Below are 57,671 nucleotides of genomic sequence, written 5' to 3'. Positions count from 1 at the left end.
GAAAATAGGTAACACTGCTCCCCCGATTCCTCCTAAAGCAGGCTCGGTAATAAGTGTAGGTACAACTATAAAACCATGTGCATAAATTATGTAATCACTTAAATCAAAAGCCCCATCTAGGGAATCTTTCATACTTATGTGTTTATGTTCTTTATCCTGCCCTGTCATCGTTATCGTCATGAAAACTATAAGAAACAGGAATACTTTTCGGAGTTGGTTTGTTTTTTTCATATTAAAATCCAAATCGATAATTTACTGAAGCTAAAATTGAGGAACGTCCACCAAAAAAGCCTGCTTCTGTTCGAAACTGCCAATGGTGATCTAATTGAAACTGTCCACCCACAGACATACTCCAAGGAGAAAGTGCTTTCTTTTTAAGTGAATACGAAATTGAAGCATCTTCTGGATCTAACTTATCTAATTTGTCTCTTATTTTATCGGCTATTTGTTTAATAATAACCTTATCTGCCGCAGGCAAATTTTGGTACCAAGCCTTATCTTCGACATCAAAATCTGCCGAATTTCCGCTGACTCCTAAATCCGAAAGGTTAATAGTTCCTTTGGTCACTCTGTTTACAAAAAGTCCCTGAACTCCAATCCATGGAGCAAAATTTCTATTCGGTTTTCGTCGGGACTGAAAAACATATCCAAATCTTGGCGCTAACATTTGAGAATGAATAGATCCTTCGATTTGATCAAATTTTGTCCATGTATTGTTATAATCTAAGGTTCCGAATACATGTTTGTAAGCACCTCCTAAAGTCATTCCGACTCCAAAAGTCCCTCCTTCAAAATCGACTTTGTTACTAAAATTCATTGGCTCGACAACGTTTACACTTGTACTCGCCCAAGTTTTACCTACAACTGCATAAATGTCTACAAAAGGCAATGCCCAAACATCTATACGTGAGGTTACGGAATTAAGTGTGGCTTTGGTTTCTCCAAATTTCACAAAATCAAGAGGAACTAACGGGCTATTGTTTATCCCTACTTCCAGATCACTGATAACAACCTTTTGACTTCCTGAAAAATAATTTATCATAATCCCGATCGGATATGGCAAATCGACTCCTCTTTTGGTAATACGTTGTCCCCAAGCGGGTAATCTATAAGCCCATGTAGATGTTTTTATACTATCAGCGTAAGCTTGGCGTAAATCTTCTTTTTGGGCAAATACTATATTCTGATTAATGATAATAAATATCAGTACTAATAATCCTTTTAATTTCATACGCAGGTATATTTAATTACTTGTTGAGAGATTTCACACCTTTATCAATTGGAACCCTTATACCAATTTCTTATAATTGGCTATTTATTTCTTCGTACTAAAAACATGAGCCAGCGTTATAAAAAAAGTATTCCCTTTAAATCTGTTAATAGATTCAACTTCTCCAAACCAGCGTAATCCAGCTGAAGTACTTGAGCTAATATGAAAATAATTTACTTCGGCACCTAAAGCCATAACACGATCCTTGTTACCTGAAAAAACGGAGCTCCCGATAGGTATTTCATCGCTTGTTGCTTTAAACTGCATGTAGTAAACTAAACCTGCATTAATTATAGATTTCGGAGCTGGTGCATCTGTAGTGCCTCCCATTACATAATATGTTTTTCCGAATCCTCCTTCAAGGCTAAAAAGATCTCCTGTTTTAATATCGGTATCTTTTTTCTTTCCATTTATTTCATAAGAAGCTAATGCTGATAAATGCAATGTTTTTTTATCATTAAAAAAAAGTGTTGTTCCTGCCGAAAACTCATTTATAAACATTCCTAAACCACTGTTATCACTAGCTCCGTTTTCAAACTTACCCGTAGGCAAATACATGGCGTAGGTAAAAATGAAATCGGCTTTTTTATTATGCCAACCCAATTGTAATGGTATGATATAAGTATCTGAATACGCAAAAGGGCTTTTTGAGCTTACATAATTCCCCTGAATTGCATTGGAGGCAAATGGTAATAATGCTGATGCTCCATAATTTCCTCCTAAAATCTTAAAATCGCTTACCCAACTTACACCCACAGCTGTAAGGAACATATTTAAATTTGGATCTGCGACTGCAACATCGCCATCGTTATTTCGTAAAGAAGTCGTGTTATAAAAATAAACGGGTACAAATACAGAAAGGGTATTTTCGGGTGTTTGGGTACCCGATTGTAATCCCATAGCTCCCAGAAAATGTCCCCCTTTAAGTTGTGCATTACTAAAAAAAGGAATTAATAAAACCAGTGTTGTAACAACTGTTTTTATAGATTGTATGTTTTTATTAAATACTGTTTTCATGATTTTACTTTATAATAATTCATTAAATAATTTTAGAATACTTAATCAATAAAAGAATCCCTCAACACAAGTTTTATCTTGTTCTGGTAATGAAATTATTTTATCGAGAATTCATTTCTTCCTTCAGAAGTTACTCGAATAAATTTGAAATACTCTGATGGAGACTTACCTGTGTGTTTAACAAATGCTCTAAAACAAGTTGTTCTGGATTTAAATCCCGAACCCCATGCCATTCCTTCCAGAGACAAGTGTTTCCAATCGATATCGTTTACTTTATCTTTAAAGTATTCGATTCTTTTAAGATTTACATAATCCTGAAAATGAAGATTATATTCACTATTTATCAGACTTGAAAGATGGTGAACTGGTATTCCTGTTTCTTCGGACAAATCGCGAATGACAAGATTTTTCTTTAAGAAGAGTTTTTTACTAAGAAAGGCTTTTTCAAGTGTTATTAAATAAGTTATTTTCTTTTCGTCTGTAAGCAAGCTTAATATAGGCAAAGCGTCTTTTACTTCTTCTGTCTTTATAGTTTTACTAAAATTATCGTTGCTAAAATTACGCAAAGTAATAAGCGGCTCTCGTAAACCGTACAAAACCTGAGGTTTAAAATACAACCAACTCACTGTAAAAAGAAGGATAAAAGATACCATTGCGTTGTACAGAAAATCAATATTAATTACGGAGCTACTCAAGAATCGATGCACAAAAAGTGTCGAAAAAAGTACTATAATCATAATATTAAAAATCCTCAACCAATTAATAACCTTATCATTATATCGTTTAAGTTTATGTGTGTTTTTTAAATCAAATTTTAAAATCATTATGGTTTGCACAAAAGCATATCCTAACCAAGATAATATTATGATTAACGGAAATGCAGCATTTACTTTAACAGATAAATAGTCTGTTCTTTGTATTATATCCTCATTAAACAAACTTCCTAAATGATTAAGATAACGGTCTGAAAATGAAAATAAAATATAAATGAAACATACTATAAAGGGAGTAAAATGTATCCAATCGTATTTTCTAATCATTTTTCCAGGCAACAAAACATTTCTTATATATAAAAAAGAACATGGTGCTACCAAGAAAATAAAAGAACGGGTGATTATAAAGAAATTTGAAAACCCTTTTAATACACTTGCAGACAAGTAAAAACTATAAATACTTCCTATAGCCAGGCTAAACAAGCAAAGACTCAAAAAGAAATTCTGATTAAGATTTTTTTTGGTAAAAATAATCATCAACGAAACAGCAAAACCTGCTATTGATGCGATAAAGAAAAAGAGAGATAGTAATATATAAATCATGGGGGAAAGATTTAACATTTTTATTCTAGAAATGATTTCATTTATAAAATCAACATTATCAAAGACGTCTTGTAGTTGCCTGCATTATAAAACGATTAAACTTATCTAGTAGGGAGATAAGTTTAATCGAGTTGTAGTATACTCGTTGTAAAACTTATTTTTTTACAACTAAGCCAGGAGGGAATCCAGCTAAAATTTTCTTTACAGAAGAACTAATAAATTCATCTGGATTATCTGGTCTTTTATCTAATTCGGTATTACCGATTCCTTGCCAAATTAGTTTTTGTGTTTTTGTAGATACAATATCAATTACCAAAGACCCATCAACATAATCGTAGGTATCATAAGTTGTAGTACCACTTAGCATACCACCACCAGCACCCCAATATCCATACGGACGATACATACCGCCATATCCATAGAAATTAGAATTTGCTGTAACCTGTTTTTTGTCTTTTAAAATGGTAACCGCATTAACTTTCAGATCAGGATTGTTTGCTGTTTCTTTAAATCCTTTACTAGCCATTTCTGTACGAATTGCATTTGCAATTCTATCTACATTCAACTGGCTTACCTGACCCTCTTGCGCTTTTAAGTCATAAACCGCAAATGTTTTATACTCAGAAAAATTAGCTGAATGGTCGTAATCGTTTGTAACTTTTACGCTTGGTGCACAGCTGTAAATCAAACCCAATAATATAACTGGGATTATGAATAAGGTTCTTCTTCTCGTGTTCATTTTATTAAATTTTAAAGTGATTATTAAAAAATTAGTAAGCTATTTAAACTATTAAATAAATGATCAAATTTTGAATGAGCGGAAATTCCTATTAAGAATATTGTTTTTTTAAGTTAAAACATTCTTAAAATTAAGTGGTATTTTCCCTAAAGGTAAATTATTTTATTAATTACCCCAAACAAATTTGATTAAATATCCTCCATTATAAACTGAATTACATATATTTAGCCTTACAATGGAAGCTTTTACAAATACATTCTGTCAATTATTTACCTTGTACGACAACGTAACTATCCTGACCATCTTTAGAAATTGGCTGATAATACACATTGTTATAAAGCAAGTATTTTTGACCGTCGATTGTTTTTTCTTCTGCTCCTTCTGGAAGATGTGTTACAACTGCTCCAACTGGTGCTGTTACAACTTTATACTTACCTGAAGTTTTACTATAATAAGTTCCTCCATAATAGTAATACTCGGCACCCGAGACAGTTATCGTTACATATCCTTTTGGTAAATCAGATATTGTTGCGCCTATTGGTGCTGGTACAACTTTATACCCACTAGATTCTTTTACATAATACACTCCATCGTCATAATTATAGTTTGTATTCTCTACAGATACAATTATTGCTGCGGTGGTTAATGTTGCCAAAAAGAAACCTACAGGATACCATGTTGGTCCCCAAACATAGGGCACAAACGGATGATACGCATATGGAAATGGTACTGGGTAAGGATGAAATGGTACCGGATACGGTCTTGGATACGGGTGTGGAGGTGGTGGCAACGGCCTTGGCGGTATCGGCCTAATCGGTTCAGGACGTGGCATAGGTCTAATCGGTTCCGGACGAGGCATTGGTCTAGGCATCGGACGCGGCGGTGGGAAATGACCAAAACGTTGCGCTGTAACTGTTTCTGGAATCATTAATAGCATTGCAAACAATACCATAATAAATATCGAAATTCTATTTGATTTATATGATTTCATAGGAATCTATTTATGTGATTACTTAGTTTTTTCTCTAGGAGCAAATTTTGTTTTGGTAGCCTTAGGGGGAGCTTTAAACTCAAACAAAGTGTCTGGCAAGTCGGCGTTTATTACCCAGTCTTTATAAACTGCTTCAAATTGCGGACTCTCTTTTTGATCTGTATAAATTATTACCATCTTGAGAGGTAAAAACAAATCATCATTTGCTATCCAAAACTGAAAACTTTTGGTTTTATCACGCCCTGCAATATGAAAACATTCCTTTCCATCAATAGTTGTTTTTCCCAAAAAGACCAAATCTTCACTAGAAGACTGAATATCGCTAGCAAAAGAAGGATAGAAAAAATCGGCAGCCGAAAACTCAATTCCGTACTTTTTGCTAACATCATCTATTGTTTCAATCACAGAATTTGGCGCAGCGGTCGTAGCATAAGTATTATTATCGTAAGAATAATAATTTAAACTTTGTCCATTATACAACAATGCCCGATTGCCTTTGTCTCCTGTAGAAGTTACTTTCATTTTCTCTGGAAACTTAATGGCAACTTTATCAATAATAGCGTGCTTTACAAGTCCTAAATTATTCGTTAAGATATCATAAGTCGTTACCGCAGTAAAACTACAAGACTTTATATCCTGCATGGTTTCGGTAGTTCGGCTTAAGAGATAAACAGCCGTAGAATCTATACGCTGTGTTTGGGCATTTGTTGAGATAACCATCATCAAGAAGCCTATTAAAAATAAAAACTTTCTATTCATATGTAGATATTAATTGATTTTTATCGGTCATATGTAATTCGCATATCTCCATTGGTGTTTGCGACCAATTTAAGGTCATGCTCATTTCATACGTTTGTTCTTTATTTACTTATTACTTTAACCCGTTGGGTGTAATTACTGCGTCTATTCGCTTCGCTCGGGTCGTAAAAATTTCATTTAACACATAGAAACATAGATTTTATGTGTAAAAAAGAACACAAAAAGAAATACATTTCTTTCACATAGCTTAGCTATGTGCATTTAAAATAAGTGAAACGACTTCTTTGAGAATACAAAGCCTATGTTTCTATGTGTTAAAATTAATTACACCCAACGGGTTACTTTAATATTAAATTAACTTTCCATTGGTATCGGTAATCTTCCGCTTTTAACAGCTTCTAACATTTTCTTATAATCCGCTTCATTTTGATTGGCATAGGAAACCGAAAAATCTGCAATCGCATTGGCAAATTCTTTGTTTTTACCCATATAACCAGATAAAACCGAAGCATCTCCCGAACGTGCATGTGCTCTTGCTAATACCCATCCGCATGCTTTGGCATAATCCATAAGATTTTTGGCTTTCATAACCTCAAGAACAGGTTTAACTTTGGCATCGCGAAGTTGTCGTATGTAAAAAAACTTCCCACTTTCTCCATCCGTCCATCCCAAAAACATATCCGATGCTGACTGCATTAACTTCTGTCCCATTACGATACGTTCACCTTGATGTTTATAAATACTTTTGGTTTTTAAATTAGGTTCTAATACACTTTGCCTAGCTTCTTTAAATTGTAAAAAAATCGGTTCGCCAGTTCCCGACATTAACAGACTTATCCCGCAAAGCGTTCCTACACTTCCTACTCCTACTACTTTTATAGCAATATCATGTACTGAATATCGGTTTAGGAGTATTCGTTTATCTTCAGATAATGATTTTATATACTTTTTATGAACTGCCTCTGCTTGTCTCAGCATATTTTCGCCTTCTTCGCCCGTTAGGTGATAAATAAGTGGTGGTTCATCTTTAATACGAGCCCGTTTTCCTTCTTGATAAGTGAGTTTGGCAAACTCTTTTTCATGAGCAGTATATTCTGCCGCTTTTTTTAGTCTTTTTTTCTGGAACTGCTTTATTTCTTCATCACTTCCTAAGTCTATCAAGTCGGCTAGATCAATATGAGCATACCATATTTGTAGTGCTGATAATTTGCTATATTCAAGCATGTGTTTTTTGTAACTTTCGGCAACAAGTCGAGCTACTTCTTTGCTTATTTTTGGAGAAAAATTCTTCCATCTTGCTGCAATAGTAAAACTGGTTGCAAGTCGTTTTAAATCCCATTCCCATGGTCCGGGAAGTGTTTCATCAAAGTCATTAATATCAAAAACTAACTGACGCTCAGGAGTCGCAAATCCTCCAAAATTCATTAAATGACAATCTCCGCAAAGCTGAAGTTCTATTCCTGTTGTGCGAGACTGTTTTAAATCGGCTGCCATAATTGCTGCTGCACCTCTATAAAAAGAAAATGGAGATTCCATCATCCTACTATATCTAATAGGTAATAGACTTTCGACTCTACCTACACTTGTATTAATTAATATAGCAACAGGATCTTCTCTATCTTTGGCGGGTTTCCACTCGCTATGAATGGAGCGCGGTGTAGTTTTACGAATTGCTTTTCCCTCGGCAAATCGTTCTGCTTTTGATATTCCAGAATCAAATATGTTTTCGTTGGTTTCTTTGGATTCATCAATCATAGCTTCTAATTTTTATTTTCGTTTAAAAGGCAAATCAGTTGTAAGCGTAATCCTAATAGTATGATTCATTCTGCTAAGCCCACTTTCGGTATCGGGCGATTTCCAAAAAATCTGATTCATATATCCTACTTCCAATCGTATTTCTCTCCGCTTGTCAAGACTGTAAGCAGTTCCTAAATACAATCGGTTTTGATCTAAGTAATTCTCATCGCTGCTGGCTGCATTGGTTCTTATATGAACCTCATCATAAACAACAGCTGCCCATCGTTCTTTAAACCATAATTGATATCGTACTTGGTATCGTAACGTATTTTCGAATTTGTAATAATCAAAATGGTCGCTTGTGCTATTTGGATCGTCTTTTCTTCCTAACCATCGTTGCTCCATCCTAAAACGTTGTGACCAGACTTCTTTTCCTTCTTTCTTTACTATACGCCAAATAAATTGCTCGTATATTCTGTAATCTGGATTATTGTATGGTAAGGAGACCTCATCATAGGGCAAATCCCATTGATAGGCAATACCAGCACCTAATCGGTTTCCGTTTTTAAGATAATAATTGGCTCCAGCTCTGTAAAAAGAACCCTGAAGTTCAGACACAAATTGATTTCCTTTTGAATATCCTTCCAACAACAATCCCCATCTTCCATCTTCTTTAAATGGTAAATACATTTCATAACCAACCCATGCCGCAACATTCTGTTCCATTTTTTGAGCATTTGTTTTTACACTACCCAAAAAAGTAAATACGATTATAAAACTTATGGTTTTCAAAATACTGGTTCTCTTCATTTTACAATCCGATTAGTTGTACTTCAACGAATGTTGCACTTCAAATACATTTTAGATTAAAACTCACACTTAAATTATTTGACTTTAAGTACCGCTGGTGGCAACCAAGCATCATTCAACACCCTGTCCTCTGGCCAATAACATCTTACGTATAAAGAGAAATTTTCCTTTGGTGATGGTAACCAATTTCTCAATTTATCTGTAGCTGGTGGTGTGTTTTGTACATAAATTGTCAATGAACCATCTGGATTGTATTTTAAATCCTTATTCTTTGTTCCCAAAGAAAAACGATTGATTGAGTTTGGAGAAAAGAAATGATATTGATTGTACAAGGTTAAAGACCAGAATCCTTTTACTGGTGGCACTTCGCCTTTGGTAAAAGTCACTGTGTATTTTTCATTTCCGTGTAATCGTGTTCCGGCTACATCTTTATCCTGATAAAAATATTTTGTTTCATTAGGTTTATTTACAAAGATATTTGCTTTGGCACATGCTGTTCTGGTAAGATAATCTAGTCCAAACTGTGCACCGTTTCCTTGTGTTGTCCAATTATCTTTTAGAGGATATCCTACATTTGAGAATTGGAATAATGGCGTTATCAGTTTTTGATCAGCTTCTATTGCGGCTTGTTTTAGCAAATTTTTAATTCTTGGGTCTTTTGCAGCTGCATCCAGAACAGATTGTATTTGTCCATAAATTGCCTCCTCACCTGGCAATGCAGGTACTTCTTTCATAATAGCTGGCAATTCATCAAAATACACTTCTGGTCTCACCCATTTCGTCTCTTCGTTACCAGTATGTGGAGCAGAAGGTAATACCGGAATTTTCGTCCAGTCTTTTGTTTTCATTTTTCCATCGTACTGACTTAATGGATACATTACTATTTGTTGAACAATAGGTTGAACTAATTTTTTATCAGTAGGGTCATCCGTTTGAAAAACGCGCGGAACTACAACTCCTAAATCGGTATCACATTTAAATACTTGTGTAATCCCATCTGGAACTTTTCCATTCCATTTTGGACCTGTTAACAAATAGAATCCAGGTTTTGTTCCGTACATTTTTCCTAAAGAAGCATAACTGTCTGTACGCTGATTACAAACCTGATATACCCAGAAACGGTCTCCAAAGTCAGGAACTTGCACAACCAATGCCTCTTTTGTAAAATCGGTTAAACCAAAACCATATACTACATCCTGATTAGGACAAGCTACCTCTCTTTCTCCTGGTTTTATATAATCCGTAAGCATACATAACTGGTTTGGTGGGCTTAAGGGAACAATCCCTCCTCCATAAACAGGTTGAGGAAGTTTCTCAAAAGTTACTTTCCTGTTATGAATATTCATCATTGGCCAACCCCATAAATAAGCAATTGCCCCAATATGTTTTACATATTCATCTGTAAGGATTGTGTTTTTTACGGGGCCTGACAGAATCCCTTCATGAACTCCAGAAGTATCTTTAGTTGCTAAATTATCTGCTGGGCTTTGCTTAATTGATGTTTCTTGCTTACAGCTTATTAGCATCAAAACTGCAAATAACGGAATGAATATTTTTTTCATTATGAATGATTTAAACTTGTTAATTGTTTATCTTTTTTCCACTATAGGTGCAGGAAACCATTTTCCGTCCTGAGTTATTTTCTTAGGAACATAGGTGCGGAAATTAATTGAAAACCCTTTTCCGGCTGGTGTTGGCAACCAGTTACTTTCTATTGCTCCTTTTGGCAATGAAGAAGCCAACCAAATACTTAAGGAACCGTCAGGATTTTTCTTTAAACCCGAAACATTATTCAGGTTATAGCGTTTTAATTTATTATCAACTACTCTGTAATCAGGTACACTATATACTGTTGTCGACCAAAATCCGTCAACTGCTGTGTCTGGTAAACTATCTTTTGGGAATCTAATTTCGTATACTTTATCTCCACTTAAGGGTTGTTTATTGCTATCTATTAATCCGATAAAATAAACAGCTTCTTCTTTACGGTTTGCCCATAAACCTCCATAATTAATAATATCGCGAGCCAGAATATCATTGCCAAAATTACCTGCAACATACGATACTGACCATCCTCCTTTTTGAGTTCCGAAACCTTTTGCTCCTGCTAAAAATCCTGGAATCGCTTTTGTTTTTATTATTTCATCAACACGTGCTTTCGCCTTATCATCAGTTTTACGATATTGCTCAATCGAAATTGCTTTATCCTGATATTCTTTCGCTTTGGGCATTACATCTGGATATGAAGCAATAACTTCTTCGACTTTGTCAAATATTTCGCCACCTATTGGTTTTTTTGGAGTAAAATCCGGTATTGTAAGCGGTGGAGCGATTTTAATTCCTTCGGGTACAGTAAGCGTAAATTGTTCTTGTAATTTTTTAGCAATTACTGGCGTTCCTTTCAACTCTACTCGAGCTAGCATTTTAGTTTTATTCGATGGTAATTCAATTTTTACCGCATCGGCAGGAATGGTAGGGTTTGTTCCTTTTAAAACTAGAGCAAATTTCCCATAAGGAGTTTTAGGATAATTGCGATTGTTTATATTTACAATTACTTCTCCCCAACCATTTAGTAATTCAGCAGTATAATAACGCCCCTCAATTTTAGGAACATTCAGGATAACTGCATGATCTGCATCTACAGCAATCCAAGCTTCAAGATAGGCAACATCAAGATTTGGATTTACAAATTGAGCCGTTCCCAGCGGATTGTATTTAATTTTATTGTATCCTACTTTCTCGACATTAATATCATGGTTTTCCTGTTGAATCACCAAATATCTTCCGTACAAATAGGTATATGCATCTACAATATCCTGATCTGTAGGGACAGTGCTAGTTTCGATAGTCGCTGTTGTAGCATCTGAAGTTGATGCCTCTTTTTTACAACTAATAAACAGAAAACCTATAACTAATATAAAAAGTCCTTTTTTCATGTGAGTGTTTTTTTTTAAAATTAAAAATGATTTTATGATCCTGGAAATACAAAAGCCAATACTGCTCTTAATCCCCAATCTGGTTTAGATTCTGACGGGCCATCTATTGGAATTAATGGCATTAAAGCAAATTGAACGACTTGACTTCCTAATTTTGTTACCGCTCCTATCGAAGGGTTGAAAGATATCATTGTTGTTTTTCCTTCCCAGTTTTGGGTTACTTCTACATTTGCGCCTAAACTGGCACCACTTTTAAAACTATGAGAAAGGAAAGCCTGTATGTAGAATTCATTAAAATCGGCACGGTCTTCATTTCCTGCTACCGACCATATTTGGTTGGCAAGAAAACCTACAGAAAGTCCTTTTCCCTGATGCATAACTAAGGCACTAGGTCCAATCCCGAATTTCTCCGTTCCTAAAAGCTTATCTGTTGCGGTTGGTACCAAAAATGCTGGTCCAAATCCTAAAATAAGTCCCTTTGTTTTGGGTGCAAAAAAAGCGGTTACAGTTGCATCACTCAACCCAAATTGATGGGTATTTTCTCCCGTAATATCTCTTTGATCTACAACTGGAAGTACGTAACGGGTAATTAAGTTTAGATTATCACTCAATTTAAAAGGAATTACCGGTTGCACATTAATCGTATATTTAGATCCATTATAGGGCCCTATACCATAATTCAGATTATTTTGCAATGGAACACTTATAAGACTCGCAACTGGATTTGCCAATTTATCAGCAAGTTCTTGTGCACTTGTACCTGGTTTTTCTTCTTGTGCAATTGCTGCACAGTGAATCAAAGAAATCACAGCAACAATTAGCACATTTTTAAATCTAGAATGGGATATACCGTTTTTCATCGTTTTATTTTTTATTTGAATCATCTTATATTTATTAAATACCTTTTTAAAGAAATCTAGCTATTACTTAAAAAATCAAAGGAGGTTTTACTGGTCTCACTTTCTCTGGCAAAAATTTACCATCGTTCACCCCTACTTCCTTTTCCATCAATTCATTCATAAGAACATTCATTTTTAAAATCAAATCTTTATTCTTTTCTGGCAATAAGGCAAGATTTTGCATTTCGTTTGGATCCAGTTTTAAATCAAAAAGCTGCACATCATTATATTTGAAAATTTGTTCCAAAGTCTTTGGTCTGTTGAAATTATCTGGAGCATAATAACGGGCAAACTTGTAACGTCCATCAAAAACGAATGTTAGAAAACCACGTTTTCCCAGATTAATCTGAGAGAGTGAAGGCTTACTTTTTCCATCAAGAAAACTAGTTACACTTGTAGTACAGTAATCGGCATCTACGGTTTGTAATCCTACATAATTGAAAAGAACTCCCTTGCGTATCGTCTGCACATTAGCTTTCTCCGGGTTAAGTAATAAAGATGAGAAATCATGACCTGGAAGTTTTTTAATACTATCAGGTTTCAAAGAGCTTGTTAAACCTGTTAATCCAAACAAAGTTGGCAACAAATCCAGATGACTTGTAAGTGCTTCGCAAGTCACTCCAGATTTACCATTAGGATGAGCAATAATCAAAGGCACATGGGCATTGCCTTCATAACACATTGGTCCTTTGCCGCGCAAACCTCCGTGTGCACCTGCCATTTCTCCATGATCGGCACTCATTATAACCACAGTATTTTTCCATAAATCCAACGCATCCAACGCATCAATGACAAGCTGAAAACTATGGTCGTTATCTTGTAAACAATTTAGATAATAGTTGTTAAAATCTTTCCACATCTCCTTATTATCCACAGGAATCGAGCCTAAGGCTCCAGTCCAACCCTTATTATATTCCTGCAATGCTGCTGGCATATCTTTCCCTATTAGAGATTCCTCAAGACTTGGTGACAAATTAAATTCCCATTGCTTCTCATAAATAGAATTTGCTGGAGGTGTCATACGCTTAGAAGAACTGATTTTTTTTGCCTCTCCATACATAATATCATGTGGATTAAGAAAGCTAAGAGTCAAAAAGAATGGTTTTACTTGTGGAGATTCCCTCTGTTTACGAAGCCAAGTCACTCCTTCAGTTGCTATTGCATAGTCATTTGTATATCCGTCATACGGACCACTACCCACATCACCATTGGCACCAAAAGCATCAAATCCATACGGTTGTAATGCATTACTATAATTTACGGTATTTACAGTGTTAAGAAGTTTTGCATCCATCTCAAACTTTCCGTAATAAGCCGTTTGATAACCAAGTGATTTAAGCATCGAACCCATATTGGGTATATTTAAAGGAAGACTTGGAACATTGCCGCTCTGCATCTGATCAAACAAGCCGTTAACCTGTGGCGGCTGACCTGAAAGAAAAGCAGCTCGTGAAGCTGTACACATTGCTGAAGCTATATAATGATTCTTAAATGTTACACCATGACTAGCAAGCGCTTGTCGAGCCCGGAGTTTATAATCATTATTTGCGGCCAAGTGATAGGTTTCTTGATCGCAAATAATGAAAATAATGTTATAAGGTGGTTTTATTAAATCTTCTTTTTGTTGTCCAAAAACAGGAACCTGACCCAAAAAGATTAGACTTAGGGCGAGCAATATCTTATTAATCATGTGTTTTAGCCTCATCTTTATAATTTCTACTGTTCTGTTCATTACGTTTATTTCAAATCATCCATCCAAAAAAATTAAAGGATACAGCTTTTAAACAAACAAAAAAGCTGTATCGCTTTAAAACCTAACCAAAACCAATAAAATTATTTATCTGCAAAAACTTTCTTCCAGTCTTCTTTCATGTTTACCACATGCCAGTTGTTTTTTGCAGCAGCATTCAATGATGCATTATCTTTTTCCTGATAACTAAATTCTCTTATCGAATCATTGTGATTTACTAATAATTGAAAAGATGGGTATTTGTTACCTTGGGTATATTTCAGCATTGCGATATCTCCAGCACCACCTTCGTTACCACAAGCAAATACAGGTCGTTGCCCGATATGCAATTGGATTCCAACTGGCTTACCTTCTTTATCGTTTAATAAATCAAGAGCTGGTTCACGGGTAATATTACCAGTTGCAGCATCAAATTTGTATTTGAAAGAAGTGCCAACAACTTGTTCTTTAGGGATTCCATAAAAATCTGCCGAGATGGCACGAACCAATTCTATAGTTCCACCAGTAACAATAAATGTTTTAAAACCATTAGCACGTAAGTAGTTTAGCAACTCCAATTGTGGTTGATAGCGAATTTGCTTTAACGGAACATTTTTCCCTGGATAAGTTGCTCCAGCAAAAAACTCCTTAACTGAACTCTCAAATTGGTCTTCGGTCATACCCGTATGAGTTGCAGCAACTAGTTCTATAAGTGCTTTATCTCCTCCTTTGGCGAAAAAATCTTTGTCTTTTTCAACAACAGCTTTAAAAGGTTGCACTTTAGCCAATTCTGGTTTTGCCTCTACCATTTTTTTAACACGGTAAAAAGCAAATAATTCCTGAACATATGGTTTTTCAGCCCAAAGCGTTCCATCATTATCAAAAGTTGCAATTCTGCTTTCAACAGGAATAAAGTCGGGACTTCCTTCCTTAGTTACTTTCTCAACATAGGCTATGATGTCTTTTTTTAGTTTTCCATCATTCCAACTTGGTAACGGATCACCACTTGTTGCAACTGCTTCTGTTTTATCCGAAGTTCCAACTACAGTTGCATCTTCTGTTTTGTTCTTACACGAAACTAGTAGGAATAAGTATAGGGGTAATACATATATTTTTTTATACATAATCTGGGGTATTACGTTTATATAAAGATTGGGCCGTTATTGACCCAATCTTTCTTTATACTATTTTTTCTTAGAAGATTGAGTATCTTTTTGTATCGATTTTTTCAATTTGATATCCTGTAATACTTCTTCCATAATAGTTGCCGCAGAGAAACTTGGTGGTATAGAACGAGGAGGGAATTGCTCAAAAGTTTCAGCAAATGTTACTACTTCTGCAATATTTCCATATGCCAATTGTACATGATTCAAAATCCAATCCCAATAGGTGTTAGAAGTGAAATCAGCTCTTTCATATGGATCTTGATATAAATTGAATATTTTTTGTAATCTCAATTTCGTAAAAGGTTCTGCCCACACCCCCATTGTTCCTATCATACGTTGCTCAGCATAAACAAACTTATAATCACCCTGACGCATTCCTACCAATAATCCATCATCATCAGAGTAAAAGAATTTGTCTCTGGCACTTTTAGGTGTAGTTCCTCTCAAATAAGCCGACTGATCAAATCCATCTAAATGCACTTTATAGTTTTTACCATTGGCACTATATCCAGTTAAAGCTTTTTTTGTTAAATCTGGCTCACCTGCAATTGAAGCAAATGTTGGCATCCAGTCATTATGAGATACAATTTCATTACTTACAGTCCCTGGCTTGATAACGCCTGGCCAACGTATCATACATGGAACTCTAAAAGCTCCTTCCCAGTTGGTGTTTTTCTCAGAACGAAATGGTGTCATTGCTGCATCTGGCCATGAATTCATGTGAGGTCCATTATCTGTAGAGTACATCACAATTGTATTATCGGCAATTCCTAAATCATCCAACGCTTTTAAAAGTTCTCCAACAGTCATGTCATGTTCAATCATACCGTCATTATACTCACTATCTCCATGTGTATATTTACCTCTATGTTCTGCTCTAACGTGTGTACGTAAATGCATACGTGTACCATTCCACCAAACAAAAAATGGTTTTCCTGCTGCATTTTGTCTTTTTATAAAATCAATGGCTGCAGCAGATGTTTCGTCATCTACAGTTTCCATTCTTTTTTTAGTAAGTGGTCCTGTATCTTGAATTCTTTGCTTACCTATTTTTCCAAAACGTGGATCAACGGTAGCATCATCGGAATTTGTAGCTGTACATTTTAAAACACCTCTAGGTCCAAATTTTGCTAAATATGCTGGATCTTTAGGATAATCCGGCAATTCTGGTTCTTCTTCAGCATTTAAGTGATACAGATTTCCAAAAAATTCGTCAAAACCATTTACTGTTGGTAGGTTTTCATTACGATCCCCAACGTGATTTTTACCAAATTGCCCTGTAGCATATCCTAAATTTTTCATGATTCCTCCAATAGATGGATCTAGTTGACTCATACCCATTGGTGCTCCTGGATAACCTACTTTGGTTAATCCGGTACGAATACCATGTTGTCCTGTTAAGAATGCTGCACGACCGGCAGTACAACTTTGTTCTCCATAATATTGAAGAAAAAGTTCTCCTTCTTTTGCAATACGATCAATATTAGGAGTTCTATATCCCATTAATCCGTTACTATATGCACTTATGTTACTAATACCAATATCGTCTCCCCAAATAACCAGGATATTCGGTTTTTTACTGTTTTGGGCTTCCAGCTGGGGTACTGCAAGACATCCTGCCGCAAAAACTAATATTGCGCCTTTTAATCCACACTTGTTAAATAATTGTTTCATAATAATAAAATTTGTTAATAATCCTTGTTGCTTTATAAATACTAAAAATGTGAACCTAAGCACCTATTTAACAAGTCACTTAAGGGATAAATATGTTCAACATTTATTTTACTTCTTTAATATCATCGCTTTGTAACCTTTGTAAAAATTGATTACATAAAAGCGCATATAAATAAACTTGTCTATGCTTAAATAAGACCTACTACTATTTTGATTATTAATTCTTTATTTTAATTTCTCATTCCTCGCATTTAAGCTTTTGTAAAATCCTGTTTGCTATTACATCTATCGTTAGATATCTAAATAATAAAACCAAAAACATACATTACTAGTTTGCAATTCATTGAAAAATCTGAAACAAGAATTTTCTTAAAATTATCATAAGGCAATCAAAATTAAATATTAAAAAAGAGCAACATGTGTAAGATGAGCTATCCTTCGTTTCATTTTATAAAATGGAACGTCAAAAAAATTGCTTTTTTCGTTTCATTTTTAAATATGAAACCTTAATAAAAGCCAATTAATCGCTATGTAAACTATAATCCTTATTTTATATGTGCGATTTATCCCAGATTAGTAGTTTTCTCTTTTTTCAGGTAAATGGAAAGAAATGATTAAAATTTGTCTCTAAAAAAGTCATAGATGTAGTATTTGATGTAGTATTTTGTTTAAAAAGTTTTCTGAAATGATAAACAGAATTTAGAGCTAAAAAAAGTCCCATGAAAATCCTTTCATGGGACTTTAAAGTAATTAATGTCTAAATTAACCCGTTGTGTGTAATTACTGCGTCTATTCGCTTCGCTCGGGTCGTAAAAATTTCATTTAACACATAGAAACATAGATTTTATGTGTAAAAAAGAACACAAAAAGAAATACATCTCTTTCACATAGCTTAGCTATGTGCATTTAAAATAAGTGAAGCGACTTCTTTGAGAATACAAAGCCTATCTATCTATGTGTTAAAATTAATTACACCCAACGGGTTAAAGTAATAAATGGGTAATCTATTTGTTTCCTAATAAAAGTAGTTCGGTTATAACGACTTCGGTTATAAAACGTTTCTCTCCATTTTTATCATCGTAGCTTCTGTGGGTTAATTTTCCTTCAATAGCAATTTCTTTTCCCTTAACAACATATTTCTCGATAATCTCGGCAGTCTTACCCCAGGCAATAAGACGATGCCATTCGGTTTGCTCTACTTTTTCCCCATTGCTATTAGTGTATCTTTCATTTGTAGCAATTACTAAATTGGCTAACTTTTTACCTCCTTCAAGGTTTTTAATTTCTGGATCGTTTCCTACGTTTCCTACTAACTGTACTTTGTTTCTTAATGTACTCATGGCGTGTATGTTTTAAATATTTTATATTGATATGTCTCTCAAATCAACAAGGCAAAGTTGCGACAAGTAGGTATCGTTAATCGGTTGGTAACTATTTACTTTCGGTTGTAACTACTTGTAAGCGTTTGTAAATGGGAATAATTCATTATATTTGAGGAAAATCTCACATTATGCAGGCCAAAATCAATAAAGTAGAATTACGAAATTTAGAATTTGAGGACTACAAACAGTTGAAAAACTCTATGGTAGAATCCTATCCTGCCATGGCCGACTCTTACTGGAGGGTAGAGCATATTGAGAAATTACTCGAAATTTTCCCTGAAGGTCAATTGGTGATTCTTGTTGATGGAAAAGTGGTAGGGTCAGCATTATCGCTGATTGTCGATGAAAAATTAGTCGATAAAAAACATAATTATCTCCAGGTAGTAGGAAACTATACATTTTCGACCCATAATAAAAACGGAGAAATCTTATACGGGATTGATGTCTTTATTCATCCTAATTATCGTGGTTTACGTTTAGGAAGACGTTTATATGATGCAAGGAAAGAATTATGCGAGCAACTTAACTTAAAAGCAATTGTTTTTGCTGGTCGAATCCCGAATTACGCGCAACACGCCAAGAAATTAAGCCCAAAAAATTATATTGATAAAGTAAAACATAAAGAACTACATGATCCTGTACTTTCATTTCAGTTAAGTAATGATTTCCACGTTATCCGAATCATGAAGAATTATCTGGAAGGAGACGAAGCTTCGATGGAATTTGCTGTGCTTCTGGAATGGAATAATGTTTATTATGATGAAAGTCCGAAGTTAATTAATCTCGACAAAAGCATTATCCGACTTGGACTGATTCAATGGCAAATGCGCCAACTTAATAATATTGAAGCTCTTTTTGAACAATCGGAATTTTTTATAGATGTAGTTTCGGGTTATGGAAGTGATTTTGCTTTGTTCCCTGAACTCTTTATTGCGCCTCTTATGGCGGATTATAATCATTTATCTGAGGCCGAAGCAATACGCGAATTAGCCAGACATTCGGACCCGATTCGTAAGCGTTTTCAGGAATTTGCCATTTCTTATAATATTAATATTATTACTGGTAGTATGCCGTATATGGAAAACGGTAATTTATATAATGTTGGTTTTTTGTGTAAACGTGACGGAACATCCGAAATGTATAGCAAAATACACATAACGCCCAACGAAGTACAGCATTGGGGAATGAAAGGTGGTTCGGAGATTAAAACCTTTGATACTGATTGTGGTAAAATAGGAATCCTGATTTGTTATGATGTTGAGTTTCCTGAGGTTTCAAGAATTATGTCTGACGAGGGTATGAATATTTTGTTTGTTCCATTCTTGACCGATACTCAAAATGCGTATGTTAGGGTAAAACATTGTGCACAAGCCAGAGCGATTGAAAACGAATGTTATGTTGCTATTGCGGGTTGTGTTGGTAATTTGCCTAAGGTGAACAATATGGATATACAATATGCGCAAGCGGCTGTTTTTACGCCTTCGGATTTTGCGTTTCCTAGTAACGGAATTAAAGCTGAGGCAACTCCTAATACGGAAATGACATTGATTGTAGATGTGGATCTGGATTTGTTAAAAGATATTCATGAGCATGGTAGCGTACGAATTTTAAAAGACCGCCGACATGATTTATATGAAATTAAGAAATTAAATCCATAAGAATATCAGGATTGGTAAGAAAAACAATTATCCCCATTAGCCCTGATAGAGCCGATATCCTCGTAACGTAGTGGAGAGATAAAGGCGAAAGCAGGAACGATGTTAACAAATAAAAGCTATTGACTCGCTCATAATAACAAAGTAATTGAGCTGTTTAATATAAAAAAGTGAATCCATGAAAACATGCTTGGAATGCTCTGAAAAAATTGTAGGTCGAGAGGATAAAAAATTCTGCTCAGACAGTTGTCGGAATGCCTATAATAATAAAATAAACAAGGATAGTACTAATTTTATGCGTAACGTAAATAATAAATTACGCAAAAACTATCGCATATTATTGGAGTTAAATCCCGACGGAAAATCAAAAGCTACAAGAGATAAAATGCTTAGTAAGGGTTTTGATTTTGATTTTTTTACCAATATTATGGACACTAAAACCGGAAATACCTACTATTTTTTATATGACCAAGGATACCGTTCTTTGGAAAACGATTATTTTTTGCTTGTTAAGAAAGAACTCTAGCCCCCCAAAATACCACATGAAAAAAACCATTCCCTCCATCTTATCTATTCTAGGCATACTTGCCGTACTAGCTTTTGTTTATGTCACTCTTAAACCACAATGGGTTTCTAAGGGTGAAGAAGCTCTTGCCGAATTTTCGACCGATAGAGCTTTGGCTCACGTTAAAGAAATTGCTCAGGAACCACATTATGTTGGTTCGGCAAATCATGAAGTAGTAGCACAATATATCGAATCTGAACTTAAAGAACTAGGTCTTGAAACTTCTGTTCAGGAAGGTTTTACAATGAGTGACTGGGGAAATCTGGTAAAATCTAAAAATATTATGGCCCGCATAAAAGGGTCTAACAATAGCAAAGCGTTGTTATTACTATCTCATTATGATAGTGCTCCGCATTCTTTCTCGCATGGTGCAAGCGACGATGCATCGGGTGTTGCAACGATTCTAGAAGGTGTTCGCGCCTTTTTGTACAGTAAAGAAAAACATAAAAATGATATTATTATCCTTTTTACCGATGCCGAAGAATTAGGTTTAAATGGTGCTGCTCTTTTTGTAACACAACATAAATGGGCTAAAGATGTAGGTTTGGTTATAAACTTTGAAGCTCGTGGTACGTCTGGACCAAGTTATATGCTAATGGAAACTAACAGCGGAAATGCTGAAATGGTTAAAGAATTTGCCGAAGCAAAAACTACTTATCCTGTATCGAACTCGCTTATGTACAGCATTTATAAGATGTTACCTAATGATACTGATTTAACTGTTTTTAGAGAACAAGGCAATATTCAAGGTTTTAATTTTGCTTTTATAGATGACCATTTTAATTATCATACGCAACAAGATGATCTTGCTCATTTAAACAAAACTAGCCTAACACACCAAGGTAGTTACTTAATGCCTTTACTAAAATACTTCTCTAACAGCGATTTAAATCATGCTCCAACTACTGAGGATTTTGTTTATTTCACCATTCCGTTTACGTTTATAAATTATCCTTTTTCATGGGTTTTACCTATGACTCTTATTGCATTAGGGCTTTTTGTATTCTTGATTTTTATAGGAAAAGCAAAAAGGATTATCACATTTAGTGACATGTTTAGAGGTTTTATCCCTTTACTTGGAGCAATAATTGTTGCCGGACTTGTTACTTTCTTGGGCTGGAAGTTAATATTACAAATTTATCCGCAGTATAACGACTTGCTAAACGGTTTTACGTATAACGGTCATGCTTACATTTCTGCCTTTGTCTTATTGACAATCGCTATTTGTTTTTCATTTTACAATAGTTTCTCTGATACAAAAGTTACAATTAGTCATTATGTAGCTCCTTTATTTTTATGGATTGTTATTAATGGTTTATTAGCAAATAGTTTAAAAGGTGCAGGATTTTTAATCATTCCTGTTTACTTTGGGTTAATCTTATTTGCAGCTTATATAATTACTCAAAGAGTAAATTTATTCGTTAGTCTATTATTCAGCATTCCTGCTTTATTGATTATTGCGCCTTTTATCCAAATGTTTCCAATAGGTTTAGGATTAAAAGTGCTTTTTGGAAGTGCAATTCTTACTGCACTAACTTTCGGGTTATTACTTCCTATTTTTGGTACATTTATAAGAAAAGGAATTTGGGCATTGTTCTTTCTTATCGCTTCAATTGGCTGTTTTGCATGGGGCGGCTATACTTCTGGATATGAAAATGGCAAGGCAAAATCGAATAGTTTGTTGTATGTATATAATGCAGATACAGACAAGTCTAAATGGACAACTTATGATGTTAATCTAGACGAATGGACTCAAAAATATTTAGGGCAAGACCCAAAAGATGCTATTGCCTTAAACAACCTTCCGCTATTTAGCAAATACAGCTCTGGGTTTACTTATAGTGCAGATGCTCCAAAAATAGCATTGGCAAAACCTACAATCGCTTTTCTACAAGATAGCGTGAGAGGAAATACAAGATTCTTAAAAATTAAAATCACTCCTAACAGAAACGTAAATCGTTATGATATTTTTGGAGATCCAAAAATGGCTTTCAATAATTTTAAAGCAAACGGTACAGCACCTCTTGGACAAAAAGGAAGCCAACTGGAACGAAAAGGCGCTAAAGTTTTAAGTTATTATGTGGTGAACAATGAACCGCTTGTAATGCAATTTAGCATTGATGCAAAAACTGTTTTCGATATGACTTTAATAGAGAGTTCGTTTGATTTATTGACTAATCCATTACTTAAGGTCGAGAAAAGAGCTTCCTGGATGATGCCAACCCCTTTTGTATTAAACGATGCTGTTGTAATTAAAGAAAAAATAAAACCTTCGAAAGTAGTTTTAGACACTCCCGAAACAACAACTGTTGCTCAAGACAGTTTAAAAGTTGTAAAAGATAGTTTAAGACCAACTGCAATCACACCGCAATAATACAAGGTTTACACAAAAAACAAATCCCAAATTATCAAACTGATAGTTTGGGATTTTTGTTTACTACAAGTAAACATTCTTCATTTATTGTTATTGGTTTTTCTTTCTTTTTATAATTGATAATAAAAACTCCCAAAATAATCAATACCGTAGCAATGATAAAATCAACCGTAATTACTTCGTCTAGTAACAACCAACCCAAGAAAACTGCGATTATAGTATTGATATAAGACAAAATAGAAATTTGAACCGCCGTTACTCGCTTTATCGCATAATGGTAAGAGAAGAATGCGAGAACGGAACCAAAAACAGACAAATATAAAGCCGCAGAAAAGCTTCTTAAACTCCACGAACTTATATCTGGATTAGGAGAAAAGATAAAAGCCAAAACAAGCTGAACCAAAGTCGCAATTGCAAATTGGTAGAATAAATTGAGTGCAATTGTATTCGATTTATGCGCTTGGGCTTTGGTATAAACCGTTCCCGATGCCCAACCAAAAATTGCCATGCTTATAAATATAAGTCCGTGTTGGTAATTAGAATCTAAAAAAGCCCCAAGTCCGTCTTTAAATATAAAAACGACTCCCGAAAATCCTATTATAACACCTACAAAACCTTTTAAACTCGCTTTTTGTAATCCAACGAAAACACTACCAACAAAAATAAGTATGGGAGATAGTGCGCTCATTATCGATGCGAGTCCGCTTGGTAAAGTTTGTTCGGCAATTGTTGTAAACCCATTTGCAATAACAATCATTAATAAAGATGGAATTAACTGATGTCTGAAATTTGTCCAGCCAATCCATTTCAGTTCTTTTTTAAATAGTAAAATAACCATTACTATTAATCCTGCCAATCCTTGTCGGATGGAGGTTACAAACCAAGGCGGAATCGTTTCGACCGCAACCCGAATTCCTAAAAAGGTTGTTCCCCATACAATACCTACTGTCGCTAAACAGAGGAATAATTTATAATCTGGACTTTTTTCCATTATGATTAAATGTGTTTTTTAATGAATGTATTTTTTGTATGCTTTTTTTTCGATTCTAAAAGTCTTGAATTGCCTCCTGATTTAGCTCAATATCATTATGTTAAACCCCTTTGAGCTAATTATGGTAATTGTTTTCTCGACAAAGATTGTCTAGAAGGGAACGCGGATGACACTGATTCGCTAAAGCGAAAACACTGATAAACACGGATTTTATCTCTTCTAGATGCTCAATGTCATTAAGTTAATAAATTTTAGATTAAAAATTAACGATTGTCATTTTTTGGTTTTGCGCTGTTTCTCACATCTGAAATCAAAAATCGTTAGTCAAAAATCTTAAATCTTTTTATTTTTTTCTTTAACCTTAATGGCATTGAGCTAAAGCTGGAGATTTAAAAATTTACAATAAATGTGGCTTTAGCCAAATAACAAAACAAAGGATTAGACTTAACAAGCACATTCAATTTTCAATCCTGTTTGCTTTCCATTTGTGCCTTCGGTAGCATAACCGTCAAATTTCCACCATTCGATTCCTCCCATTAATTCTTTTACTTTAAAACCCAATCGAGTCATAGTAAGAGCGCCTTTTGTCGATGCGTTGCAACCAATCCCATCGCAGTAGGTTACATATAAAATATCTTTATCCAGATGTTTCGTGTTTTCAATGGTCATTTCGCGATGCGGAATATTAATTGCTCCTGGTATATGCTCGGCTTCAAATCCAAAAGCTTTTCGGGCATCTAGTGCAACTACTTTTTCCCCATCGTTTAAAGCATCGAATAAATCTGATGGATCCATTTCAAATGCTAGTTTGTTTTCATAATGTTTAATTTGATCTTCCATTGTAGTATTGTTTTTAGTTATTTAACAATCCAAAATTAGAGCAACCATAACTGTAATAAAAACGAAAAGAATTCATCTATTGCATTACTTTTTTTCATGCAAATGCAAGTATAAATTTTTGTTCCTTTGTCTAAACAACGCTCAAAAATGGAAATAAGACATTTACGATTGATAAAAGCAATTGTCGAAGAAGGAAGTATTACCAAGGCTATTGACAAACTACATCTCACTCAATCGGCATTAAGCCACCAACTGAAGGAGGCAGAATATCAATTGGGTACTAAAATATTCCTGAGAGCTAATAAAAAACTGGTTTTAACTAAAGCTGGTGAAAAACTATATGGGATTTCTAATGAGATTCTGGACAAAATATCAGAAACTGAGCAAGAAATCAAACAAATGGTTTTTGGCGAGTATGGAGAAATCCGTATTAGTACCGAATGTTTTTCCAGCTATCATTGGTTGCCTTCCGTTTTAAAGCAATTTCACTTTGTATATCCAAATATTGAACTCAAAATTGTAACCGAAGCCACGCAACAACCCGTTCAGAAATTACTTGATAATATAATAGACATTGGTATTGTAAGTGACATTATAAAAGATGACAGAATAAAATACCTCGAACTTTTTCAGGATGAAATGGTAATGGTTGTATCTGAAAATCATTCCTGGGCAAATAAAAAATATGTTGTAGCCGAAGATTTTATCAATGAACATTTAATCATTCATTCGCTACCGATAGAAAGTGTTACAATTCATCAAATGCTTTTGGTTCCTGCCAAAGTAACTCCCCGAAAAATAACTCCGTTGCCTCTTACCGAAGCTTCTATCGAAATGATTAAAGCTGATATGGGCGTCATGTCGATGGCAAAATGGGCATTTTTGCCTTATTTAAAAAACAGCCCGTTAAAAGCGGTAAAAATTGGCAAAAATGGCTTAAAAAGAAAACATTTCATTGCTATTAGGGAAAGTAAAGAATATCCAGACTATTTTAATCATTTTATAGAATTTTTACAAACCGAAATTCACCATCAATGGAATTTATAATACGAGATTGCAACACAAACGACTTAACAAAACTAGTCGATTTGTGCCAGAAACATGCCGAATACGAGAAAGCAGCTTTTATCCCTGAAGGGAAAGAAGACAAACTAAAACTCGCTTTGTTTGCTGACAATCCAAAATTATATTGCTTAATTGTCGAATTGAATGCAGCGATTATTGGCTATGCAACGTACACTTTCGATTATTCTACATGGGATGCCGCCGATTTTATGTACATGGATTGTTTGTTTCTTGAGGATTCCGCCCGCGGATTTGGAATAGGTGAAGCAATTATAGAAAAGCTCAAGCAAATTGCAATTGACAAAAACTGCATCAACATACAATGGCAAACGCCGACATTCAACACCAGAGCAATAAAATTTTATAACCGCATTGGAGCAAACGGAAAAGATAAAGTTCGTTTTTCTTTAATTTTGTAACATATAGCTAGAATCCGAAAAAAGTTAACCATATAAGTGATGAAAGTAAATATAAGCATGACTAATCAATGCAAAACTTAAATGAACTTACATTACTTAAATGGTTGAAAAATCTCATTGAATTATAAAAGAAGTTTTAATAACTGTAAACTTAGCGACTTGGCGACTTGGCGAGAAAGTTCAAAAACAGCTTTAAAAAGAAAACCTGTTTTAAAAAATCACACACTGATTACAAGAAAACAAAATGACAAAAATTAGTATTTTAGGTTGTGGATGGTTGGGATTACCTTTGGCGAAAGCCATGATTACAAAAGGTTTTCTGGTAAACGGATCTACAACCTCAACTGAAAAAATATCGATATTAAAAGAATCCGGAATTAATCCGTTTTTAATAAATATCAATCATAACGAAGAGAATCCGCCTTTCGGCAAAAGTACATCAGGACAAGTTGAAGCTTTTTTAAATGAAAGCACCATTCTTATTATCGATATTCCGCCCAAGTTACGTGGCGAAAACGCAGAAAGCTTTGTAGATAAAATCACTTTCCTGATTCCGTTTATCGAAAAATCAACCATCGAGAAAGTACTTTTTATAAGTTCGACATCAGTTTATGGTGAAGCTAATTTATTAGTAACCGAAGAAACAAAACCTGATGCCGATACCGAAAGTGGTAAACAACTAATACTTGCCGAAACTCTTTTGCATAGCAATACCAATTTTAAAACTACTGTTCTCCGTTTTGGAGGTTTAATCGGCGAAGACCGAAACCCTATTAAATTTCTTGCTGGTAAAGAGAATGTCGAGAATCCCGATGCGCCTATCAACTTTATTCATCAGGACGATTGTATTGGTATTATCTTAAAAATTATAGCATCCGACTCATGGAATGAAACTTTTAATGGCGTTGCTCCATTTCATCCTTCTCGTGAGGAATATTACACCCAAAAAGCGATTGAAAAGGAATTAACTCCTCCTAAGTTTAATCATGAAAAAGAAAGCTTTAAAAAGGTTATTTCGAGTGCTAAAATAGAAACGGTACTCGGGTATAGTTTTTTGAAGAAAAGGTTTTGAGCCGCTGAGGGACAAAGGAGCAAAGGTTCTGAGGGACAAAGGTTCAAAGGTTTTCTGTAGAGACGCACCGCAGTGCGTCTACGTAATATAGGTTTTCCATAATGTGAACGTATGTGAGGCGGAGCCCTGCAAGTAACTAATACATCTTATTCCTTAGATTGTGGAGCAACTAACGGAGATCCCTCAATTCTTCGGAATGACAAGATTGTCTACATAACCATAGCCCAAGGTTTCAACCATGGGCTACCGATTACGAGATAATGCATTCCAAATAATACATTGCGCTCCAACGGTTTCAACCGTTGGCAATGTTTGTAATGTGTTATCAATTACTCACAAAACAACCTCAAACTTGTCTTTCTGACGAAGGAAGAATCTCTACGAGTAACTCGACAAAGATTATGTAGCAACTAACGGAGATTCCTCGTTCCTGGGAAAGACAAGTTTGTGGTAACTTTATGCACAAACCAAAACCTTTGAACCTTTGCCTCTCAGAACCTCAGAACCTTATAAAAAAAGAGGGCTGCTTTAATAAAGCAGCCCCTTTTTTTTATAAACTTGATATTACCAGATTTTAACTCTTTTCTCTGGTTCTATGTACATTTTATCTCCTTTTTTAATAGAGAATGCTTCATAGAAAGAATCCATATTCTGGATAGGCACATACGCACGGTACATTCCTGGAGAGTGCGGATCTACTTTTACTTGATTTTTTAAAGCTTCATCACGACTTTTAGTTCTCCAAACCGTAGCCCAAGAAATAAAGAAACGTTGCTCTGGAGTTAATCCGTCGATTAAACCTGGATTACCATTTGCTTTTAAGTACAATTGTAAACCATCGTAAGCAGCGTTTACTCCACCTAAATCTCCAATGTTTTCACCCAAGGTAAATTTACCATCTACGTGAACTCCCGGAAGTGGCTCTAATGCACTATATTGATCTGCAAGAGCTGTTCCTAATTTTGTAAATTCTTTCAAATCATTTTCTGTCCACCAGTCAACAAGGTTTCCTTCTGCATTATAACGAGCACCAGCATCATCAAAACCATGAGAAATTTCATGACCGATTACAGCACCGATTCCACCATAATTTACAGCTTCGTCTGCTTCGTAGTTATAAAATGGAGGTTGTAAAATAGCTGCAGGGAATACAATTTCGTTATACGATGGGTTGTAATATGCATTTACAGTTTGTGGAGACATTCCCCATTCTGTTTTATCAACAGGTTTAGGTAAATCAGAAAGTCCTTTATTGAAACTCCATTTAGAATAGTTTTTCATGTCTTCAAAATAGCTTCCGCCTTCAGCAAGACTTTTAACTTCTAAAGCTGAGTAGTCTATCCATTTATCAGGATATCCAATTTTTATAGTAATCTTGTTTAATTTCTCAATCGCCTTAACTTTAGTTTCAGCAGACATCCAAGTTAAATTGTTTATTCTGTTTTGGTAAGCTAAAATTACATTCTGAATCATTTTCTCTGCTTTTGCTTTAGCTTCAGCTGGAAATAATTTCTCTACATATAATTTACCTAAAGCTTCACCAATAGTTTGGTTTACAACCTGAAGTGCTCTTTCTTCACGTGGACGTTGTTTAATCGCTCCAGTTAAAGTTTTTCCGTAGAAATCAAAGTTTGCACTTTCAATATCAGTAGATAATTGTGATGATGATGCACTTAATAAAGACCATTTCATGTATTCTTTCCAAGCTGCTATATTGTTTTCTTTGAAAATAGTTTCCATAGCTTTCATATATCTTGGTTGCAGAACAATAACAGTATCCACTTTAGCCATTCCAATTCCTGTAAGGTAATTTTTCCAGTTAATAGCTGGTGTCATTTTTTGCAAATCAGCAATCGAAGTTGGATTGTACTGTAATCTGCTATCTCTGCGTTCTACTCTATCTAATCTTGGTTTAGACATTTCGATTTCTAATGCTAATATTTTCTCAGCATTTTGCTTTGCAGCTGCAGGAGTTTCTCCTATAAATTGCAACATTCTAGCTACGTGAAGTACATATTTTTCACGTTTTTCTTTAGAATCTTTTTCTTCAGATGTGTAATAATCTTTATCCGGTAAACCTAATCTACCTAAACCAAGACTTACAGAATTTTTAGTACTGTTTTTTTCATCAGCTCCTACGTAAACTCCAAAAAATCCAATTCCGCCAATAGGTTCAGTTTCAATTAAAAACTTCTCTAAATCCGCAACATTTTTTATTGCATCGATTTTTTTAAGATATGGTTTTAAAGGCGTGATTCCTTGTTTGTTTCTTCCAACTGTATCCAGGATTGCGTTAAAAAGATTTATTGCTTTTCCTTGATCCGTATTCGATTTGTATTTTGGATCTTTTGATGCTTCTTTTAAAATAGCTAACGAATTTGCATCTGTTTTCTTCAGCAATTCATTAAAACTTCCCCATGTAGTTCTGTCTTTAGGAATTTCAGTTTTGTCTAACCAGGTTCCATTTACATAACGGAAGAAATCTTCGCTCGGCTTAACTTTTTTATCCATTAAGGATACATCAATTCCAGATGCCGAAGGCGCCTGACTTTGAGCCTGACACATTGCAAAACCTAACACTGCCGGTATTGCAAATAGCAAATTCTTACTATTGTTCTTTTTCATTTTTAAATAAGGTTTTATAGTTACTCACAAACTTATTGTTATTATTTTGAATAAAATGTTAATTTTTGTTAGATTTAAGTTTGTAATCGATTGGTCTGTCTTTTTAAATTTTGTTACATATTTAGATTAAAAAATGTAAGCAAAAAAGCAATTTTATGATATTAATTCAAAATTATTTCTGAATATTTACATCATAAAACGATCAGTACGTGAGAGCTAAAATTCAGCAGGCATTTTCTAACAAAGTAGAATCTATTGGTTTACCAATACTTGCTTTATGCTGGGTTAGTTTTTTTTGGGGAACAACATGGCTGGCATCCAAAGAAGGCGTAAAACATATGCCTGCGTTGCAACTCGCAACTATCCGACAGTTTATGGGCGGAATTTTATATGTTGGTTATTTTATACTCAAGAAAGAACCTTGGCCAAAAGGAAAACAATGGCAAACTATCCTGGTTTTAAGTATCTTAAATTTTGTTTGCAGTAATGGTTTAAGCACTTGGGGCGTAAAATATATTAGCAGTGGTTTGGGTGCCATTATTGGTGCCATTTTCCCAATATGGATTGTTGTTATTTGTTTTTTTAAAGGGGAACGCATTGCCCGACTTGCCGTTGCGGGAATCTTAATTTGTTTTGTAGGTGTTTGTATCATTTTTATAGATCACCTTTCTGATTTCTTAAACCCTCAATTTCAATTCGGAATCTTCTTATCCGTTGCCTCAACCATAACTTGGGCTTTCGGGATTTTACATACCATGAAAAAAGCAGCTAGTTTTAATCCTTATTTTAGTTTAGGATTGCAAATGCTTATTTCGAGCTGTATTCTTTTTGGTATAACCGAAACAACTGGAACTAATATTCCTCTAAATCAAATCCCTGCTTCCTCTTGGTGGTCTATTGGGTATCTGGTGATTATCGGGTCGGTTTTAACCTTTATTGCTTTTATCTATACATTGCAGCATTTACCAAAAGAAGTTAGTAGTATTTATGCCTACATTAATCCTATTGTTGCCATTTTATTAGGTTTCATCCTTTTTGACGAAACGCTTACTCTTGCCATTGTCATAGGAGTTTTGGTTACTTTAATTGGTTTGTATTTAGTAAACTCTTCTATTAGGAAGATAAAAAAGTAGACTTCTTAGACTTCTTAGATTTTTAGACTGACTTAGACTCCTTAGATTGTTGGACTGGTTAGATTTGTTAGACTATCTTAGATTCTTAGACTGACTTAGACTTCTTAGATTTTACCTTTAGTATCACAAAGCTTTTTCCTAATTTTCATATTTAAGAAAAATAGATTTTAAGCACAAAATACTTAATACTTAATACTTAATACTTAATACTTAATACTTAATACTTAAATAAAAAACGGCTGCCTTATTAAAGACAGCCGTTTTTTATTTTTATTTTACCAAATCTTAACTCGTTTTGATGGTTCTATATACATACCATCTCCTTGTTTTATAGAGAATGCATTATAAAAAGCATCTACATTTTGTAACGGCACATAAGCTCGGTACATCCCCGGAGCGTGTGGATCTGTTTTAACCTGACTTTTTATTGCTTCATCACGACTCTTAGTTCTCCAAACTGTTGCCCAAGATATAAAGAAACGTTGTTCTGGTGTAAAACCATCTATTAATCCAGGGTTTCCATTGGCTTTTAGATACAATTGTAATCCATCATAAGCAGCATTAATACCACCTAAATCGCCTATGTTTTCACCCAAGGTAAACTTTCCGTCTACGTGAATTCCAGGTAAAGGCTCTAATGCACTATATTGGTTTGCCAATGCAGTTCCTAAAGCTGTAAATTGTTTTAAATCATCTGCTGTCCACCAGTCAACTAGATTACCGTTTGCATTATAACGCGCACCCGAATCATCAAAACCATGAGAAATTTCATGACCAATTACTGCACCGATTCCGCCATAATTCACAGCTTCATCTGCTTGATAATTGTAAAAAGGAGGTTGTAAGATAGCTGCCGGAAATACAATTTCGTTATACGATGGGTTGTAATACGCATTTACCGTTTGTGGAGACATTCCCCATACCGTTTTATCAACTGGCTTTTTGTATTTAGCAATATCTTGATTATAATTCCATTTAGCCAGATTGATGCTGTTATCAAAATAACTTCCTCCCTCGGATACATCTTTAATAACCAACTCGCTGTAATCTTTCCATTTATCAGGATAACCAATTTTTATGGCAATTTTATTCAGTTTTTCAATTGCTTTAGTTTTAGTTTCTGCTGACATCCATGGCAAATCAGTAATACGGTTTTGGTACGCCAAAACTACATTCTGAATCATTTTTTCGGCTTTTACTTTAGCTTCAGCTGGAAACATTTTTTCAACATATAGTTTACCTAAAGATTCTCCAACCACTTGGTTTATTACCTGAAGTGCTCTTTCTTCTGCTGGACGTTGCTTTATAGCTCCTGTTAATGTTTTTCCGTAAAAATCAAAACTAGCATCTTCTATTTGAGTAGTTAACTGTGAAGATGTTTTATTTAAAATACTCCATTTTAAATATTCTTTCCAAGCACCTACTTTATTTTCGGTAAAAATGGTTTGTAATGCTTTCATGTAACGAGGTTGCGTTACAATAATCGTATCTACTTTTGCCATTCCTATACCTGTTAGGTATTTATCCCACTGTATTGCAGGAGTCATCTTTTTAAGATCTGCAACAGCCGTAGGATTATATTGCAATCTTCCGTCTCTACGTTCCACACGGTCTAATCTTGGTGCAGACATAGCTATTTCTAAAGCTAAGACTTGAGTAGCGTTTTCTTTAGCCTTTTGTGGAGTCTCTCCTATTAATTGCAACATTCTTGCAATATGAAGTTCATACTTAGCACGTTTCTCTTTAGAATCCTTATCTTCAGATACATAATAATCTTTATCCGACAGTCCTAATCGACCTACACTTAAACTAATAGCATTTACATTACTGTTCTTTTTATCAGCACTTATATAAAATCCAAAGAAACCAACTCCACCCTGAGATTCCATCTCTGCTAAGAAATTCTGTAAATCGGCTACATTTTTAATAGCATCAATTTTCTTTAAGTAAGGTTGCAGCGGCGTAATTCCTCTCTTATTTCTTCCAACTGTATCTAAGATTGTATTAAAAAGAGCGATTGCTTTTCCTTGATCTGTATTCGATTTATATTTTTGACTTTTTGAAGCTTCTTTCAAAATTGCCAAAGCATCATTGTCTGTTTTCTGACGTAGTTCATTAAAACTTCCCCAAGCATTTCTATCACTAGGTATCTCGGTTTTATCCAGCCAGGTTCCATTTACATATCTAAAGAAATCCTGACTTGGTTTAACATTTTTATCCATTAAAGAAACATCAATGCCTGATGTTTTTGGTGCCCTGCTTTGAGCTTGACACATTGCAAATCCTAACATTGCAGGAATTGCAAACAACAAATGTCTATTAACTTGTTTTTTCATATTTGTTTTTAAGTTTAGTATTCACAAACATATCGTTATTATTTTGAATAAAATGTTAACGATTGTACGATTTTTAGTTTCAAAAACCGGAAATTTTTAGTTGTTTCATAACAAAACAATAAATATTACAATACATTCTTATCTTCTTGGCAGAAATCACATCCTATAATTTGGTTAAAAAAAACAATGTTACCGTATTTAAAAAGAGGTTTTTGTACTTTTGCACCAAATTTTGTTTATGAAATCTTTACTCTACAAGTACAGGAAATTTTTCTTGGTCCTATTCGTATTTTCAGCCGTTACAATTTCGTTGTTTTATTCAGCATTAAAACCGAAGAAAACATTGCCTATTTTTAATCCAGCCGATGTAAATCCAGAACTGGTTGATAGCACCATGCAATACAAAAGCAAGTACCATACAATTGCCGATTTCTCCTTTGTAAATCAAAATGGTGATACGATTACTCAAAAAGATTATGATGGAAAAATATATGTAGCCGATTTCTTTTTCACTACTTGTGGTTCTATCTGCCCTAAAATGACAGCAAATCTTGCCGACGTTCAAAAAGCAGTTTTAGATAATCCTAAAGTAATGTTGCTATCGCATACTGTGTTTCCAGAAACTGATAGTATCCCTGTTCTAAAAGCATATGCTGTAAAAAACGGTGTTGTAGATAGTAAATGGAACCTGGTTACTGGCGACAAAAAAGAAATTTACACCATGGCTCGAAAATCATATTTGGCGGTAAAACTAGGAAGACCTGATCAATTGTACGATATGGTGCATACAGAGAACTTTGTTTTGGTAGATCAAAAAAGACGCGTACGTGGTTTTTATGACGGAACCAAAAAAGAAGATATTCAAAAACTTATAGAAGATATTAACTTTTTGTGTACCGAATAACTTTTCGATTTTAAATTTTCTTTCAAAATCGTTAAATCTCTGAATAAATGGTTTTCATTTAACTTTTAGCAGAGCCAATCCTATATGTGAATTATATCTTAAAACATTGAAACCATAGGGCAAAACGGCTTTAAATAAATATTAAATGACTAATATTGCAATATTAATTCAATCTAAATAAACTTGAAACAATCTATCCACACCCTGAAAAAAGGCGAAAAAGCCATTATCAAAGAATTTGATATTGATTTAGTTCCGTTGAAATTATTAGAAATGGGTTGCTTGCCAGGTAACATGGTCGAATTGCTTCAAATTGCTCCGTTCGGAGATCCTTTATATTTGAATATTAATGGTTCGCATGTGGCTATTCGCATAGAAACAGCACGTGTAATAGAAGTAGAAATAATCAAATAGAATTTGCAATGAACATTCAAAATATAAACGTTGCCTTAATAGGTAATCCAAATACAGGAAAAACTTCAGTTTTTAATCAATTAACAGGTCTTAATCAGCAAGTAGGAAACTATCCGGGAATTACTGTTGAGAAAAAGATGGGATTTTGCAAATTGCCAAATAACATTAAAGCCAACATTCTCGATTTGCCGGGAACGTACAGTTTAAATGCCAGTTCTATTGATGAGAATGTGGTAATTGAACTTTTGTTAAACAAAAACGACAAATTATACCCAGATGTAGCACTTGTTGTTACAGATGTAGAAAATCTTAAAAGAAATTTACTTCTTTATACTCAGATAAAAGACCTTGAAATTCCGACTATATTAGTTATTAATATGGCTGATAGAATGGAATCTAAAGGGATTACTCTAGATATCCCCTATCTTGAAGAACATTTAAAAACAAAAATTGCGTTAATAAGTTCTCGTAAAGGTCACGGAATCGACGAGCTTAAAAACCTGATTGTTAATTATAAAAATATTCCGAACGAACCGTGTTTAAACGCATCGGTTATTGACCCAGAATACTTTAAGAGTTTACAACACGCTTTCCCAAACCAGTTATTATACAAGTTGTGGTTGGTAATTACACAAGATGTGAACTTTTTGAATCTGGATAGAAACGAAATCAGAAGCACATTTACCAAATCGCATTCTGAGTTAAAACGTTTACAGCAAAAAGAAACCATCAAGAGATATCAATTTATAAATGATGTTTTAAAAGAAGGTTTAAAAGTTGACCATACTGTCGCTAAAGATTTCCGTGCAAAACTAGACCGCATATTAACTCACAAAGTTTGGGGTTACGCTATATTTTTTGCCATCTTGTTTATCATCTTTCAATCAATATTCCAATGGTCAACAATACCAATGGACTTTATCGATAGTACCTTTGCATCATTAAGTGCATTGGCGGCTGAAAGATTACCAAGCGGAATCTTAACTGACTTATTATCTCAAGGAATTATTCCTGGAATTGGAGGAATCTTAATATTCATCCCGCAAATCGCCTTCTTATTCCTCTTTATTTCCATACTCGAAGAAAGTGGTTATATGAGCCGTGTGGTTTTCCTTATGGATAAAATCATGCGTAAATTTGGATTATCAGGAAAAAGCGTTGTGCCTTTAATTTCAGGAACTGCTTGTGCAATTCCAGCAATTATGGCTACTCGTAATATCGAAAACTGGAAAGAGCGATTAATCACTATTCTTGTAACACCATTTACAACTTGTTCGGCCAGATTACCTGTTTATGCGATTATCATTTCATTGGTAATACCAGACGAGCGTGTTTTTGGAGTGCTTAATATGCAGGGTTTAACATTGATGTTGTTGTATCTTCTAGGTTTCGGGATGGCAATTTTGTCTTCTTATATCTTAAATAAAATACTAAAAATAAAATCCAAAACGTATTTTGTAGTCGAAATGCCAAACTACAAAATGCCATTATTCAAGAACGTTGCCATTAATGTTGTTGAGAAAACCAAAGCATTCGTTTTTGGTGCAGGAAAGATAATCTTGGCGATATCAGTTATTTTATGGTTTTTAGCCTCATACGGACCAGGAAAGAACTTTAATGATGCTGAAGCTATCGTAACCGAAAGACACAAAGAGAAGCCTCTAAGCGACTTTGAATATGAAGAAGCGGTTGCATCACAAAAAATAGAAAACTCTTATATCGGTTTAATGGGTAAAACCATCGAACCAGTGATATCACCTTTAGGATACGATTGGAAAATTGGTATTGCAATCATAAGCTCATTTGCAGCCCGAGAAGTATTTGTGGGAACGCTTGCAACTATTTATAGTGTGGGTGGTACCGATAATGAAGCTACTATAAAAAGTAAAATGCAGGAAGAAATCAACCCTCAAACGGGTGAGAAAATCTTTAATTTTGCTTCAGGAATCTCATTATTACTCTTTTATGCCTTTGCATTGCAGTGTGCAAGTACACTTGCAATTACCAAAAAAGAAACAAACTCTTGGAAATGGCCAATGGTTCAGCTTGTATTAATGACAGGCTTCGCATACATTACTGCATTAATAGCTTTTCAATTACTAAAATAATGTATCATGATACAGGAAATAATAGCATTCGGAATTTTATTCATTTCTATAGCATTTTTAATTCGTAAGTTTTTCTGGAAACCTAAGAAGAAAAAGGGTGACTGCGGAGAAAATGACTGTGGATGTCACTAGAGCCAAGGTGCTGAGGCACTAAGGTTCTAAGGCACTAAGAGGCAAAGGTTCAAAGGTTTTTGAAAATAGGCACTGAGGTGCTAAGAGACAAAGGTTCAAAGGTTGCTCGGTTTATGAATAAACGGGACAATCTTTGAACCTTTTGAATTTTAAAGCCTAAAATAATTACTTCTTTTTTACACTTTTCACTGGTACTTTAGCGAAATGATTACTTGAAATTTTAATTGCATTTCTGGCGTAATACTCAGCAAATTCATCAATCATTGCAACTACTTCCGTTTCTTTACCATCGAGAGGAATTATTGTAGCCCAATCAATACTAATTACTCTATTAGACAAAACATAGGCAAATCTATAATAATAGTTAATTTCTTTATCAGAAAAGTGTCTTACAAAAAACGCTCTACGGCCATCTATCATCTCACAAGAACACTTATCATTCGAACCTGTACATTGAGATTCTATATATGCCTCACAAAACTCCTCTGAAGAATTTATTTTGAAAGAATCAGTTAGAACTTGAACCATTACACCATTCGGAAATGCGGTTGGGATACCCGAAACTAATTTAAACTTCCATTTCTTTGAACCAGTTATTGTTATCAAATCATTCTTCAGTCGAATCTTAGTAACCAAAGTAGAATCTGAATCTTTAACTTTTAACTCATCGCTGACAGATACTTGTGCCATCGAAACCGAAATATATAAAAGGGTAATAAGAGTAAATATTTTTTTCATATAAACAATCTTTATTAGGTTGAACCCAAATGTATTAAAATATCTCTTTAAAATAATTCATTCAGCATTAATATGCAAACATATCCCAATATGCTACATATTAATTTTCACAAACTAATTCCAACTAGAACTAAGATGTTTTTGGAGCAAGATAATAACAGTCAAGGGTTTAGCTTATACACAACGCAACCGCAAAATTATCTCCCTAACAAAAGAAAGGTCTCCGCAAGTAACTCAACAAAGATTGTGTAGTTACTTGCGGAGACCCCTCGTTCCTCGGCGTGACAAGATTGAGTATATGCTCAATCATTTTTGTATTTTTTTATGTGCAAACCAAGCCTTTCAATCTTTATTTATTCACACAATTTTTGTCCCCCTGAGCAGATTGCGCCTTTTTTATACGCAAACCAAGCCTTTGAACCTTTGTCACTCAGAACCTTAGTACCTTTCTCCAAAAACCTTTACCTCTTAGCACCTCAGTACCTTCCTAAAGAACCTTTGCCACTCTGCTCCTTTGAACCTCTCCTAAACCAACTTCACGAAAAGATTCGAAGCAATTTTATTAGAAATCGTCAATTCCTTATCGTTTACTTTGATTTTCAATGATTGATCGAAGCTTTCTTTTGATACACATTCGATTTTAGACCCCAAAGCAATTTCTTGTTTGTCTAAATACTGCAAGAATTCCGATGAAGTATCTTTTACGCCTACGCAAATACCAACCTGTTTCTCTACAAGTTCTGAAAGTAATTGCTTTTCGACTTTGATGATTCGACCGTGCGCATCTGGAATTGGATCTCCGTGTGGATCTTCGGTTGGATTACCCAGAAAATCATCCAATTTATTAATTAGTTGTTCCGATTTAATATGTTCTAATTGTTCGGCTATATCATGCACTTCATCCCAAGAGAAATCAAGTTTATCTACCAGAAACACTTCCCACAAACGGTGTTTGCGAACAATCATCTTTGCCGCTAGTTTCCCGTTATCAGTTAATGAAACGCCTTGGTATTTTTTATAATTTATTAAATCCTTTTCGGATAGTTTTTTAAGCATATCTGTTACCGATGAGGCTTTTGTTTCCATCATTTCGGCAATAGCATTCGTACTAACCTCAGCTTCAGAAGAAGTGGTTAGATGATAAATAGCTTTAAGATAGTTTTCTTCTGAGAAGGTCATTTTTTTTGAGGTTCTAAGGTTCTAAGAATCTGAGGCTCTAAGTTTTTTTTTAAGAATCTAATGGAAACCTTAGAATCTTAGCAACTCAGAACCTTAGTTACTTTTTTTTTAACAATAAACAAAGGTATCGAAATTTTGTGACGCAATTTGTCGACTGTCGTACCAAAAATCAAATCTTTAAACCCGGTATGTCCATGAGTTCCCATTACCAGAATATCAAAACTTCCTTTGTTTACAATGATTGGGATGATATTGTTTGGTTTACCAAATCCAAGTTCGGTATGAATCTTAAATCCTTTTGCCATGAGCATCTCTTTATATTCTAGCAACAGTTTTTCATCGATTGTAGTTTCATGATCATCTACATTCTGACCGTACATATGTGCGCCAACAGTTTCGACCACGTGAATTAAAGTATAATTTGCATCTATTCCTCCCAACTCAAAAGCACTATTAATTGCAGCTTCATCGGCATTCGAGAAATCTACCGTAATCGCAATATTCTTTTTGCTATACGTTTCTTTTACAGAAAAATGTAAACTAAGATTATGAGGCGAATGATTCTGAATATTAGATTTTGCTTTCGCCACAAAAGGTTTCACAACAATGTAAAGTAACAGGACCAGAAAAGCTATTGCCAGAGGAACAACGGTAAGCCAAAGCACAATAGGATTATCCGAAGCTGCTAACCAACCGCTTATTTCATCAAAAACCAATTTCCCATTTAACGAAACAATGATTGAGGCAATTATCCATGCCGTAACCTGAGTTAGTCGGCTAATATGAAATCCCTTCATCTTGGTTTTATCACTCACAAAATGGATTAACGGAATAATAGCAAACCCCAATTGCAAACTCAGAATTACCTGACTTAGAATCAATAATTTGCCCGTGACGCTCTCGCCATAAATCAAGATTACGATTACAGCCGGAACAATCGCAATTAAACGTGTTATAATACGTCGTACCCAAGGCTGAATACGAAGATTCAAATACCCTTCCATAACAATCTGTCCTGCTAGAGTTCCTGTTATTGTAGAACTTTGCCCTGCTGCAATTAAAGCAACTGCAAAGAGTATTGGCGCCCACTTGGTTCCTAAAAGTGGCTCTAAAAACTTATGTGCATCCTGAATCTCGGCAACCTCAAACATTCCGTTACGATGAAAAGTTGCTGCGGCTAAAATCAAAATAGCTGCATTTACAAAAAACGCGAGATTAAGCGCAATTGTCGAATCGATAAGATTATATTTTAATGCTTGTTTGATTCCTGCTGGGCTTCGGTCAAACTTTCTGGTTTGCACCAATGACGAATGCAGGTATAAATTGTGTGGCATTACAGTAGCTCCAATAATTCCTATTGCGATATATAAAGCAGCAGAATTCGGTAAAGAAGGGATTAATCCATAAAGGACTTTATCTAGTTCAGGCTCAGCAAAAATCATTTCGAAAACAAAAGAAAACCCAATTATTGCAACAAGTACAATGATAAAAGCTTCCATTTTTCGGATTCCTTTGTTAATAAGAAATAGCAACAGGAAAGTATCAAGAACAGTTATTAAAACTCCTTCGATAAGCGGAATGTCAAATAATAAATTAATACCAATTGCCATTCCTAAAACCTCAGCAAGATCGCAGGCTGCAATAGCTACTTCGGCAAGAATATATAATATATAATTGATGAATTTAGAATAAGTTTCTCGCGAAGCTTGTGCCAAATCGCGTTGGGTTACGATTCCTAATCGGGCACTAAGACTTTGCAACAACAAAGCCATTAAATTACTCATTAACAAAACCCAAAGTAAGGCATACCCAAACTGACTTCCTCCTGCAATATCAGTCGCCCAGTTTCCTGGGTCCATATAACCCACACTCACCAAATAAGCCGGGCCAAAAAATGCTAATATTTTTCTAAAAACAGATTTTTTATTTTGCGTATGAACCGATTGGTTAACTTCTTCAAGAGATTTAGTCATTTCATAAAAATTATTAAAGCAAATATATACAAAAATAGCATTGCTCAAATATTTTTTTTAGCCTTGTCTAAATGTTAAATAGTTTTATAAACAATTCGGACACAATCCCGAAAGAGTAAAGTTTACATCGTTGACCTTGTAATTACGAGGGATTATATAGCTTGGCTGCACGTTTTCCATACAAGTAACCTTTAAGCATTTTTCACAACTAAAATGTACGTGATTATGAATATGCACATGGTTTGCATGATGACATTTGGCATACTTAATAGTACCATCAAGATTCACGATTTTATGAATAACATCTTCATTCACCAATCGGTCTAAAATTCTATAAATAGTAACTCGATCACATAAATCCTGAGTAAGTTTATGAATCTCTGAATGGGACAAAGCCGAATCTGAATTAGTAATTAATTCTAAAATGGCTCCCTTAGCCGCGGTATTACGGGTAACTTTCATATGTAAAATATTAACGCAACATAGTTGCATTTGAAATAATTTTCTATATTTGCAACATTATTGCATTAAGCAAATATACAAGATAATGAAAACAAAAACAACCTTTAATTGGGACTTATTAGGAATTTCGAGCGCATCTATTTGCCTGATACATTGCTTAATTTTCCCTATCATTACAATCCTTCCTTTAGGACTTAGTCACAATCCATTAATCGATTTATTATTTGTTTCAATAGGATTCTTTGCTGTTGTAAAAATAATAAAGAAATCCAATCTTTTGGTAAGTAGTATCCTTATTCTGTCTTTAACCCTCATTTTTATAAGTATTCTCATAGAAATAGTACTAGATGTACATTCCTATTTAATCTTTATTGGAGGAATCGGAATGATAATCGGTCATTTTTTAAATTACAGAAGCCATAAAAAAACAGAACAATGAAAAAACTACCTGTAACTGTATTAAGCGGATTTCTTGGAGCCGGAAAAACAACTTTGCTCAATCACATTCTTCACAACAAAGAAGGTTTAAAAGTCGCTGTGATTGTTAATGATATGAGCGAAGTAAATATTGATGCGCAACTTGTAAAAAACGAACACACATTATCGCGCACCGAAGAAAAACTGGTCGAAATGAGCAACGGATGTATTTGTTGCACCTTACGAGAAGATTTAATGATTGAAGTAGAAAAGCTTGCCAGAGAAAATCGCTTTGATTATTTACTTATTGAAAGTACCGGAATTAGCGAACCCATTCCTGTTGCACAAACGTTCTCTTTTGTAAATGAAGATGAAAATATCGATTTATCACGGTTTAGTTATGTCGATACAATGGTTACGGTTATAGATAGTTTAAACTTCTTCAAGGATTTTAGTTCTGATGAAACATTACAAGAACGAAATGCATCTGATATAGAAAACGATAACCGAACAATTGTAAATCTTTTGGTAGATCAGGTAGAATTTGCCAATGTTATTATCCTGAACAAAACAGATTTAATACCTCCTGAATCACTACAAACACTTAAAGCTTATATTCAGAAACTAAATCCCGTTGCCAAAATAATTACTTCGGTTTTAGGCAAAGTAAATCCGGCTGAGATTATAAATACAGGATTATTCAATTTTGAAGAAGCCGAGAACTCAGCAGGATGGATTAGAGAGTTAGAAGGAATTCATACACCCGAAACCGAAGAATACGGAATAAGTTCGTTTGTATTTCGTGACCCAAAGCCGTTTAACCCACATCGGTTTTGGCATTTTATTAAATCTGATTTCCCTTCAAATATAATTCGCAGTAAGGGATTATTATGGATGGCATCTCGTCCTGAGCAAGCCATAAACTGGAGTCAGGCTGGCGGATCGATGAAAGCTGAGGGCGCTGGCGTTTGGTGGGCAAGTATGCCGCTTGGAGAACGCATGTCTTATAACAATTTTGTAGAATTTCAGGATATAATCGAAGAACGCTGGACTTCCGATTTTGGCGACCGACTTAATGAGATTGTTTTTATTGGTCAAAAAATGAATGAAGAAAAAATCACCAAAGAACTTAAAAAATGCCTTTGCTCCGAAGATGAAATTATTGATTATCAAAAAGGAAGTTTCTCAAAAAAAGACCCATTTCCTATACCTAGAATCTTTTCATAGCCCGGTGGGCACAATTACAGCGTCTATAAGCTCTTCATTCGGGTTGCAAAAAATTATTTAACACATAGGAACATAGATTTTATGTGTAAATAAAAGAAATCAAAAAGAAATATATTTCTTTCACATAGCTAGCTATGTGCAGTTAAAACAAGTGAAACGCCTTTTTGTGTGTGCAAAATCTATGTTCCTATGTGTTAAAATTAGTCGTCCCTAACAGGTTTTTCATAAACAATAAATATAAAACTATGATAGACAATAATAAATATGATGTTATAATAATCGGTGGCAGTTATGCCGGGTTTTCAGCAGCAATGGCTTTAGGTCGCGCGTTACGGAAAGTATTAATAATCGATAGCGGCAAACCCTGCAATCAACAAACTCCATATTCTCACAATTTTATAACCCTCGATGGTAAAAAACCCTCAGATATTAATAGTAAGGCAAAAAAACAAGTTTTAAAATACCCAACAGTAACTTTCGTAGAAACTAAAGCAACTGCAGTTATAAAAAGCAAAAACGCTTTTGAGATAGAAACCGAAAAAGGAGAAACATATACTGCCCGAAAATTACTTTTTACAACAGGGTTAAGAGATTTATTTCCAGAGATAAATGGATTTGCAAAATGCTGGGGAATTTCAATATTACATTGTCCATATTGCCACGGATATGAGGTAAAAAATGAAACAACCGGCATTATTGCAAACGAAGCTATTGGATATGAATTCACAAAGATGATTTCTAACTGGACAAAAAGCTTAACCTTATTCACAAACGGTACATCAGCACTAACCGAAGAACAAACCGAAATTCTTAAAAAGAATAATGTTGCTATAGTCGAAAAACAAATTGATTATTTCGAGCACAATGAAGGTAAATTAATAAATATAGTTTTTAAAAACGGTACAAAAGCAGCAATTAAAGCTCTTTATGCCAAACCTCCATTTGAGCAACATTCCTTTTTACCACAAGAATTAGGTTGCGAAATGACCGAGCAAGGCTTAATAAAAGTAGATGCTTTGCAAAAAACAACAATTCCTGGCATTTATGCCGCAGGCGACAATAGCACATTTGCACGCTCTCTTGCTCTGGCAGTTTCCTCAGGATCTGTTGCTGGCGCAATGATAAACAAAGAAATTATAGAGGAAGATTTTAATTAAACGTTTCATTTTTTGAATTTTTGTTTTTTAGAATCCCGATTGTTTTGGTTTGCGATCGGGATAGTAAGCGGTTCATCTTTAACAATGAACCGCTTTTTTAATATGAAATTATACTTTTTATACATTAGAATTTTGTTTGTCGAATATAATTTTTAGATTTGTCTAAAATATAATTTACATAAAATGAAATATTTATTTACAATACTACTGTTTTCAATGCTTCAGGTTTCATTTTCACAAAATACTACTTCAATTTCAGGAAAAGTATCTATTGAAAATCAGCAAAACCCACAAGCTAATGTTCAATTATTAAAAACAAATTATAAAACCCAAACCGATAGTTTAGGTAATTACAAATTAGAGAATATCCCGCAAGGAAATTATAAGATTCAGATTTCATCGCTTGGCTTGCAAACTATAATCAAAAACATATCTGTTAAAGAAAGTCAACCACTTATTTTAGATTTCGAATTATCTAATGATGAAAATGAACTAAACGAAGTAGTAATTTCAGGAACTTTAAAAGCAGTAAAAAGATTAGAGAGTGCCGTACCTGTAGAAGTTTATTCACCAGTATTCTTCAAAAAAAATCCTACCGCCAATATTTATGAAGCATTGCAAAACGTAAACGGAGTTCGACCTCAGCTTAATTGTGGCGTTTGTAACACAGGAGATATTCATATAAATGGTCTGGAAGGTCCATACACAGCGGTAATGATTGATGGAATGCCAATTGTAAGTAGTTTATCGACCGTTTATGGATTATCGGGTATTCCGAATTCATTGGTAGAAAGAATTGAAATTGTAAAAGGTCCCGCATCCTCTTTATACGGAAGTGAAGCCGTAGGTGGATTAATCAATATTATTACCAAAAGCGCAGTCAACGCACCGACTTTCTCCGCCGATGTTTTTACTACAAGTTGGTTAGAAACAAATGTAGATTTGGGAGTAAAATTTGACGTGGGTAAAAAAGCAACCGCATTATTAGGGGTTAACTATTTTAACTATAACCAAAGGATCGATAATGATAATGATGGTTTTACTGATGTTACATTACAAGATCGTATCTCTCTATTCCAAAAATGGACTTTTAAAAGAAAAGAAAACAGACTTTTTACCATTGCCGCACGCGGAATGTATGAAGATCGCTGGGGAGGTGATGTACGCTGGGAGAAAAAATATCGTGGTGGAGACGAAATTTATGGTGAGAGTATTTACACGAAACGAGGTGAACTTATAGGAAGTTACCAATTACCAACAGAAGAAAAACTAGTATTCTCATTTTCTGGTAACGTACATTATCAAGACAGTCGCTACGGAACTACATCGTATATTGCAAATCAAAAAATAGGTTTTGCTCAACTTACCTGGGACAAGAAAATTGGAAGTAACGATTTACTTGCCGGAATTGCTTCTCGCTACACTTATTACGACGACAATACAACTTCAACATCATTGCAAGGTCAGAATAACCCAGAGAAAACATGGTTGCCTGGTATTTTCTTGCAAGACGAAATAACGCTCAACGAAAAAAACAAAATCCTATTAGGGCTTCGATACGATTACAACTCAATTCACGGAAATATCATCACTCCAAGATTTGCTTATAAACTAAAATTCAACGACAATAATATCCTCCGTTTTAACGCCGGAACGGGTTATAGAGTTGTGAATTTATTTACTGAAGATCACGCCGCTTTAACAGGTTCGCGAGAAGTTGTAATTGCAAACAATCTGAATCCCGAAAAATCGGTTAATGCCAATTTAAACTACATCAAAAAAATATACTTTTCGAGCGGAACTTTCGTAGGAATAGAAACTACCGCCTTTTATACCCGATTTAGTAATAAGATCGTTTCAGATTATGTAACTGACCCAAACAAAATCATTTACGACAACATTAATGGGTATGCAGTAAGTCAGGGAATCAGTACAAACATTGACGTGAACTTTACTAACGGATTAAAAATAATAACTGGCGCTACAATTATGGATGTTTCCAATGTAGAAGACGGAACTCGACAAAGACCATATCTAACGGAGAAATTTACTGCAACTTGGAGTATTTCGTATAAAATCGACCCGATAGATTTAGCAATTGATTATACCGGAAATCTTTATAGTCCGATGAAATTACCATTATTAAGCGATACCGACCCAAGAAGTCCGAACTCGCCTTGGTATAGTTTACAAAACATCCAGTTTACGTATACAGGTTGGAGAAATTTTGAATTGTACGCAGGAATTAAAAACCTACTTAACTTTACACCAAAGCGAAACAATCCGTTCTTGATATCGAGAACCAATGATCCATTTGACAAAAACGTAGAATACGCACCAAACGGAACTGTACTTGTAACGCCAAGCAATCCATACGGTTTAACATTTGACACGACTTATGTTTACGGACCAAACCAAGGAATACGAGGTTTCTTTGGGTTACGATATAACTTGAAATAAAGAATAATTTATGCTACAGATTGCACACATTAAAAGAAGTTAGTAGCGAAAAAAGGACGCTGATGACGCGGATTTACAAAAGTAAATACGTTATCCTCAAGCTCAATGTCATTAAGTTAAGTACTTTTATCTAATTATAGTTAATTATTTTCGCGCAAAGACGCAAAATCGCAAAGGTTTTAGGCATAAACTTGGCGGCTTGGCGACTTTGCGTGAGATTTATTCGGTACAGTATTCTAGCTGTTTTTCTTAACTTAATGACAATACCTGAAGCATCGGGACAAATTTCAAAAAACAATAAAAAATCCGTTTTTATCCGCGTTTTCGCCTGAGCGAATCCGTTTTATCCGCGTCCCTTTTAATCTCTGGCAAAAAACAAAACAAATGAAAAAGCTAATTCTATTTATTTTCTTCTTAGCAATTACCTCAACAGGTTTTGCTCAACTACGTTCCTATTCGTTTGAGCAAATAGATAGTTTACAGCAAATCCAGAAACGGAAAGTCATTGTTTTTATCCATACCGATTGGTGCAAATATTGTCAGGCAATGAAAAATTCAACTTTCAAGAACAAAACAATAATAGCGCAACTCAACGCCGAATTCTATTTTGTTGATTTTAATGCTGAAGAAAAAAGAACAATCCGTTTTAATAATCAAATCTTCAACTATAAGCCAAACGGAAATTCAAGCGGAGTTAATGAATTGGCAATTCAATTAGGAACAGTAAAAAATCAAATAACGTACCCTATTATTTGCGTTTTAAATCCCGAAAACGAAATCATTTTTCAAGATACAAGTTATCGCAATGCTAAAGATTTTGAATTGATTTTAGCGAAACTCAAAGATTGAGTATTTACTCTATTTTTAAAATCAAAACAACCTCAATATTGTCTTCCTGACGAAGGAAGGAACTCCGTGAGTAACTAACACAAAGTATTTCCTAAATTGCAGAGCTACTCGTGGAGATTCCTCGTACCTCGGAAAGACAAGTTTGAGAAAAGAACTCCGCGAGTAACTAACATAAATAATTTCTTTGATTAAACCCAACGAACTAAAATTACCTATTTTTGATAAAAAAAGATTTCCCACAACATGAAGCATTACGATTACATTTTTACAGGAACTGGTTTATCAGCAATGATGACGGTTTATAAAATGGTGTTGTCTGGGAAGTTTACCGGAAAATCTATTTTGCTAATTGATGAAGACACTAAGAAAACCAATGATCGAACTTGGTGTTTTTGGGAGAAAGAAGAATCAATTTGGGAAAGTGCTATTTCAAAAAAATGGGATTTGGCATTATTTGCCAGTGAAAACTTTAAACGCGATTTAGAGTTAAAGCCCTATCAATACAATCAAATTCGTAGTTTGGAATTTTACAATTCTGTTTTTAAACTAATTGAAAAACAAGAAAACATCACTTTCCTAAACGACAAAGTAACCGACATTAACGAACTTGAAACTCATGTTTTTGTCGCAACTTCTACAAATACTTTCACCTGTAACCAGCTTTTAAATAGTATTTACAACAAAGCATTGGTCGAAAGTCAACAAAAATATCCCGTTTTACAACAGCATTTTATTGGATGGTTTATCAAAAGTAACGAAGCTGTTTTTAATTCGGAACAAGTTACCTTCATGGATTTTTCGGTTGCTCAAAAAGGAAACACGCGGTTTATGTATGTTTTACCAACATCTACAACCGAAGCTTTGATTGAATATACTTTGTTTTCGCATTCTCTTTTAGAAAAACAAGAATACGAATCAGAGATTAAAAACTATATCCAAAAACTAGGTATTCAAGATTATGAAATAATCGAAAAGGAACAAGGAAGCATCCCGATGACTTGTTATCCTTTCTGGAAAAGAAACACCAATCGAGTACTGAATATCGGTACGGCTGGTGGCTGGACCAAAGCAAGTACAGGGTATACTTTTAAAAAGTCTGATAAAAAGTCAACACAATTAGTATCATTTCTTGAAACTCAAACTGATTTCCGGAAATTTCATAAAAAAAGTAAATTCTGGTTTTATGATTTGCTTTTATTGGATATCCTTGACAGAAACAATGAACTGGGAAGCTCTATTTTTTCGGATATGTTTCAGAAAGGGAATCCTGCATTGATTTTTAAGTTTTTAGACGAAGAAACTAACTTAATCGAAGATGTTAAAGTTATTTTAAAGTGCCCAAAAAAGCCATTTATAAAAGCGTTATTTAGAGTGATTTTTCTTTCAAATAAATACTAACTTTAAATCTTACCTTTTGAAAAACATTATTTTAGGTTGCTGTTTTTTTACTACAATTCTTTCCTTTGGTCAAATGCCCAAAAATAAGGCTCAGGAAGCTATCGTTAAACAATCTCTAGATAGTTGTGCGTACAAATACAATTACACTTTTCAAATGTCGGAGTGGCAAAATTGTATTGATGAAGGCTTAAAAAAAGACAATACAATAGCCTATTTGTGGCAACAAAAAGCAATGCCTTATTTTAAATGTAAAAAATATGAAGTTGGAATGCCATTTCTAGACAAGGCTGTTTTATACGATAAGCAAGAATGGTTACCATATAGAGGTTTTATGAAATGCATTTTCGTGAAAAACTACAAAGAAGCGATCCAGGATTTAGAAGAATCGATTAAACTTTACGGAAACGGATATAGAATGGATCATCCCTATAGTTTTTATATCGGACTTTGCTATTTACAACTAAACGAATATGATAAAGCAGAAAAACTTTTTGACGATTATGTAAATGATATCTATAAAAACAGACAACAACTAGAACATCCCACCGCTTATTTTTACCAAGGAATAGCCAAATATGAACTCAAAAAATGGGATGAAGCAATTGCTATTTTTGATAAGGCTCTGAAGATTTACCCACAGTTTTCGGATGCAAAATATTACAAAGCAATTTGTTTGTTTAAATTAGGCAAGTCAAAAGAAGAAATTACAACCTTGGCGGCTTCAGCAAGAGAAGATGCTGCTAAAGGATTTACGCTTAATGAGGACAATACTATTTACGAAACCTATCCGTATCAGGTAAAGTTTACCAAATAATACTTAACCAACAAAACTCTACTATCTGCAAAGTCTCTCTACTTTGCAGATTTTTTTTATCCCAATACGACTTAAAAATAATTCTAGATTTATCTGTTGATTTGATACTCTGACTACTTTTCTATAGAAATTACAAGAATATCCTTTTATCGAAAAAAGTAGTGGATGCCTTGAGAACTGAGGTTTATTCTACAGCTAAAATATGTCTTATTCTTTTGTTATAAGGTTTTATTGAGGCGGTTAGAAAGACTTGTTCGGATTTAGCTTTGCAAATTCTAAATAATCTTCAATTCATTATTGAAGAAAACTAAGGCTTGACCTCTAGCAATAGTGAACAAACCAAAGTAAAGAGAAAAAAAGGAGTAAGAAAATCTACTATAATAATGTAGATCTAATGTAATCGTTCATTCACGATAATGAATAAATTGGGAAATTATGGGAGTTACTAAACACTTAAATTTTGATATAGAAACTAAAGCAATAGGGAAAATTTGTAAAGCACTGGGACATCCTACGCGAATACAAATTATGACCTTGTTATGGAAAAGAAATAACAGGACTTGTGGTGAAATTGTTGAATTAATTCCGCTGGCACAATCAACTATATCCAAACATTTATTAGAATTAAAAAAAGCTAATCTTGTAATTGTAACAAACGAAGGAAAAAAAACAATTTATTCTATTGAAGTTGAAAACATTCAAATGCTTAAAATGTATTTGACCAGTTATCTTTCGACCATTGAACTTTCTGAACAAAACAAGGCTACCGTTTTAACAACTAAACGTAAACCAAGAGGTAGAAATAGCCATTTCAAACAATACAACTATCAATTTCCTGATAAAATAATAAAACAGGCAATGTAGATATCGCTGATTTCTCCCATTGAAAAGCCACAAAACAGAAGAGAATATAGTATTGTATTTGGTTTAAAAACAAACTTTAAACTATTACAAAAACTTTATTCAGGAATTAAAATTCTTACTTTTAAACTTTGTAACTTTACAATTAAGACTAATGTACATTTAATGTAATCGTACAATAACGATAGTAAATTAATTGGCAAATTTATGGGAGTTACTAAACACTTAAACTTTGATATCGAGACAAAAGTAGTAGGGGAAATTTGCAAAGCACTTGGACATCCTACGCGAATTCAGATTATGACCCTGCTCTGGAAAAAAAACAACAGAACTTGCGGTGAAATCGTCGAATTAATTCCGTTGGCACAATCAACAATATCTAAACATTTATTAGAGTTAAAGAAAGCAAATCTTGTAATGATAAAAAATGAAGGGAAAAGAATAGTTTACTCGGTTGAAATTGACAGCATACAAATGCTTAAAAAATATCTAAGCAGTTATCTTTCAACCTTTGAAGTTCCCGAGAAAAATAAGTCAACCATTTTAACAACTAAACATAAAACAGAAAGTATAAATGCTCGGTTGAAACAATACAATTATCAATTTCCTGATAAAAAATAAAACAGCAACTTTATCTTATCTATCTGTAAACCCACAAAATAAGGGAAATTCCGAATAATGTTATACTATATGATTTGATTTAAAAACAAACACTAAACTATAACAAAACTTTATACCGGAATTAAAGTTCTTGTTTTTAAACTTTGTAACTTTGCAATTCTTAAAGTTAAACTAAAAAATAAAAAATATGTATCCAGAAGAAATGGTAAAACCAATGCAAGCTGAATTAACATCAGCAGGTTTTCAAGATTTACATAGTGCAGCAGAAGTTGATAACGCAATCAAATCAGAAGGAACAACATTAGTAGTTGTAAACTCTGTATGTGGTTGTGCAGCAAGAAACGCACGTCCAGGAGCAAAAATGAGTTTAGATGGTGCTAAAAAACCAGACCACTTAATTACTGTTTTTGCAGGTGTTGATAAAGAAGCTGTAGATGCAGCAAGACAACATATGTTCCCTTTCCCTCCATCATCGCCAAGTATGGCTTTGTTTAAAAACGGAGAATTAGTTCACATGTTAGAGCGTCACCATATCGAAGGTCGCCCAGCTGAATTAATTGCTGAGAATTTACAAGATGCTTTTAATGAGTTCTGTTAATTTTCTTAAGGGACTAAGTTGCTAAGGTTCTAAGACTCTAAGTAACAAAGGCACAAAGATTAAAAAAGAGGCTGTTCAGATGAACAGCCTCTTTTTTGTTTTATTGAATTCATCTTTACAACTTACAATCTCAGAACCTTAGCAACTTAGAACCTTTGAACCTTTTCTCTTAGAACCTTAGCAACTCAGCACCTCATAACCTTAGAATCTCAGAACCTTTGAATCTCAGAACCTTAAAGGTTCCATCCCCCACCAAGTGCTTTATACAACTGAACCATCGAGCTTAACTGACTTTGTGATAATTGAGAAAGGCTTATTCTGGCATCAAATAAAGAACGTTGAGCATCCAGAACTTCAAGATAGGAAACATAACCGTTGTAATATCGAGCCGATGATAATTCGTAGTTTTTAAGTGCTGCTTTAACTTGCTTATCTCTTGCCACCCATTCTTCTTTGTAAGTGGTTACATTTTGTAATGCATTTTCTACCTCAGCCACAGCTGTAAGATATGTTTTTTGGTAAACAAACTTAGATTCTTCGGCTTTTTGTCTATTAATCTCGACTCTGCGTTTATTCTTTCCGAAATTAAATAAAGGTCCGACTACTCCTGCACTAACATACTGATTGTACGAACCGTCTTTAAACAAATCACTTATTCCTGCACTTGCAAAACCAGCTACTGCAGCAATATTAAATGATGGAAATCGCATTGCCTGGGCAACACCTATTCTTTCATGCGCAGCAATATATTGCAATTCGGCACTTTTTACATCAGGCCTATTCTCTAATAATGCCGAAGGAACTGCTAGTGGAAATGTATTTAAAATAAGTTGTTCATCATTGGTTTTTCCGCGTTCTATTTCCCCCGGAATCTGACCTGTAAGTATCGAAATTGTATTTTCTAATGCGGTTATCTGTCTTTTTACACTTGGAATTTTGGCTTCGGCGATTGCTACTTGTTGCTCTATTTGTACTTTATCAAGTTCCGCCACATAACCACTTAAAAACCGCTGGTTGATAATCTCATACGCTTTTTGTCTGGATTCAAGTGTTTGCTTTGTGATTTCGAGTTGGTTATCATAATCACGCAATTGAAAATAAGCTATGGCGATATCACTAACTATTGTCGAAACAATTACTTTTCGAGCTTCATCGGTTGCTAATAATTCATTTTGTACTGCTTTATTTTCATGACGAATTTTGCCCCAAAAGTCAAGTTCCCACGACATTCTGAGCAATGCATCTGATGGTCGAACAATAGTCTCCGAACTATTTACATCTCCTGCATAAGTTAGGGCTGGATATAAATCGGCTTTGGAATATCCCATACTAGCTCGCGCCTGCTCCAATCGTGCTATTGCGATTTTTAAATCGAAGTTATTATCAAGTCCTTTTTGTATCAATCGCTTTAATACATCATCGTTAAAAACGTCAAACCATTTTACTGTCGTGATAGATTTTGTAGAATCTGATGCAGTTTTAGAAAACCTAAAATCGGTTACTTTAAGCTGTTCTGGCTTGGTATATTTAGGGCCAACCATACAACTATAGGGCAACATAAACAGTAATAGTATAACAAATGGGATATATCCTTTTTTCATCTTATTCCTCTTTTTTAGTTTCCTCAACTTCTTCGGCTTTTTTTTCTCCCAACCGTTCGATAAATACAAACAGTACGGGAATTAAACAAACTCCAAAAATTGTTGCGATTAACATTCCGCTAAAAACGGTCATTCCCATCACTTTTCTAGCTTCTGCACCTGCGCCCGATGCGGTAAGTAATGGCACAACTCCTAATATAAAAGCAAAAGCTGTCATTAAAATTGGTCTGAAACGCAATTTTGCCGCAAACAACGCTGCATCTACGACAGACATTCCTCCTTCGTATTTTTCTTTTGCAAATTCCACGATTAGAATTGCATTTTTCGCCGCAAGGCCAATAAGCATTACAAGACCTATTTGCGCAAAAACATTGTTTACATAACCTGGATTAAACAAATTACACAAATACAATCCTAAAAAGGCTCCAAACACCGCAAATGGCGTTCCTAGCAATACGCTAAAAGGTAATTTCCAACTTTCGTATTGTGCGGCAAGAATTAAAAACACAAACAATAGCGCCATGACAAAGACAAGACTTCCTTTTCCTTCGGCTTGTTTTTCCTGAAAACTCATAGACGACCATTCGTAACCCATATCTATTGGTAATACTTGCGCTGCTATTTCTGCAAGCGCATTGGTTGCTTGAGATGAAGTATAGCCCGGAGCTGGAGTTCCGCCAATTTCGGCAGCGCGATATAAATTAAATCGGGTAGTAAACTCAGGTCCGCTCTCTTTTTTGATCGTTGCAATACTCGAAATCGGAACCATTTTTCCTGATTTACTTCTTACGAATATCTTATTGATATCTTCGGGATTTATAGTGTATTGGGGTGCTGCCTGAATTAAGACAATGTATCTTCTTCCGTATTTATTAAAATCATTTACATATTGTCCGCCCAAACTTGCTCCAATTGTCTGATTTACTTCGGATAATGACAATCCCAATTCGGTAACTTTTTCGCGGTCGATATCAAGACTAATCTGGGGAACATTGGGATTAAATGTTGTTCTTACACTTCCTATTTCTGGACGTTTTTTGGCAGCAGCCATAAATTTCTGAACATTCTCAAATAAGTATTGTGGTGTTTTCCCTCCTTTATCCTGAATCATCATTGTAAATCCAGCAGCATTTCCTATTCCTGTAATCGCCGGAGGACCAAAAGCAAAGCATGTAGCCTCGGGAATTCCGTAAACTACTTTACCATTTATATCTTTAATAATTTGGAAAACATCATTTTTTCGGGCTTTCCATTCTTTTAGTGAAACAAAGAAAAAAGCATTGTTTGTTGCCACAGAATTCTTCAGCAAACTAAACCCTGCCACTGTAGTATAAGAGTCGATATCGTTGTTTTGCGATAATACTTTCTCGATTTTAGCACATACTGCATTGGTTCTATCTAAGGAAGCTGCACCAGGTAATTCGACATTCATAAATAAATATCCTTGATCTTCTTCGGGAACAAAACCTCCCGGAATTTTATTGCCCATAACTAGTATTGCCCCAATAAGAATACCGATGAAGATAAAACTCCTAGCCGTTTTTTTTATCAAATAACCTGTAAAGCCAGTATATTTAGATGTGAATGATTCGAATTTTGTATTAAAGGATTCGAAAAAACGTCCTAAAAGTCCTTTCGATTTCTGATTGGGTTTTAATAATAAAGAACATAAAGCCGGACTTAAAGTCAATGCGCTAAAGGCTGAAAAAATTACCGAAATAGCAATCGTAAGTGCAAATTGCTGATACAAACGCCCTGTGATTCCCGGAGTTAATGCAACTGGAATAAAAACTGCCGATAATACGATGGCAATAGCAATTACTGGACCTGTTACTTCTTTTAGTGCCTGATTGGTTGCTTCTCTTGGCGATTTTCCTTCTTCTACATGATGCATTACTGCCTCGACAACAACAATCGCATCATCGACGACTATACCAATAGCGAGTACTAATCCTAATAATGACAATACATTAATCGAAAATCCTAACAAAGGAAAAAGAATAAAAACCCCAATTAAAGAAACAGGTACGGTAAGTAGCGGAATTAAAGTAGCACGCCAGTTTTGCAAAAAGATAAAAACTACCAAAATCACGAGCAAGATAGCTTCGCCCAAAGTATGTATTATCTCCTCTATCCCCGCCGATACTGCTAGTGTAGTATCTAGAGCAATTTTATATTTTAAATCCTGAGGGAATTTTTTGCTTAGTTCATCAATATTTGCCTTAACAAGTTTTTGCAACTCTAACGCATTCGAACCCGGCATTTGCTTTACGCCAATGGCTGCTGCTGGTTTTCCATTTAATCTCCCTTCGGATGCATAGGATTCTATTCCCAAAGCAACATTTGCGACATCTTTTAATCGTACTTGCTGATTTCCTATATTCGATTTTATGATGATATTCCCAAATTCTTCGGCATCAATTAATCGGTCTTTTAAAGTTACATTATATGTAAATTCATTTCCTCCTTTGGCTGGTGGTGCGCCAAACTTTCCTCCCGGAGCAATAGTATTTTGGTCTTTTATTGCCGACATAACATCGCCAATAGTCAAGTCATACTTTGCTAATATATCTGGTTTTATCCAAATACGCATCGCATAATTACTACCTCCAAAAAGAACCACTTCTCCAACTCCTTTTAATCGGGATAAAACATCGATGATATTTATATTAGCATAATTGGATAGAAAATTAGAATCATACGTTCCGTTTGGAGAATACAACGATATGATTAACATTGGCATCGACAAAGATTTCTTGGTTGTAACTCCTGTCGTTTTTACATCCATTGGCAATGTAGTTTCGGCTTGTGACACTCTATTTTGCGTAAGCATTGTAGCATTGTCCAAATCGGTTCCCATATCAAAAGTAACCGACAAACTCATATTCCCATCTCCTGTATTTGTCGATTGCATATAAAGCATATCTTCGACTCCATTTACTTTTTGCTCAATGGGTGTTGCAACGGCTTGCTCTACATTTAAGGCGTTCGCTCCTCTATAACTGGTTTGGATTTGTACAATTGGTGGTGCAATATCAGGGTATTGAGAAATTGGTGTCGAAAAAATAGACAACCCTCCCATAATTACAATAAATAAAGAAATCACAATAGCTACAATCGGTCTTCGTACAAAAAAATTATCCATAGATTAATAATTTTCAGATGAAGTAATTGCTTTCTTTTCCGCAACATAGGCAACTGGAACAACCTTAGAACCAGGCTGTATAAACTGATTGCCAATTATTGCGACCTTTTCATTTGGCTTAAGCCCTTTGGATATAATCCAGTCATTGCCTACTTTTTGACCTACTTCTACATTTCGTATTTGTACCGTATTAGAAGCATCTATAATATTAACCTGAAAAAGTCCTTGTAGTTCGGTTACTGCTTTTTGCGGAATCACAACGGCATTCTTTTGGGTTTCGACTATAAAGCGAACTTTTGCAAACTGCCCCGGCCGAAGCAATTTATTGGGATTTAGAAACTGAGCTTCTATGGTAATTGTACCCGTTGTTGGGTCGATTCTACTATCCGAAAAATTCAAAGTTCCTTTTTCTGGATAAATACTTCCATCAGACAATAGCAATTGAAGATTTGAAACGGCTTGTTTTTGTAGTTGTTGTTGTTTTTGATATTGCAAATATTCTGTTTCGCTAATAGTAAACTGCACTCTCATTTTACCTAGCTTAGAAACGGTACTTAGCTTAGAACTATTTCCTAATCTGGAAATATAATCGCCTAATCTGGCGTTGCTAATCCCGATAACTCCATCTATTGGCGCATAAATATTACAATAACTGCGCTCTATTTCCTGATTGCGCAAACTTGCTTTTACACTTTCGTAATTAGACCGAGCCGCTTTATCTTTCGCGACAGCGGCATCCAATTCTCTTTTGCTTACCGCATTCATATCTGCCAGTGGGCGAATTCGCTTTAATTCTTCATCAGCATTTACGAGTGAACTCTGCGCTACAGCAACCTGACCTCTGGCTTGTTCTACTCGGGTTTCATATTCTAGCGGATCGATTGTATACAATAATTGACCTTTTTTAACATTCTGTCCTTCCTTAAAAAAAATTCCAGTAAGGATTCCGTCAACTCTGGCAATTAACTCAATATCTAAATCTCCAAAGGTCTGACCTGCAAAGTCTTTATAAATCGGAACATCTTTACTTTCTACAACGACAAAAGGCGCTTGCATGAGTGGTGGTGCAGGTTTAGCCTCTTTTTTACAAGAAATCAAAAAACTCGAAACTAG

Annotated in this window: 48 protein-coding genes (2 of these 48 cut by a window edge); 21 read left to right on the top strand and 27 right to left on the bottom strand. The window is 34.6% G+C overall.

Features of this window, described 5'->3' with window-relative positions; translation table 11 throughout:
- The 16 genes from AC3IPI_RS06160 to AC3IPI_RS06085 form a co-directional block, all read right to left on the bottom strand.
- A protein-coding gene (locus AC3IPI_RS06160; protein WP_489157819.1) for a BamA/TamA family outer membrane protein crosses the window boundary here: on the bottom strand, positions 1–231 show its 5' end (the start). Its footprint begins 930 nt before the window's first position; 231 of the gene's 1,161 nt are visible here — the first part of the coding sequence; it begins with the start codon at positions 229–231; its stop codon lies beyond the left edge, outside the window.
- A 1-nt stretch (position 232) separates the two neighbouring features.
- Positions 233–1,231, bottom strand: coding sequence for a hypothetical protein (locus AC3IPI_RS06155; RefSeq protein ID WP_039113567.1), 999 nt, complete (start codon positions 1,229–1,231; stop codon positions 233–235).
- Positions 1,232–1,315: 84 nt separating this feature from the next.
- Entirely contained in the window at positions 1,316–2,287 is a 972-nt protein-coding gene (locus AC3IPI_RS06150; RefSeq protein WP_489157817.1) for a SphA family protein, read from the bottom strand.
- A gap of 95 nt (positions 2,288–2,382) precedes the next feature.
- On the bottom strand, positions 2,383–3,603 hold the full coding sequence (locus AC3IPI_RS06145) for a helix-turn-helix domain-containing protein (RefSeq protein ID WP_489157815.1): 1,221 nt from the start codon (positions 3,601–3,603) through the stop codon (positions 2,383–2,385).
- Between the two features lie 154 nt (positions 3,604–3,757).
- A complete protein-coding gene (locus AC3IPI_RS06140; protein WP_039113563.1) occupies positions 3,758–4,342 on the bottom strand; it encodes a DUF4136 domain-containing protein in 585 nt (194 codons plus the stop codon).
- A gap of 265 nt (positions 4,343–4,607) precedes the next feature.
- Positions 4,608–5,333 (bottom strand): DUF6515 family protein, encoded by a 726-nt coding sequence (locus AC3IPI_RS06135; RefSeq protein ID WP_123912056.1) that lies wholly within the window; start codon positions 5,331–5,333, stop codon positions 4,608–4,610.
- 18 nt (positions 5,334–5,351) lie between these two features.
- The gene (locus AC3IPI_RS06130) at positions 5,352–6,092 is read right to left on the bottom strand and encodes a DUF2092 domain-containing protein (protein WP_489157812.1); all 741 of its coding nucleotides are present in this window, start codon (positions 6,090–6,092) and stop codon (positions 5,352–5,354) included.
- Between the two features lie 354 nt (positions 6,093–6,446).
- Positions 6,447–7,847, bottom strand: coding sequence for a DUF2252 domain-containing protein (locus AC3IPI_RS06125; RefSeq protein WP_039113558.1), 1,401 nt, complete (start codon positions 7,845–7,847; stop codon positions 6,447–6,449).
- Positions 7,848–7,859: 12 nt separating this feature from the next.
- Complete coding sequence (locus AC3IPI_RS06120) at positions 7,860–8,639, bottom strand: DUF2490 domain-containing protein (protein WP_489157810.1); 780 nt, start codon at positions 8,637–8,639, stop codon at positions 7,860–7,862.
- Positions 8,640–8,713: 74 nt separating this feature from the next.
- The gene (locus tag AC3IPI_RS06115) at positions 8,714–10,201 is read right to left on the bottom strand and encodes a DUF1254 domain-containing protein (RefSeq protein WP_489157808.1); all 1,488 of its coding nucleotides are present in this window, start codon (positions 10,199–10,201) and stop codon (positions 8,714–8,716) included.
- Between the two features lie 27 nt (positions 10,202–10,228).
- A complete protein-coding gene (locus AC3IPI_RS06110; protein ID WP_489157806.1) occupies positions 10,229–11,575 on the bottom strand; it encodes a DUF1214 domain-containing protein in 1,347 nt (448 codons plus the stop codon).
- Positions 11,576–11,607: 32 nt separating this feature from the next.
- Complete coding sequence (locus AC3IPI_RS06105; protein WP_489157804.1) at positions 11,608–12,459, bottom strand: transporter; 852 nt, start codon at positions 12,457–12,459, stop codon at positions 11,608–11,610.
- Positions 12,460–12,502: 43 nt separating this feature from the next.
- Positions 12,503–14,149 carry a sulfatase-like hydrolase/transferase gene (locus AC3IPI_RS06100; RefSeq protein WP_489157802.1) on the bottom strand — a complete coding sequence of 549 codons (1,647 nt, stop codon included), beginning with the start codon at positions 14,147–14,149 and terminating at the stop codon, positions 12,503–12,505.
- Positions 14,150–14,307: 158 nt separating this feature from the next.
- The gene (locus tag AC3IPI_RS06095) at positions 14,308–15,327 is read right to left on the bottom strand and encodes an HAD family hydrolase (RefSeq protein ID WP_489157800.1); all 1,020 of its coding nucleotides are present in this window, start codon (positions 15,325–15,327) and stop codon (positions 14,308–14,310) included.
- Between the two features lie 60 nt (positions 15,328–15,387).
- Positions 15,388–17,043, bottom strand: coding sequence for an arylsulfatase (locus AC3IPI_RS06090; RefSeq protein WP_489157798.1), 1,656 nt, complete (start codon positions 17,041–17,043; stop codon positions 15,388–15,390).
- Positions 17,044–18,047: 1,004 nt separating this feature from the next.
- On the bottom strand, positions 18,048–18,383 hold the full coding sequence (locus AC3IPI_RS06085; RefSeq protein ID WP_489157796.1) for a single-stranded DNA-binding protein: 336 nt from the start codon (positions 18,381–18,383) through the stop codon (positions 18,048–18,050).
- Positions 18,384–18,553: 170 nt separating this feature from the next.
- On the opposite strand from AC3IPI_RS06085, the gene AC3IPI_RS06080 reads away from it, so the two are divergent.
- The 3 genes from AC3IPI_RS06080 to AC3IPI_RS06070 all read left to right on the top strand — a co-directional run bounded on the left by AC3IPI_RS06080 (position 18,554) and on the right by AC3IPI_RS06070 (position 23,019).
- On the top strand, positions 18,554–20,083 hold the full coding sequence (locus tag AC3IPI_RS06080; RefSeq protein WP_039113549.1) for a bifunctional GNAT family N-acetyltransferase/carbon-nitrogen hydrolase family protein: 1,530 nt from the start codon (positions 18,554–18,556) through the stop codon (positions 20,081–20,083).
- A 175-nt stretch (positions 20,084–20,258) separates the two neighbouring features.
- Positions 20,259–20,606, top strand: coding sequence for a hypothetical protein (locus AC3IPI_RS06075; RefSeq protein WP_039113547.1), 348 nt, complete (start codon positions 20,259–20,261; stop codon positions 20,604–20,606).
- Positions 20,607–20,622: 16 nt separating this feature from the next.
- Positions 20,623–23,019, top strand: coding sequence for a M20/M25/M40 family metallo-hydrolase (locus AC3IPI_RS06070; RefSeq protein WP_489157794.1), 2,397 nt, complete (start codon positions 20,623–20,625; stop codon positions 23,017–23,019).
- A 34-nt stretch (positions 23,020–23,053) separates the two neighbouring features.
- Here AC3IPI_RS06070 and AC3IPI_RS06065 read toward each other — a convergent pair whose 3' ends face one another.
- Positions 23,054–24,010: a DMT family transporter gene (locus AC3IPI_RS06065; protein WP_489157792.1), complete on the bottom strand. Its 957-nt coding sequence runs from the start codon at positions 24,008–24,010 to the stop codon at positions 23,054–23,056.
- A gap of 444 nt (positions 24,011–24,454) precedes the next feature.
- Positions 24,455–24,850 (bottom strand): rhodanese-like domain-containing protein, encoded by a 396-nt coding sequence (locus AC3IPI_RS06060; protein ID WP_489157790.1) that lies wholly within the window; start codon positions 24,848–24,850, stop codon positions 24,455–24,457.
- Positions 24,851–24,997: 147 nt separating this feature from the next.
- On the opposite strand from AC3IPI_RS06060, the gene AC3IPI_RS06055 reads away from it, so the two are divergent.
- The 3 genes from AC3IPI_RS06055 (at position 24,998) to AC3IPI_RS06045 (ending at position 27,406) form a co-directional block, all read left to right on the top strand.
- The gene (locus AC3IPI_RS06055; RefSeq protein ID WP_489157788.1) at positions 24,998–25,897 is read left to right on the top strand and encodes a LysR family transcriptional regulator; all 900 of its coding nucleotides are present in this window, start codon (positions 24,998–25,000) and stop codon (positions 25,895–25,897) included.
- Positions 25,885–26,334 carry a GNAT family N-acetyltransferase gene (locus AC3IPI_RS06050; protein ID WP_489157786.1) on the top strand — a complete coding sequence of 150 codons (450 nt, stop codon included), beginning with the start codon at positions 25,885–25,887 and terminating at the stop codon, positions 26,332–26,334. Before AC3IPI_RS06055 ends, AC3IPI_RS06050 begins: the two co-directional genes overlap by 13 nt.
- A gap of 244 nt (positions 26,335–26,578) precedes the next feature.
- The gene (locus AC3IPI_RS06045; protein ID WP_489157784.1) at positions 26,579–27,406 is read left to right on the top strand and encodes a Rossmann-fold NAD(P)-binding domain-containing protein; all 828 of its coding nucleotides are present in this window, start codon (positions 26,579–26,581) and stop codon (positions 27,404–27,406) included.
- Between the two features lie 564 nt (positions 27,407–27,970).
- Here the strand turns inward: AC3IPI_RS06045 and AC3IPI_RS06040 are convergent.
- Positions 27,971–30,031: a M13 family metallopeptidase gene (locus tag AC3IPI_RS06040; RefSeq protein WP_086894729.1), complete on the bottom strand. Its 2,061-nt coding sequence runs from the start codon at positions 30,029–30,031 to the stop codon at positions 27,971–27,973.
- A gap of 209 nt (positions 30,032–30,240) precedes the next feature.
- On the opposite strand from AC3IPI_RS06040, the gene AC3IPI_RS06035 reads away from it, so the two are divergent.
- Positions 30,241–31,164, top strand: coding sequence for a DMT family transporter (locus AC3IPI_RS06035; protein WP_039113536.1), 924 nt, complete (start codon positions 30,241–30,243; stop codon positions 31,162–31,164).
- 275 nt (positions 31,165–31,439) lie between these two features.
- Here the strand turns inward: AC3IPI_RS06035 and AC3IPI_RS06030 are convergent, their stop codons facing one another.
- Positions 31,440–33,500 (bottom strand): M13 family metallopeptidase, encoded by a 2,061-nt coding sequence (locus tag AC3IPI_RS06030; RefSeq protein WP_489157781.1) that lies wholly within the window; start codon positions 33,498–33,500, stop codon positions 31,440–31,442.
- Positions 33,501–33,738: 238 nt separating this feature from the next.
- Between AC3IPI_RS06030 and AC3IPI_RS06025 the strand changes: the two genes are divergently transcribed.
- The 4 genes from AC3IPI_RS06025 to AC3IPI_RS06010 all read left to right on the top strand — a co-directional run bounded on the left by AC3IPI_RS06025 (position 33,739) and on the right by AC3IPI_RS06010 (position 37,058).
- Positions 33,739–34,404 carry an SCO family protein gene (locus AC3IPI_RS06025; RefSeq protein WP_039113533.1) on the top strand — a complete coding sequence of 222 codons (666 nt, stop codon included), beginning with the start codon at positions 33,739–33,741 and terminating at the stop codon, positions 34,402–34,404.
- Positions 34,405–34,587: 183 nt separating this feature from the next.
- Entirely contained in the window at positions 34,588–34,818 is a 231-nt protein-coding gene (locus AC3IPI_RS06020) for a FeoA family protein (protein ID WP_039113531.1), read from the top strand.
- 8 nt (positions 34,819–34,826) lie between these two features.
- On the top strand, positions 34,827–36,926 hold the full coding sequence (gene feoB / locus AC3IPI_RS06015; RefSeq protein WP_086894727.1) for a ferrous iron transport protein B: 2,100 nt from the start codon (positions 34,827–34,829) through the stop codon (positions 36,924–36,926).
- Between the two features lie 6 nt (positions 36,927–36,932).
- Positions 36,933–37,058, top strand: coding sequence for a FeoB-associated Cys-rich membrane protein (locus tag AC3IPI_RS06010; protein WP_082001810.1), 126 nt, complete (start codon positions 36,933–36,935; stop codon positions 37,056–37,058).
- Between the two features lie 165 nt (positions 37,059–37,223).
- On the opposite strand, the gene AC3IPI_RS06005 is transcribed toward AC3IPI_RS06010, so the two are convergent.
- The 4 genes from AC3IPI_RS06005 to AC3IPI_RS05990 form a co-directional block, all read right to left on the bottom strand.
- A complete protein-coding gene (locus AC3IPI_RS06005) occupies positions 37,224–37,796 on the bottom strand; it encodes a hypothetical protein (RefSeq protein WP_489157778.1) in 573 nt (190 codons plus the stop codon).
- Positions 37,797–38,321: 525 nt separating this feature from the next.
- Complete coding sequence (locus tag AC3IPI_RS06000) at positions 38,322–38,975, bottom strand: metal-dependent transcriptional regulator (RefSeq protein WP_039113528.1); 654 nt, start codon at positions 38,973–38,975, stop codon at positions 38,322–38,324.
- A 77-nt stretch (positions 38,976–39,052) separates the two neighbouring features.
- Positions 39,053–40,948 (bottom strand): Nramp family divalent metal transporter, encoded by a 1,896-nt coding sequence (locus AC3IPI_RS05995; RefSeq protein ID WP_489157775.1) that lies wholly within the window; start codon positions 40,946–40,948, stop codon positions 39,053–39,055.
- An 84-nt stretch (positions 40,949–41,032) separates the two neighbouring features.
- Entirely contained in the window at positions 41,033–41,410 is a 378-nt protein-coding gene (locus tag AC3IPI_RS05990; protein ID WP_039113526.1) for a Fur family transcriptional regulator, read from the bottom strand.
- A gap of 85 nt (positions 41,411–41,495) precedes the next feature.
- Between AC3IPI_RS05990 and AC3IPI_RS05985 the strand changes: the two genes are divergently transcribed.
- From AC3IPI_RS05985 to AC3IPI_RS05940, 10 genes are all read left to right on the top strand, one after another.
- Positions 41,496–41,849 carry a MerC domain-containing protein gene (locus tag AC3IPI_RS05985; protein WP_489157773.1) on the top strand — a complete coding sequence of 118 codons (354 nt, stop codon included), beginning with the start codon at positions 41,496–41,498 and terminating at the stop codon, positions 41,847–41,849.
- Entirely contained in the window at positions 41,846–43,054 is a 1,209-nt protein-coding gene (locus AC3IPI_RS05980) for a GTP-binding protein (RefSeq protein WP_489157771.1), read from the top strand. Before AC3IPI_RS05985 ends, AC3IPI_RS05980 begins: the two co-directional genes overlap by 4 nt.
- Positions 43,055–43,299: 245 nt before the next feature.
- Positions 43,300–44,211 (top strand): NAD(P)/FAD-dependent oxidoreductase, encoded by a 912-nt coding sequence (locus tag AC3IPI_RS05975; protein WP_489157769.1) that lies wholly within the window; start codon positions 43,300–43,302, stop codon positions 44,209–44,211.
- A 183-nt stretch (positions 44,212–44,394) separates the two neighbouring features.
- Positions 44,395–46,671, top strand: coding sequence for a TonB-dependent receptor (locus AC3IPI_RS05970; RefSeq protein WP_489157767.1), 2,277 nt, complete (start codon positions 44,395–44,397; stop codon positions 46,669–46,671).
- Positions 46,672–47,055: 384 nt separating this feature from the next.
- Positions 47,056–47,520 carry a thioredoxin family protein gene (locus AC3IPI_RS05965; RefSeq protein WP_489157765.1) on the top strand — a complete coding sequence of 155 codons (465 nt, stop codon included), beginning with the start codon at positions 47,056–47,058 and terminating at the stop codon, positions 47,518–47,520.
- A 243-nt stretch (positions 47,521–47,763) separates the two neighbouring features.
- Entirely contained in the window at positions 47,764–48,918 is a 1,155-nt protein-coding gene (locus AC3IPI_RS05960; RefSeq protein WP_489157763.1) for a lycopene cyclase family protein, read from the top strand.
- Positions 48,919–48,934: 16 nt separating this feature from the next.
- Complete coding sequence (locus tag AC3IPI_RS05955) at positions 48,935–49,732, top strand: tetratricopeptide repeat protein (protein ID WP_489157761.1); 798 nt, start codon at positions 48,935–48,937, stop codon at positions 49,730–49,732.
- 435 nt (positions 49,733–50,167) lie between these two features.
- Positions 50,168–50,596 carry an ArsR/SmtB family transcription factor gene (locus AC3IPI_RS05950; RefSeq protein WP_052250034.1) on the top strand — a complete coding sequence of 143 codons (429 nt, stop codon included), beginning with the start codon at positions 50,168–50,170 and terminating at the stop codon, positions 50,594–50,596.
- A 204-nt stretch (positions 50,597–50,800) separates the two neighbouring features.
- Positions 50,801–51,214, top strand: a complete 414-nt coding sequence (locus AC3IPI_RS05945) for an ArsR/SmtB family transcription factor (RefSeq protein ID WP_489157758.1) — start codon at positions 50,801–50,803, stop codon at positions 51,212–51,214.
- 187 nt (positions 51,215–51,401) lie between these two features.
- Positions 51,402–51,812 (top strand): BrxA/BrxB family bacilliredoxin, encoded by a 411-nt coding sequence (locus AC3IPI_RS05940; protein WP_039113515.1) that lies wholly within the window; start codon positions 51,402–51,404, stop codon positions 51,810–51,812.
- A 233-nt stretch (positions 51,813–52,045) separates the two neighbouring features.
- On the opposite strand, the gene AC3IPI_RS05935 is transcribed toward AC3IPI_RS05940, so the two are convergent.
- The 3 genes in view from AC3IPI_RS05935 to AC3IPI_RS05925 are tightly spaced (at most 3 nt apart) and all read right to left on the bottom strand, a layout consistent with a single transcriptional unit that may run on beyond the window.
- Positions 52,046–53,413 (bottom strand): TolC family protein, encoded by a 1,368-nt coding sequence (locus tag AC3IPI_RS05935; RefSeq protein ID WP_489157756.1) that lies wholly within the window; start codon positions 53,411–53,413, stop codon positions 52,046–52,048.
- Between the two features lies 1 nt (position 53,414).
- The gene (locus AC3IPI_RS05930; protein WP_489157754.1) at positions 53,415–56,558 is read right to left on the bottom strand and encodes an efflux RND transporter permease subunit; all 3,144 of its coding nucleotides are present in this window, start codon (positions 56,556–56,558) and stop codon (positions 53,415–53,417) included.
- 3 nt (positions 56,559–56,561) lie between these two features.
- On the bottom strand, positions 56,562–57,671 hold the 3' portion of the coding sequence (locus tag AC3IPI_RS05925) for an efflux RND transporter periplasmic adaptor subunit (protein ID WP_489157752.1). It continues 42 nt past the right edge of the window; the window shows 1,110 of its 1,152 coding nt (coding positions 43–1,152); its start codon lies off the right edge, out of view; the stop codon is at positions 56,562–56,564.

It is taken from the genome of Flavobacterium sp. GL_143, from assembly GCF_057834355.1.
This window is presented reverse-complemented; position numbering and strand designations above follow the sequence as displayed.

What these genes read in the sequence shown, in the direction of transcription:
- AC3IPI_RS06155 (WP_039113567.1), bottom strand. Translation starts at nt 1,231, where the DNA reads ATGAAATTAAAAGGATTATTAGTACTGATATTTATTATCATTAATCAG.
- AC3IPI_RS06150 (WP_489157817.1), bottom strand. Translation starts at nt 2,287, where the DNA reads ATGAAAACAGTATTTAATAAAAACATACAATCTATAAAAACAGTTGTT.
- AC3IPI_RS06145 (WP_489157815.1), bottom strand. Translation starts at nt 3,603, where the DNA reads ATGATTTATATATTACTATCTCTCTTTTTCTTTATCGCATCAATAGCA.
- AC3IPI_RS06140 (WP_039113563.1), bottom strand. Translation starts at nt 4,342, where the DNA reads ATGAACACGAGAAGAAGAACCTTATTCATAATCCCAGTTATATTATTG.
- AC3IPI_RS06135 (WP_123912056.1), bottom strand. Translation starts at nt 5,333, where the DNA reads ATGAAATCATATAAATCAAATAGAATTTCGATATTTATTATGGTATTG.
- AC3IPI_RS06130 (WP_489157812.1), bottom strand. Translation starts at nt 6,092, where the DNA reads ATGAATAGAAAGTTTTTATTTTTAATAGGCTTCTTGATGATGGTTATC.
- AC3IPI_RS06125 (WP_039113558.1), bottom strand. Translation starts at nt 7,847, where the DNA reads ATGATTGATGAATCCAAAGAAACCAACGAAAACATATTTGATTCTGGA.
- AC3IPI_RS06120 (WP_489157810.1), bottom strand. Translation starts at nt 8,639, where the DNA reads ATGAAGAGAACCAGTATTTTGAAAACCATAAGTTTTATAATCGTATTT.
- AC3IPI_RS06115 (WP_489157808.1), bottom strand. Translation starts at nt 10,201, where the DNA reads ATGAAAAAAATATTCATTCCGTTATTTGCAGTTTTGATGCTAATAAGC.
- AC3IPI_RS06110 (WP_489157806.1), bottom strand. Translation starts at nt 11,575, where the DNA reads ATGAAAAAAGGACTTTTTATATTAGTTATAGGTTTTCTGTTTATTAGT.
- AC3IPI_RS06105 (WP_489157804.1), bottom strand. Translation starts at nt 12,459, where the DNA reads ATGATTCAAATAAAAAATAAAACGATGAAAAACGGTATATCCCATTCT.
- AC3IPI_RS06095 (WP_489157800.1), bottom strand. Translation starts at nt 15,327, where the DNA reads ATGTATAAAAAAATATATGTATTACCCCTATACTTATTCCTACTAGTT.
- AC3IPI_RS06090 (WP_489157798.1), bottom strand. Translation starts at nt 17,043, where the DNA reads ATGAAACAATTATTTAACAAGTGTGGATTAAAAGGCGCAATATTAGTT.
- AC3IPI_RS06085 (WP_489157796.1), bottom strand. Translation starts at nt 18,383, where the DNA reads ATGAGTACATTAAGAAACAAAGTACAGTTAGTAGGAAACGTAGGAAAC.
- AC3IPI_RS06080 (WP_039113549.1), top strand. Translation starts at nt 18,554, where the DNA reads ATGCAGGCCAAAATCAATAAAGTAGAATTACGAAATTTAGAATTTGAG.
- AC3IPI_RS06075 (WP_039113547.1), top strand. Translation starts at nt 20,259, where the DNA reads ATGAAAACATGCTTGGAATGCTCTGAAAAAATTGTAGGTCGAGAGGAT.
- AC3IPI_RS06070 (WP_489157794.1), top strand. Translation starts at nt 20,623, where the DNA reads ATGAAAAAAACCATTCCCTCCATCTTATCTATTCTAGGCATACTTGCC.
- AC3IPI_RS06065 (WP_489157792.1), bottom strand. Translation starts at nt 24,010, where the DNA reads ATGGAAAAAAGTCCAGATTATAAATTATTCCTCTGTTTAGCGACAGTA.
- AC3IPI_RS06060 (WP_489157790.1), bottom strand. Translation starts at nt 24,850, where the DNA reads ATGGAAGATCAAATTAAACATTATGAAAACAAACTAGCATTTGAAATG.
- AC3IPI_RS06055 (WP_489157788.1), top strand. Translation starts at nt 24,998, where the DNA reads ATGGAAATAAGACATTTACGATTGATAAAAGCAATTGTCGAAGAAGGA.
- AC3IPI_RS06050 (WP_489157786.1), top strand. Translation starts at nt 25,885, where the DNA reads ATGGAATTTATAATACGAGATTGCAACACAAACGACTTAACAAAACTA.
- AC3IPI_RS06045 (WP_489157784.1), top strand. Translation starts at nt 26,579, where the DNA reads ATGACAAAAATTAGTATTTTAGGTTGTGGATGGTTGGGATTACCTTTG.
- AC3IPI_RS06040 (WP_086894729.1), bottom strand. Translation starts at nt 30,031, where the DNA reads ATGAAAAAGAACAATAGTAAGAATTTGCTATTTGCAATACCGGCAGTG.
- AC3IPI_RS06030 (WP_489157781.1), bottom strand. Translation starts at nt 33,500, where the DNA reads ATGAAAAAACAAGTTAATAGACATTTGTTGTTTGCAATTCCTGCAATG.
- AC3IPI_RS06025 (WP_039113533.1), top strand. Translation starts at nt 33,739, where the DNA reads ATGAAATCTTTACTCTACAAGTACAGGAAATTTTTCTTGGTCCTATTC.
- feoB (WP_086894727.1), top strand. Translation starts at nt 34,827, where the DNA reads ATGAACATTCAAAATATAAACGTTGCCTTAATAGGTAATCCAAATACA.
- AC3IPI_RS06010 (WP_082001810.1), top strand. Translation starts at nt 36,933, where the DNA reads ATGATACAGGAAATAATAGCATTCGGAATTTTATTCATTTCTATAGCA.
- AC3IPI_RS06005 (WP_489157778.1), bottom strand. Translation starts at nt 37,796, where the DNA reads ATGAAAAAAATATTTACTCTTATTACCCTTTTATATATTTCGGTTTCG.
- AC3IPI_RS06000 (WP_039113528.1), bottom strand. Translation starts at nt 38,975, where the DNA reads ATGACCTTCTCAGAAGAAAACTATCTTAAAGCTATTTATCATCTAACC.
- AC3IPI_RS05995 (WP_489157775.1), bottom strand. Translation starts at nt 40,948, where the DNA reads ATGACTAAATCTCTTGAAGAAGTTAACCAATCGGTTCATACGCAAAAT.
- AC3IPI_RS05990 (WP_039113526.1), bottom strand. Translation starts at nt 41,410, where the DNA reads ATGAAAGTTACCCGTAATACCGCGGCTAAGGGAGCCATTTTAGAATTA.
- AC3IPI_RS05985 (WP_489157773.1), top strand. Translation starts at nt 41,496, where the DNA reads ATGAAAACAAAAACAACCTTTAATTGGGACTTATTAGGAATTTCGAGC.
- AC3IPI_RS05980 (WP_489157771.1), top strand. Translation starts at nt 41,846, where the DNA reads ATGAAAAAACTACCTGTAACTGTATTAAGCGGATTTCTTGGAGCCGGA.
- AC3IPI_RS05975 (WP_489157769.1), top strand. Translation starts at nt 43,300, where the DNA reads ATGATAGACAATAATAAATATGATGTTATAATAATCGGTGGCAGTTAT.
- AC3IPI_RS05970 (WP_489157767.1), top strand. Translation starts at nt 44,395, where the DNA reads ATGAAATATTTATTTACAATACTACTGTTTTCAATGCTTCAGGTTTCA.
- AC3IPI_RS05965 (WP_489157765.1), top strand. Translation starts at nt 47,056, where the DNA reads ATGAAAAAGCTAATTCTATTTATTTTCTTCTTAGCAATTACCTCAACA.
- AC3IPI_RS05960 (WP_489157763.1), top strand. Translation starts at nt 47,764, where the DNA reads ATGAAGCATTACGATTACATTTTTACAGGAACTGGTTTATCAGCAATG.
- AC3IPI_RS05950 (WP_052250034.1), top strand. Translation starts at nt 50,168, where the DNA reads ATGGGAGTTACTAAACACTTAAATTTTGATATAGAAACTAAAGCAATA.
- AC3IPI_RS05945 (WP_489157758.1), top strand. Translation starts at nt 50,801, where the DNA reads ATGGGAGTTACTAAACACTTAAACTTTGATATCGAGACAAAAGTAGTA.
- AC3IPI_RS05940 (WP_039113515.1), top strand. Translation starts at nt 51,402, where the DNA reads ATGTATCCAGAAGAAATGGTAAAACCAATGCAAGCTGAATTAACATCA.
- AC3IPI_RS05935 (WP_489157756.1), bottom strand. Translation starts at nt 53,413, where the DNA reads ATGAAAAAAGGATATATCCCATTTGTTATACTATTACTGTTTATGTTG.
- AC3IPI_RS05930 (WP_489157754.1), bottom strand. Translation starts at nt 56,558, where the DNA reads ATGGATAATTTTTTTGTACGAAGACCGATTGTAGCTATTGTGATTTCT.